39 protein-coding genes and 1 pseudogene are annotated in these 42,995 nt (G+C 71.0%); 28 read left to right on the top strand and 12 right to left on the bottom strand.

Annotation, left to right across the window (positions count from 1 at the left end; all coding sequences use genetic code 11):
- The 4 genes from ACWEV3_RS32810 to mnmA form a co-directional block, all read left to right on the top strand.
- The coding region (locus tag ACWEV3_RS32810) for a hypothetical protein (protein ID WP_452617598.1) at positions 1-190 on the top strand (190 nt) is incomplete at its 5' end.
- Positions 191-194: 4 nt separating this feature from the next.
- Positions 195-1,559 carry an MFS transporter gene (locus ACWEV3_RS32805; RefSeq protein WP_452617597.1) on the top strand — a complete coding sequence of 455 codons (1,365 nt, stop codon included), beginning with the start codon at positions 195-197 and terminating at the stop codon, positions 1,557-1,559.
- 64 nt (positions 1,560-1,623) lie between these two features.
- Positions 1,624-2,859 (top strand): cysteine desulfurase family protein, encoded by a 1,236-nt coding sequence (locus ACWEV3_RS32800; protein WP_452617596.1) that lies wholly within the window; start codon positions 1,624-1,626, stop codon positions 2,857-2,859.
- A gap of 3 nt (positions 2,860-2,862) precedes the next feature.
- Positions 2,863-3,951 (top strand): tRNA 2-thiouridine(34) synthase MnmA, encoded by a 1,089-nt coding sequence (gene mnmA, locus ACWEV3_RS32795; protein WP_452617595.1) that lies wholly within the window; start codon positions 2,863-2,865, stop codon positions 3,949-3,951.
- Between the two features lie 43 nt (positions 3,952-3,994).
- Here the strand turns inward: mnmA and ACWEV3_RS32790 are convergent, their stop codons facing one another.
- Both ACWEV3_RS32790 and ACWEV3_RS32785 read right to left on the bottom strand, forming a co-directional pair.
- Positions 3,995-4,747 carry an alpha/beta fold hydrolase gene (locus ACWEV3_RS32790; RefSeq protein ID WP_452617594.1) on the bottom strand — a complete coding sequence of 251 codons (753 nt, stop codon included), beginning with the start codon at positions 4,745-4,747 and terminating at the stop codon, positions 3,995-3,997.
- Between the two features lie 77 nt (positions 4,748-4,824).
- Positions 4,825-6,009 carry an FAD-dependent monooxygenase gene (locus tag ACWEV3_RS32785; protein WP_452617593.1) on the bottom strand — a complete coding sequence of 395 codons (1,185 nt, stop codon included), beginning with the start codon at positions 6,007-6,009 and terminating at the stop codon, positions 4,825-4,827.
- 86 nt (positions 6,010-6,095) lie between these two features.
- On the opposite strand from ACWEV3_RS32785, the gene ACWEV3_RS32780 reads away from it, so the two are divergent.
- The 5 genes from ACWEV3_RS32780 (at position 6,096) to ACWEV3_RS32760 (ending at position 13,763) form a co-directional block, all read left to right on the top strand.
- Positions 6,096-6,626: a TetR/AcrR family transcriptional regulator gene (locus ACWEV3_RS32780; protein WP_358575649.1), complete on the top strand. Its 531-nt coding sequence runs from the start codon at positions 6,096-6,098 to the stop codon at positions 6,624-6,626.
- Between the two features lie 97 nt (positions 6,627-6,723).
- Positions 6,724-8,256, top strand: coding sequence for a fatty acyl-CoA synthetase (locus tag ACWEV3_RS32775; RefSeq protein ID WP_452617592.1), 1,533 nt, complete (start codon positions 6,724-6,726; stop codon positions 8,254-8,256).
- A gap of 194 nt (positions 8,257-8,450) precedes the next feature.
- Entirely contained in the window at positions 8,451-9,482 is a 1,032-nt protein-coding gene (locus ACWEV3_RS32770) for a methionine synthase (protein WP_452617591.1), read from the top strand.
- Positions 9,483-9,558: 76 nt separating this feature from the next.
- Positions 9,559-9,957 (top strand): hypothetical protein, encoded by a 399-nt coding sequence (locus ACWEV3_RS32765; protein ID WP_452617590.1) that lies wholly within the window; start codon positions 9,559-9,561, stop codon positions 9,955-9,957.
- A gap of 8 nt (positions 9,958-9,965) precedes the next feature.
- Positions 9,966-13,763: a caspase, EACC1-associated type gene (locus ACWEV3_RS32760; protein WP_452617589.1), complete on the top strand. Its 3,798-nt coding sequence runs from the start codon at positions 9,966-9,968 to the stop codon at positions 13,761-13,763.
- Positions 13,764-13,803: 40 nt separating this feature from the next.
- Here ACWEV3_RS32760 and ACWEV3_RS32755 read toward each other — a convergent pair whose 3' ends face one another.
- Positions 13,804-14,439 carry a dihydrofolate reductase family protein gene (locus tag ACWEV3_RS32755; protein WP_452617588.1) on the bottom strand — a complete coding sequence of 212 codons (636 nt, stop codon included), beginning with the start codon at positions 14,437-14,439 and terminating at the stop codon, positions 13,804-13,806.
- A gap of 226 nt (positions 14,440-14,665) precedes the next feature.
- On the opposite strand from ACWEV3_RS32755, the gene ACWEV3_RS32750 reads away from it, so the two are divergent.
- The 4 genes from ACWEV3_RS32750 (at position 14,666) to ACWEV3_RS32735 (ending at position 19,206) form a co-directional block, all read left to right on the top strand.
- On the top strand, positions 14,666-15,685 hold the full coding sequence (locus tag ACWEV3_RS32750; RefSeq protein WP_452617587.1) for a DUF6461 domain-containing protein: 1,020 nt from the start codon (positions 14,666-14,668) through the stop codon (positions 15,683-15,685).
- 51 nt (positions 15,686-15,736) lie between these two features.
- Positions 15,737-16,420, top strand: a complete 684-nt coding sequence (locus ACWEV3_RS32745) for a hypothetical protein (protein ID WP_452617586.1) — start codon at positions 15,737-15,739, stop codon at positions 16,418-16,420.
- Between the two features lie 122 nt (positions 16,421-16,542).
- On the top strand, positions 16,543-18,687 hold the full coding sequence (gene ligA, locus ACWEV3_RS32740; protein ID WP_452617635.1) for an NAD-dependent DNA ligase LigA: 2,145 nt from the start codon (positions 16,543-16,545) through the stop codon (positions 18,685-18,687).
- Positions 18,688-18,720: 33 nt separating this feature from the next.
- Positions 18,721-19,206 carry a GNAT family N-acetyltransferase gene (locus tag ACWEV3_RS32735; RefSeq protein WP_452617585.1) on the top strand — a complete coding sequence of 162 codons (486 nt, stop codon included), beginning with the start codon at positions 18,721-18,723 and terminating at the stop codon, positions 19,204-19,206.
- A 121-nt stretch (positions 19,207-19,327) separates the two neighbouring features.
- On the opposite strand, the gene ACWEV3_RS32730 is transcribed toward ACWEV3_RS32735, so the two are convergent.
- Positions 19,328-19,981, bottom strand: coding sequence for an amino acid-binding protein (locus ACWEV3_RS32730; protein ID WP_452617634.1), 654 nt, complete (start codon positions 19,979-19,981; stop codon positions 19,328-19,330).
- A 343-nt stretch (positions 19,982-20,324) separates the two neighbouring features.
- On the opposite strand from ACWEV3_RS32730, the gene gatC reads away from it, so the two are divergent.
- The 4 genes from gatC to gatB are packed head-to-tail and all read left to right on the top strand — an operon-like array spanning position 20,325 to position 23,849.
- Positions 20,325-20,624 (top strand): Asp-tRNA(Asn)/Glu-tRNA(Gln) amidotransferase subunit GatC, encoded by a 300-nt coding sequence (gene gatC / locus ACWEV3_RS32725; RefSeq protein ID WP_093262568.1) that lies wholly within the window; start codon positions 20,325-20,327, stop codon positions 20,622-20,624.
- Positions 20,624-22,153, top strand: coding sequence for an Asp-tRNA(Asn)/Glu-tRNA(Gln) amidotransferase subunit GatA (gene gatA / locus ACWEV3_RS32720; protein WP_452617584.1), 1,530 nt, complete (start codon positions 20,624-20,626; stop codon positions 22,151-22,153). Before gatC ends, gatA begins: the two co-directional genes overlap by 1 nt.
- Positions 22,150-22,347, top strand: coding sequence for a hypothetical protein (locus tag ACWEV3_RS32715; RefSeq protein WP_132484676.1), 198 nt, complete (start codon positions 22,150-22,152; stop codon positions 22,345-22,347). The genes gatA and ACWEV3_RS32715 overlap by 4 nt, the downstream gene beginning before the upstream one ends.
- Entirely contained in the window at positions 22,344-23,849 is a 1,506-nt protein-coding gene (gene gatB / locus ACWEV3_RS32710) for an Asp-tRNA(Asn)/Glu-tRNA(Gln) amidotransferase subunit GatB (protein WP_452617583.1), read from the top strand. Before ACWEV3_RS32715 ends, gatB begins: the two co-directional genes overlap by 4 nt.
- 97 nt (positions 23,850-23,946) lie before the next feature.
- Here gatB and ACWEV3_RS32705 read toward each other — a convergent pair whose 3' ends face one another.
- From ACWEV3_RS32705 to ACWEV3_RS32695, 3 genes and pseudogenes are all read right to left on the bottom strand, one after another.
- Positions 23,947-24,699 carry an SDR family NAD(P)-dependent oxidoreductase gene (locus ACWEV3_RS32705; protein ID WP_452617582.1) on the bottom strand — a complete coding sequence of 251 codons (753 nt, stop codon included), beginning with the start codon at positions 24,697-24,699 and terminating at the stop codon, positions 23,947-23,949.
- Between the two features lie 59 nt (positions 24,700-24,758).
- Complete coding sequence (locus ACWEV3_RS32700) at positions 24,759-25,028, bottom strand: aromatic-ring hydroxylase C-terminal domain-containing protein (RefSeq protein WP_452617581.1); 270 nt, start codon at positions 25,026-25,028, stop codon at positions 24,759-24,761.
- A gap of 188 nt (positions 25,029-25,216) precedes the next feature.
- Positions 25,217-25,387, bottom strand: a pseudogene (locus tag ACWEV3_RS32695) (FAD-dependent monooxygenase); the annotation flags it as partial.
- A 19-nt stretch (positions 25,388-25,406) separates the two neighbouring features.
- On the opposite strand from ACWEV3_RS32695, the gene ACWEV3_RS32690 reads away from it, so the two are divergent.
- Entirely contained in the window at positions 25,407-25,556 is a 150-nt protein-coding gene (locus ACWEV3_RS32690) for a hypothetical protein (RefSeq protein ID WP_452617580.1), read from the top strand.
- A gap of 285 nt (positions 25,557-25,841) precedes the next feature.
- On the opposite strand, the gene ACWEV3_RS32685 is transcribed toward ACWEV3_RS32690, so the two are convergent.
- Both ACWEV3_RS32685 and ACWEV3_RS32680 read right to left on the bottom strand, forming a co-directional pair.
- Positions 25,842-27,002 (bottom strand): PQQ-dependent sugar dehydrogenase, encoded by a 1,161-nt coding sequence (locus tag ACWEV3_RS32685; protein WP_452617579.1) that lies wholly within the window; start codon positions 27,000-27,002, stop codon positions 25,842-25,844.
- A gap of 170 nt (positions 27,003-27,172) precedes the next feature.
- On the bottom strand, positions 27,173-28,138 hold the full coding sequence (locus tag ACWEV3_RS32680) for an alpha/beta fold hydrolase (RefSeq protein ID WP_452617578.1): 966 nt from the start codon (positions 28,136-28,138) through the stop codon (positions 27,173-27,175).
- A 112-nt stretch (positions 28,139-28,250) separates the two neighbouring features.
- On the opposite strand from ACWEV3_RS32680, the gene ACWEV3_RS32675 reads away from it, so the two are divergent.
- Complete coding sequence (locus ACWEV3_RS32675) at positions 28,251-29,030, top strand: DoxX family protein (protein ID WP_452617577.1); 780 nt, start codon at positions 28,251-28,253, stop codon at positions 29,028-29,030.
- A gap of 69 nt (positions 29,031-29,099) precedes the next feature.
- Here the strand turns inward: ACWEV3_RS32675 and ACWEV3_RS32670 are convergent, their stop codons facing one another.
- The 3 genes from ACWEV3_RS32670 to ACWEV3_RS32660 form a co-directional block, all read right to left on the bottom strand.
- Positions 29,100-29,348: a hypothetical protein gene (locus ACWEV3_RS32670; RefSeq protein ID WP_452617576.1), complete on the bottom strand. Its 249-nt coding sequence runs from the start codon at positions 29,346-29,348 to the stop codon at positions 29,100-29,102.
- Between the two features lie 94 nt (positions 29,349-29,442).
- Positions 29,443-31,287 carry a dihydroxy-acid dehydratase gene (gene ilvD, locus ACWEV3_RS32665; RefSeq protein ID WP_452617575.1) on the bottom strand — a complete coding sequence of 615 codons (1,845 nt, stop codon included), beginning with the start codon at positions 31,285-31,287 and terminating at the stop codon, positions 29,443-29,445.
- A gap of 359 nt (positions 31,288-31,646) precedes the next feature.
- Complete coding sequence (locus ACWEV3_RS32660) at positions 31,647-32,192, bottom strand: PH domain-containing protein (RefSeq protein ID WP_452617574.1); 546 nt, start codon at positions 32,190-32,192, stop codon at positions 31,647-31,649.
- A 499-nt stretch (positions 32,193-32,691) separates the two neighbouring features.
- Here ACWEV3_RS32660 and ACWEV3_RS32655 point away from each other — a divergent pair, with 499 nt between their 5' ends.
- From ACWEV3_RS32655 to cimA, 9 genes are all read left to right on the top strand, one after another.
- The gene (locus ACWEV3_RS32655; RefSeq protein ID WP_452617573.1) at positions 32,692-34,437 is read left to right on the top strand and encodes an acetolactate synthase large subunit; all 1,746 of its coding nucleotides are present in this window, start codon (positions 32,692-32,694) and stop codon (positions 34,435-34,437) included.
- Positions 34,438-34,576: 139 nt separating this feature from the next.
- Complete coding sequence (gene ilvN, locus ACWEV3_RS32650; protein ID WP_093262582.1) at positions 34,577-35,083, top strand: acetolactate synthase small subunit; 507 nt, start codon at positions 34,577-34,579, stop codon at positions 35,081-35,083.
- Positions 35,084-35,229: 146 nt separating this feature from the next.
- Positions 35,230-36,225 carry a ketol-acid reductoisomerase gene (gene ilvC, locus ACWEV3_RS32645; RefSeq protein ID WP_132484696.1) on the top strand — a complete coding sequence of 332 codons (996 nt, stop codon included), beginning with the start codon at positions 35,230-35,232 and terminating at the stop codon, positions 36,223-36,225.
- A gap of 490 nt (positions 36,226-36,715) precedes the next feature.
- Complete coding sequence (locus ACWEV3_RS32640) at positions 36,716-36,961, top strand: DUF397 domain-containing protein (RefSeq protein ID WP_452617572.1); 246 nt, start codon at positions 36,716-36,718, stop codon at positions 36,959-36,961.
- Between the two features lie 357 nt (positions 36,962-37,318).
- Positions 37,319-38,914 (top strand): phosphoglycerate dehydrogenase, encoded by a 1,596-nt coding sequence (serA, locus tag ACWEV3_RS32635; protein ID WP_358575678.1) that lies wholly within the window; start codon positions 37,319-37,321, stop codon positions 38,912-38,914.
- Positions 38,915-39,129: 215 nt separating this feature from the next.
- Entirely contained in the window at positions 39,130-40,173 is a 1,044-nt protein-coding gene (locus ACWEV3_RS32630) for a 3-isopropylmalate dehydrogenase (RefSeq protein ID WP_452617571.1), read from the top strand.
- Between the two features lie 129 nt (positions 40,174-40,302).
- Positions 40,303-40,746: an SRPBCC family protein gene (locus ACWEV3_RS32625; protein WP_452617570.1), complete on the top strand. Its 444-nt coding sequence runs from the start codon at positions 40,303-40,305 to the stop codon at positions 40,744-40,746.
- Positions 40,743-41,069, top strand: a complete 327-nt coding sequence (locus ACWEV3_RS32620) for an ArsR/SmtB family transcription factor (protein WP_452617569.1) — start codon at positions 40,743-40,745, stop codon at positions 41,067-41,069. The genes ACWEV3_RS32625 and ACWEV3_RS32620 overlap by 4 nt, the downstream gene beginning before the upstream one ends.
- 225 nt (positions 41,070-41,294) lie before the next feature.
- Complete coding sequence (gene cimA, locus ACWEV3_RS32615; RefSeq protein ID WP_452617568.1) at positions 41,295-42,929, top strand: citramalate synthase; 1,635 nt, start codon at positions 41,295-41,297, stop codon at positions 42,927-42,929.
- The last annotated feature ends 66 nt before the right edge of the window (positions 42,930-42,995 follow it).

The raw sequence follows: 42,995 nt of genomic DNA, 5'->3' as shown, positions 1-42,995 counted from the left end.
CTACTCTTTTCCCTTAACTCTCTTTTCCTACTCTAGGCTCTTCCGCTCTGTACATTTCGGTTTTGTTCTTTTTTATATTGAAAACCCGAAAGCACGCACGGCTCTTGATCCGCTTACGCAGAACGAGTGTGGAAATCGCCGCTTTGGCGGCAAAGGCTGGACCTCGACCGGGGTGGAGGTTGCAGGCTAGCCGGGTGGCCACTGTCGAGAAGTCCCAGAGCGCCCTGTGGAATCCCCAACGACGGACCTTCACCGCCGGACTGGTTCTGGTCATCACCCTGGTCGCCTTCGAAGCCATGGGGCTGGGCACCGCGTTGCCCACGATCGTCGCCGAGCTCGATGCGCAGCACTGGTATTCCTGGCCGTTCACGGTCTTCCTGGCGGCCGCTGCCATCGGCACGGTGATCGGCGGGAGCCAGTCGGACCGGCGTGGGCCGGCGCTTCCGCTGCTGCTCGCCCTGCCGACGTTCGCGGTCGGGCTGGTCGTCGCCGCCGCTGCGCCGAACATCCTGGTCCTGCTGGTCGCGCGGGTGCTGCAGGGCCTCGGCGGTGGGGTGCAGATCGTCGCGCTCTACGTGATGATCGGCAGGGTCTTCCCCGAGGAGGACCGGCCTGCGGCGTTCGGCGCGCTGTCGTCGGCGTGGGTGGTGCCCGCGCTGGTGGGGCCGTTGATCGCGGGATTCCTCACCGAGCACGCGAGCTGGCGTTGGGTGTTCCTCGGCCTCGCTCCGCTGGTGTGCATCGGCACGCTCTTGCTGGTCCCGACGGTGCGGCGCTTCGGTGCCCGCCCGGGCGAACCGTCGCCGCAGCGGCGCGGGCTGCCGCTTGCGGCGGTGGGCGCCGCGGCCGGTGTGGTGGCGTTGAACTTCGCCGTGCAGAACCCCTCGCTGCCGTCGTTGTTCGTTGGCCTGGCCGGGATCGTGGTGGTGGCGCCGTCGATCCGCCTGCTGCTGCCAAAGGGCACGCTCCTCGCCCGGCCCGGGCTTCCGGTGATGGTGCTGTCGCGCGGGTTCCTCGCCGGGTTGTTCTTCACCGCCCAGGCGTTCGTGCCGCTGGCGCTGTCCGTGGTGCACCACTATTCGCCGACCACCGCGGGATTGCCGCTGACCGTCGGGTCGCTCGGCTGGACCGTCGGTGCCCTGTGGCAGAGCAGGCAGCGGAACTTGCGTCGGGAGTACGTGGTCGCGGCCGGATTCCTGCTGGTCGGCTTCGGGATCGCCGGGCTCGTGCTGACCTTGCCCGCGTGGGGACCGCACTGGCTGCTGTTCGCCTTCTGGTTCATCGCCGGCGGCGGGATGGGCATCGCGGTGGCAAGCACCGCGGTGCGGGTGCTCGCGCTGTCGCCGGAGGGCGAGCGCGGGTTCAACTCGGCGGCGCTGCAGATCTCCGACATGCTGGGGCAGGCGTCGCTGGTGGGCCTGGGCGGTGTCGTGGTCGGTGCGCTGGCCACCGCGACCGCGCCGACCAGCGGCGTCGTGCCGCTGGATCTGGTGCTGGTGGTGGGCGCCGTGCTGGGGGCCCTGCTGCTCGTCCGTTCGGCCCGCGGCCAAACGTCCTGACCTGCGCCTTCCGCCGGACCGCGAGGCGGGCTCGGGTTCGCCCTGCATTACCCTGGACAGCGCGATGACTTACCTCGACCACGCAGCCACGACACCGATGCGGCCTGGGGCGGTCGCAGCGATGAGCGAGGCGTTGACCAGGATCGGCAACGCCTCGTCCCTGCACACCTCGGGTCGCCGGGCGCGCCGTGCGGTGGAGGAGTCGCGCGAGGACATCGCCGATGCGCTGGGCGCGCGGCCGTCGGAGGTGCTGTTCACCGCGGGCGGCACCGAGAGCGACAACCTGGCGGTCAAGGGGATCTTCTGGGCGCGGCGGGCCGCGGACCCGGCCCGGCGGCGCGTGCTGGCCTCGACCGTCGAGCACCACGCGGTGCTGGACGCCGTCGAATGGCTGGCCGAGCACGAGGGCGCCGAGGTGACCTGGCTGGCAGCCGACTCGCACGGCAGGGTGCGCCCGGAGGTGTTCGAGGCGGCCCTCGCCGAGAACCCGGACGACGTGGCCGTGGCCACCGTCATGTGGGCCAACAACGAGGTCGGCACCGTCAACGAGATCTCGGAGCTGGCCGCGATCGCCGACCGCTACGGGGTGCCGCTGCACACCGATGCGGTGCAGGCGGTCGAGACGCTGCCGGTGGACTTCGCGGCCTCCGGCGTGGCGGCGCTGACCATGACCGGGCACAAGGTCGGCGGACCGTACGGGGTCGGCGTGCTGCTGCTGTCGCGGGACGTCAAGTGCACCCCGGTGCTGCACGGCGGCGGCCAGGAGCGCGAGGTGCGGTCCGGCACCCTGGACACGCCCGGCGTGCTGGGCTTGGCGTCGGCCGTGCGCGAGGCGGTCGACGCTCGCGAATCGCATGCGCCGCAGCTGATCAAGCTGCGCGACGAGCTGGTCGCCGGAGTGCGCGCCGTGGTGCCGGACGTGGTGCTCAACGGGGATCCGGGGCACGACGTCTTGGGCGGCGGGCCGTCGCGGCTGCCCGGCAACGCGCACTTCACGTTCCCCGGCTGCGAAGGCGACAGCCTGTTGATGTTGCTGGACGCCAAGGGGATCGAGTGCTCCACCGGCTCCGCCTGCACCGCGGGGGTCTCGGAGCCCAGCCACGTGCTGCTGGCGATGGGGGCGGACCCGAAGGCCGCGCGCGGGTCGCTGCGCTTCTCGCTGGGGCACACCTCGACCGCGGCCGATGTACAGGCACTCACCGAGGCCATCGGGCCGGTGGTGCAACGAGCGCGTAGCGCCGGTCTGGCCGGGTTGCGCCGATCTTCGGCGGGGCCGACGAGCACCGCCACGGAGGTGTGAGGCGTGCGAGTACTGGCAGCCATGAGCGGCGGGGTGGATTCCGCCGTCGCAGCCGCCCGGGCGGTCGCCGCGGGCCACGACGTGGTCGGCGTGCACCTGGCGCTGTCGGCGAAGCCCGGCACGCTGCGCACCGGCGCCCGCGGGTGCTGCACCATCGAGGACTCCCGGGACGCGCGCCGCGCCGCGGACCTGCTGGGCATCCCGTTCTACGTGTGGGACTTCGCGGAGCGGTTCACCGAGGAGGTCATCGAGACCTTCGTCGGCGAGTACGCCGCGGGCCGCACCCCGAACCCGTGCCTGACCTGCAACGAGAAGATCAAGTTTGAGGCGTTGCTGGACAAGGCGATGGCGCTGGGCTTCGACGCGGTCTGCACCGGCCACTACGCCCGGCTGTCCATCGTGGACGACGTGCCGGAACTGCGGCGCAGCAGGGACGACGGCAAGGACCAGTCCTACGTGCTGGCTTCGCTGACCGCCGAGCAGCTGCGGCACTCGATGTTCCCGCTCGGCGACTCGCTGAAGTCCGAGGTGCGGGTCGAGGCCGCCGAGCAGGACCTGGCGGTGGCCAAGAAGCCGGACAGCCACGACATCTGCTTCATCCCGGACGGCGACACCAAGAAGTTCCTGGAGAACAAGCTCGGCCAGGCGCCGGGCAAGCTGGTCGACGCCGACACCGGCGCGGTGCTCGGCGAGCACACCGGGGTGCACGGGTTCACGGTGGGCCAGCGCAAGGGCCTCGGCATCGACGCGCCGGCGGCGGACGGCAGGCCGCGCTACGTGCTCTCCCTGGAGCCGGTGTCGGGAACCGTCAAGGTGGGCTCGGCGGACCGGCTGTCGGTCACCGAGATCGACGCGAAGCGGCCGATCTGGCCGTCCGAGCGGCCGCTGGACGGGCCCACGGAGTGCGTGATCCAGGTGCGCGCCCACGGCGGTACGGCCGAGGCGGTCGCCGAGGCCGACGAGGACGGCATCCGCGTCCAGCTCCGCCAGCCGCTGCGCGGCGTGGCGCCGGGGCAGGCGATCGTCTTGTACCGCCCGGACGCGGCGGGCGACCTCGTCCTCGGCAGCGCCATCATCTCCGCCACCCGCTGACGTGCTCGTGAGTGAATATCCCGGTAAGAACCGGAATGTTCGCTCACGAGTTGGCGAGCGAGGCGATCCGGTCCGGTTGTTCGTCGATGCTCAAGTGCCCGGCGGACTGGATCACGCCGAGCTCCAGTCCGAGTGAGCGCTGGACCGCGGGCGCCAGTGCTCGGGGCGGGAAGTACCTGTCGTGCTCTCCGGAAACGACTGCTCGGCTCACATGGCGATCCGCGACCACGGCGTGGCCGGGATCCAAGCTCGACCGGACGTGGCGGGCGATCAGCGTCATCCAGTCGACCAGTTCCCGGCGCGGGCGGTTCTCCGGAGCGTGCATGGTTTCGAGCAGGCGCGCGCTGGCCGCCGGGCTGCGGCGGAGGAGCCACGACGTGGCTGGAACGAGGACGCCGGGCCCGGTTCGCGCCCGCACCAGACCTCCGGGTGACACGAGGACCTGCCGGACGACCAGGGGCGAGTCGCTGGACAGCGCGATCGCCGCGCCCAGGGAGTGGCCGACGAGCACGGCCGGGCCTTCGGCGGTCCGGGCGATCAAGTCGGTCAGCCATCGTCCGTACCAGGCCAGGCGCCGTCCTGCGGGGGCCCGCAGCGGGCTGCTGAGGCCGGGCTGGCCGGGAACGTCCGGCAGCACCACCCGGGACTGCGCGGCCAGCGCGGTGGCCAGCGGCAGGCAGCTGGCCGCGCTGAAGTTCGTCCCGGGCACGAACACCACGGTTCGCGGACCTCCGCCGGCCACGACCGCGTGGGTGGCGACACCGCCGGCGGTGATCATCAGGCGTTGGTGCGGCACCGGCCATGCGTCGAGCCGTTCGGTGCACCACCGCGCAATGGCGTCTCGTCCCCGGGCGCTCCGGTAAATGTCGCTGTTCACGGGGCCGGTGCGTAGTCGCGGAGGTTGATCGCGTTGGCCGCGTTCTGGATTCCCTTGGACATGCTGTTCAGCTGCGGGAAGTGGCTCATCAGGCGGAACATCTGGTTGCGCAGCCACAGTCCGGTGGCCGTCTTCGGGATCAGCGCCTTCGCGCCTTCCGTCGCCACGTTCTGGTTCTGCGTCACGAAGTTGCGCATTTCCTCTTCGTAGCGGCGGAATGCGGTCCGGTGGTCGCCGTCGGCCGCGAGCAGTTCGCCGGCCAGCACGTAGGCGCCGACCAGCGCGAGGCTGGAGCCCTGGCCGGACAGCGGCGACGGGCAGTAGCCCGCGTCGCCGAGCAGCACCACCCGGCCTCGTGCCCAGCTGTCGAGGTGGATCTGGGAGATCGAGTCGAAGTAGAAGTCCGGTGCCCGGCGGGCCTCTTCGAGCAGCCGCGGAACTTCCCAGCCGTCGGTGAAGGCCTTGTCCAGCAACGCGATCTGGGTCTTCGGGTCGCGGGGGTCGAAGCGCAGTTCCGGCGACTTGAAGCCGAGGATCGCCTTCGCCCCGGCGTCGGTGCGCGCCCGGTACAGCCCGGCCAGCCTGCCCGGCGTGTTGTAGACCTCGGTCCAGCGGTCCAGGCCCAGGAAGTTTTCGACGCTGAAGATCGAGATGTGGTAGCCGAGGTAGCGGCGGAAGCCGGTTTCCGGGCCGAACGCGAGCTGCCGGACGGTGGAGTGCATCCCGTCGGCGCCGACCACGAGGTCGAATTCGCGCGGCGAGTGATGCTCGAACGTCACGCGGACCGAATCGGCGCGCTGCTCGATGGCGGTGATGGAGTCGCCCAACAGGTATTCGGTGTCGTCGGTGCGCTCGTAGAGGATCCGGCTGAGCGTGCCGCGCATGAGCTCGATGTCGCCGCCGTCGTCGCCCATCAGCTGGTCCATGCGCACCTCGACCAGCGGTCGGCGCGCGCTGTCGACGACGGTCATGCCGCGGTTGTCGGTGCGGGCTTCTTGCAGGTCCGCGAGGACGCCCATCCGCTCGGCGACCTCGACCGCTGCTCCGCGGACGTCGATGGCGTAGCCGCCGTGGCGGATCGCGGGTGCGCGCTCCACCACGGTCGGGTTGAAACCGTACTTGCGCAGCCAGAACGCGAGTGCCGGCCCGGCGATGCCGGCGCCGGAGATCAGGATGTCCATGTGCCCCAAGCTAGCGCGTCTACTTACCGGTCGGCAAGTAAATTACCGGTCGGCAAGTAGTAGGATCTGCCGGGAGGAGGACGCCGATGCCGAGGACACGGGTCGACACCCGCACCGAGATCCGCGCGGTCGCCGCGGAGCTGTTCGCCCGCCAGGGGTTCGAGAAGACCAGCCTGCGGGAGGTCGCCGAGCGGCTCGGCATCACCAAAGCCGCGCTGTACTACCACTTCCCGTCCAAAGCGGACCTGGTGCGCGGCATCGTCCAGCCGTTCGTCGACGAGGTCGAGGACCTGCTGGCCGACCGCGAAGCGGCCGCCGACGTCGACGCGCGGCAGTTCCTCGCCGACTACTTCGACGTGGTCCTGCGGTACCGGCAGGTGTTCGAGATGGTCCTGCGGGATGTTTCGGCGCTGGCGCAGCTCGACCTGATGCGGCAGATGCTCGCCTGGCGCGAACGGACCTACGCCCTGCTGGTCGGTCCCGGCGCGTCGCCGGCCCGGATCGCCCGGGCGACCGTCGCGATCGGTGGCCTGCAGGACTGCGCGACCACCGACGGGCCGGTGGAGGAATTCCGCGACGCCGCGCTGGAAGCGGCCGTCGCGGCGCTGGGCTCGTGAGCTTGTCGGCCGCGCGAGTTGTGGCGTCGTTGACGGTCTAGTGCGGGACCGGTTTCGCGGTTAGTGTCTGGCATCACGCCGCGAACGGGGAGGTCCTGTGCTCGATCTTCGTGCCAGCACGGTCGCAGACGTCTTGCGGCGCAGCGCCGCGCGAGTCCCGGATCGCGAGGCGCTGCGCTTCGTCGACGGTGCGGGGCAGGAGCGGGCCTGGACCTATGCCGAGCTAGACGCCGCCGTCACCCGCGCCGCCGCCGCGCTGCTGGCCGCCGGTGCGCGCCAAGGCGACCGGATCGCGGCCTACGGCAAGAACTCCGACGCCTACCTGATCGGATTCCTCGCCTGCGCCCGCGCCGGCCTGGTGCACGTGCCGATCAACTACAACCTGACCTCCGGCGAACTCGCCTACCTGCTGCAGCAGTCCGGCAGCAGCACCGCACTGGTGGACCCCGCCCTCGCGGACCGGCTCGGCGAAGTCCGCCCGCAGACGTCGGTCCAGCGCGTGATCCCGTTGCGGGACAGCCCGGATTCGCTGCTGGCGCAGTGCATCGACGGCCCGGTGCCGGAGCTGGAAGTCGCCGTCGCCGATGACGCACTGGTCCAGCTGCTCTACACCTCGGGCACGACCTCGCAGCCCAAGGGCGCGATGATGACGCATCGCGCGCTGCTGCACGAGTACGTGTCCTGCGTGGTGGCGCTGGACTTCCGCGAGGACGACCGGCCGCTGCACGTGATGCCGCTGTACCACTCGGCGCAGATGCACGTGTTCCTGCTGCCGCAGCTGATGATCGGGTCCACCAACCGGCTGGTGGAGGCGCCCGATCCGGGCGACGCGCTGCGGCGGATCGAGGACGAGGGGATCAGCTCGTTCTTCGCCGCGCCAACGGTTTGGGTGGCACTCGCCAACCACGCCGAGTTCGCCACCCGCGACCTGACGACCCTGCGCAAGGCCTACTACGGCGCCTCGATCATGCCCGGACCGGTGCTGCAGCGGCTGCGGGAACGACTGCCGGAGCTCGGTTTCTACAACTGCTTCGGGCAATCCGAGATCGCTCCACTCGCGACGGTGCTGCGGCCCGAGGAACACGACGAGCGGCCGGATTCCGCCGGCCGGCCGGTGCTCTTCGTGGAAGCGAAGGTCGTCGACGAGCAGGGCGACGAGGTCGCGCCGGGGGAGCTGGGCGAGATCGTCTACCGGTCGCCGCAGCTGTGCACCGGGTACTGGAACAAGCCCGAGGAGACCGCCGAGGCGTTCCGCGGCGGCTGGTTCCACTCCGGCGACCTCGTGCGGCGCGACTCGGCGGGCTACTGCTTCGTCGTCGACCGGATCAAGGACGTGATCAACACCGGCGGAGTGCTGGTCGCCTCCCGCGAGGTGGAGGACGCGCTGTACACCCACCCGGCGGTGGCCGAGGTGGCGGTGATCGCGGTGCCCGACCCGAAGTGGATCGAGCGCATCGCGGCCGTGGTGGTCGCCAAGGCCGATGTGTCGGAGGCGGAACTGCTGGAGCACGCGCGCGGCGGGCTGGCCGGTTTCAAGGTGCCGAAGGAGATCCGCTTCGTCGACGATCTGCCGCGCAACAGCTCGGGCAAGCTCCTCAAGCGCGTCCTCCGCGACAAGTTCACCGGCTGACCCGGGCACGGAGAGACGTTTCCGCAGGCTAGGGGCCGTGCGTGCTTTGTGTCGCTATAGCAGCAGAAAACACGCACGGCCGGTGACCAGCGGGCGACTGCGCCGGAAGGTGCTCGTGGGCCTGGGCGTGCGCAGCGGCACTGGGCGCGGGTGGCCGGTCGGGCGGATGCCGGGGGCCCGTCGATAATGGCGGGGTGAGTGACGCAGCTTGGGGTCCCGGGATCGCCACCGCCATCGGCTCGATGCCCGGGTCCGATCCGGTCGAGGTGGCGCGCACGGTCGTCGGCGAGCTGCCGGGCCTGATGCCCTTCCCGGAGTTGCCGGGACGCGGGGTCGGTGCCGACATCCTCGGCCGCACCGCCGGCCTGCTGGTCGACCTCGCCGTCGAAGTGGTGCCCTCCGGCTACCGGGTCGCCTCCCGGCCCGGCCGGGACCAGCGCCGCGCCGTCGACCTGCTGCGCTGGGACCTGGATGCCGTCGAGCAGGCGGCGTCCGAAGCGGGCGCGCCGCGCGCGGTGAAGGTGCAGGCGGCGGGCCCGTGGACGCTGTCGGCCGGGATCGAGCTGCACCGCGGGCACCGGGTGCTGACCGACCAGGGCGCGCTGCGCGACTTCGCCGAGTCGCTGACCGAAGGCCTGATCCGGCATGCCGAGCAGGTCGCCGCCCGCACCGGCTCGCGGGTCGTCGTGCAGCTCGACGAGCCCGCCCTGCCCGCGGTGCTGGCCGGGGCGCTGCCCACGCCCTCCGGCTACGGCAAGGTGCCCGCCGTCCCGGAACCGGACGCGCAGCGCCTGCTGAACGAGGTGATCGAGAAGCTCGCGGCCGCAACGGACTCGCCCGTGGTCGTGCACTGCTGCGCCGCCCGCCCGCCGGTGGCGCTGCTGCGCCGCGCCGGGGCCGGGGCGATCGCGCTGGACGCGACGAAGCTCGGCGACGTGTCCGGCTCCTTCGCTGACGAGCTCGGCGAGGCGTGGGAAGAGGGCACGACCCTGTTCCTCGGCTTGGTCCCGAGCACCGAACCGGCGGGCGAGGCCCGGTTGCGCCAGATCGCCCAGCCGGCCCTCGGCCTGGCCTCCCGCCTCGGCTTCGGCCGCCGGGCGCTGGCCGAGCGCAGCGTCCCGACGCCGACCTGCGGCCTCGCGGGTGCGACACCGGCGTGGTCCCGCCGCGCGATCAGCCTCACCCGGGACCTCGCGAAGCTCTTCGCCGACGAAGCCGAGCAGTAGCGAACCGCCCTCCGCAGGGTGATCGATCGGCTACCGTGAGGAAGATCGAGGTGCAGAGCTGCGGAAGGTTGGCGAAATGGCCCGCTGGCTGGTCGGTTTCGACCTTTCCGACGAGACCCCGGAGCGCCTGGAGAACCTGACGCAACGGCTGCTCGCCGAGCTGCGCGAGCTGGGCGCGGTCCGGGTGGACCGGGTGCGCGGTCAGGGTCCGGACGGCGCGAAGTCCGGGGCGGCGCTGGCAATCGGGCAACTCGTGCTGAGCGGCATCTTCTCCGCGGCCACCGCTGCGGCGTGCGCGAAGGTGATGGTCGCCCGCTTCGACCAGGCCAAGGCCCGCCGGGTGAGCATCGAGCGGAACGGCGAGAAGGCCGAATTCGACGGCCTGACCGCGAAGGACCAGCACCTGCTGGTGGAAGCGATCGCGGCGAAACTCCTCGACGAGGACCCCGAGGGCGGCGCCTCGGACCAGCGGTAGGCGGCGTGGTGGGCCGCCGGACCGCGCTGCTGATCGCGACCTCGTTGTACGGCGACCCGGGGCTGCGCGAGCTTCGCGCGCCTGCGGGGGAAGCCGAGGAGCTGCAACAGGTCCTGTTGTCGCAGGGTGGCTTCGACCAGGTCGAGGTGCTGCGCAACGAGTCCAAGCGCCAGATCGAGCGCGGCATCGAGGAGGCGCTCCAGGAAGCCGGGCCGGACGACCTGGTGCTGCTCTACCTGTCGTGCCACGGGATCAAGAACGACCGCGGCCAGTTGCTGTTCGCCGCCTGCAACACCGAGCTGGACCGGGTCGAGTCCTCCGCGGTCGGTTCGGTGTTCGTCCAGCACCAGCTGAGCGCATCCCAGGCCGGGACGAAGGTGGTGCTGCTGGACTGCTGCTACAGCGGCGCTTTCTCGCACGGCCTGGTGCCCAAGTCGGCCGAGGGGATCGACCTGCGCCAGCTGGTCGGCCGGGGCACCTACATCATGACCGCGACCAGCGCGGTCGAGTACGCCTACGAGGGCAACGAACTCACCTCCAGCGACCCGGTGCCGTCGTCGCTGTTCACCCGCGCGGTGCTGAAGGGCATCCGCACCGGGGCCGCCGACGTCGACGGCGACGGCCTGATCACCGGTGATGAGCTCTACAACTACGTGTTCCGCGAGCTCGACGGGCAGCGGCAAACCCCGTCCCGCGAGACCCGGATGGCGGGCGACTTCTTCATCGCCCGGACCGCCTCGGCGCAGATCCGGCGGCCCGAACCGGCGCCGACCGGGCCGGTCGCGCTCGGACCGTTGCGGGCGGAGCTGCCCGGGACCGATCTTCCGGCGGGCAGCACGTTGAACGTGCCGGTGGGCACGGGGGTGAATCGGAAACCGTTCCTGCTGAGCCTGGCCGGACCCGAGAACCACCTGGCGGTCATCGGCCCCGCCCAGTCCGGCAAGAGCCAGTTCCTGCGCACGCTGGTGCTCGCCTTGGCGCTGGATTCCGATCCTGCCGAGGTGCGGTTCTACCTCGTCGACTCCGAGAGCCGGTTCGGTGCCTTCGCGCGACTGCCGCACGTCGGTGCTGTGCTCGGACCAGACCAGCACAGCGAGGTCGAACAGCTGGTGTACGCCGCGGAGCGGAAGATCACCGCCCGGCGAGCGATGTTCCGCGACGGCGCGATCGAAACCTTGGAGGCGTTCCGGGCTGCGCGGCGCAACCGCGAACTCCCGCGCGACGCCGACCACCAGGACGTCTTCCTGGTCATCGACCGCTGGGAGGCATTCGCCGACGAGAACCCCGGGCTGGTGGCCCGGGTCGAGCGGATCGCCGACCAGGGGACGAGCTTCGGGGTGCACCTGGTCGTGGCGGCGCGGTTCTGGTCGAAGATCCCGGACGCGATTCGCCAACACCTGCGCGGCCACGTCGAATTCACCCCGGGATCCCCGGAAGCCTCCTCGCACGCCGGGCCGTTCCGGGCGGCGCTCCCCGCTCCGGGAGGCGCCGAACCGCAGGCGCAGCACCGGGGAATGCTCGCGCTCGTCTCGGAAATCGCCGACCGCGAGGAGCCGGCCGATCCGTTGCGAATGCCCCGCACCGACTCCGATCCAGCGAGGCGGCGCCGAACCGCACCCGACTGGCTGCGACTCCCGATCGGCCGTGACGCGTTCGGGCGAACCGTGCACCTGGACCTGAATCCCGACGGTGGATCGCACGGGCTGATCATCGGGCAGCACGGGACGGGCGCCCGGGAAACGTTGCGGTCGCTCGTGTTCCTGCTGGCGTCGACCCATTCGCCGGAAGACGTCAACCTGGTCCTGCTCGCCGGCTCGCCGGCGGGGCCCTTCCACGATCTGGCCGGTCTCCCGCACGTCGCTTTGTACGCGGAAGGACCGCTGGTCGCGAGCTCCGGCATGGTCCCGGAGCTGAGGGCGGTTCGCCGCGAGATCGCCCGCCGCCGGGTCGCCGAAACCCCGCCGGAGCTCTTCGTCTTCATCCACAACTTCGCGGAAACCGCGTCGCACCAACCCGGAGCAGCCGAGCAGCTGCTGGAGATCATGACCTCGGGCGCGGAGGTGGGCGTTCACGTCATCCTGCTGGCGCGGGACGACGTGGCGGGCCGGTTCCCGGAGATCGATCAGCTCTGCCGCTTCCGGATCGACCACGACATCGATCCCGAGGCAGGTGCCGGATCGCTGAAACAGGCCGGGGCTTGGCCGATCCGGTTCCGCGCCTGGAAACCACCGGGAGAAGGCTGGCACGAGCAGACCGCCCGGATCAGCAGCGCGGTGCCGGAACGGGCAGCGGAACTGCGGAGCCCGCTGGCGGATCCGATCGCGCTGGCCGACGTGCTCGGCCGAGTGGTTCCCACCGAGCGCGGGCTTTCCGCGGAGAGCCACGAGCGGTGCGCGGAAGTCCCCATCGGACTGGTCGAGCTCGTCGAGATCGGCGATACCGAGCCGCTAACCGTGCCGTTCGGCGGCAACATCGCGATCCGGGGCGATCCGTTCACCGGCAAGTCCGCGGTGACGCGCACCATCGTCCTCGCCACGGCCCTGACCCACACGCCGGAGGAGGTCGGCTTCCACTTCATCTGCCTGGGCGACGGCCACGCCTGCGGCGACGCGCTGTCCGAACTGCCGCACGTCGGCTCGGTCGCGAAGGCCCGGGACGAGGAACTCGCGGCGGCGATCGTGGCCCACCTCCAGGAGCTGGTGGAAACGCGGCGGGCGGACCAGGAGGGCGCGTTCCGGCCGGTCTACCTCGTGGTCGAGCAGTGGAGCTTCCTGGCCGACCTGTTGCCGGGACTGGTCGCCGGCGTCCGGAAGCTGATCCGCGACGGCGCCGACTGCGGCGTGCACGTGATCGTCTCCGCCGATCGCTGGCTGGAGGAGGACCGGGACTGGCTTGCGCGATGCCCGACCCGCTTGGAGCTCGGCGGCACGCAGGAAGCCGTCGGAACCGTCGGCAGGCGGGAGTTCCGCGCCGCCGAACCGAGGATGCACCCCGACCTGGAACCCGCGGTCAAGAGCACCCGCGCGCTGGCGCGGCGCATCGCGGACGAATGGCGGGGCTCGCCCGCGCTCGGGGTCAGCCTCCCGCCTGCGGCGGTCGCTCACCGGGAGATCGAGGACTTGGCGAGCCCGCACCTCGTCCTCGGCCGAGTGACGGGCGTCGAGCGGTGGGCCGAGCTCGATCTGGCGGCGCATCCGCACCTGTTGTGCTTGGGGGAGCGGGGCTCCGGCAAGACGAACCTGGTCCGGTTGGTGATCGCCGAGATCAAGCGGCTGCACGCGGCGGACGAGTGCGACATCATCGTGCTGGATCCGAAGCGCGGTCTGCTCGGCGAGGCGGACGGTCCGCAGTTCGGTTACGCCGCGGTGCGCGGGGAGTTCGAGCGCATCCTCGCGGAGACGGCGTTCCGGATCGAGCAACGGCTGTCCAGGCCCGGCAGTGGAGCCGAGCGGCCGCGCGAGGTGTTCCTGATCATCGAGGACTGCGAGCTGATCTCGTCGGATCCGCGCTCGGGCCACCCCGACCCGCTGCAGCGCTACGCGGACCATTTGGTGCGCGGCGGCGAAGTCGGGGTGCACCTGATCGTCAGCCGGAACTCCGTCAACATCGGCGACGCGCTGACCACCCGATTCCTCGGCAAGTTGCGTGCGGCCGGCTGCGCGACGGTAGTGCTCGGCGGCGATCCGCGGGACGGGGAGCTGCTGCCGGGCGTTGCGTCGATGCCGCGGCCGCCGGGGCGGGGGAGGTTCGTTCGGGACGGGAGGAACGACATGATCCAGGTCGCCGAGATGCCGCCGTCCACATAGTTCTCGGTGGACGACGGCGGCCCGCGCCGATGGTGCATGTTCAGGCGGGGCGGTAGGTCAGCAGGACGTTGCCGGAGCGGAACGTCGTGGTCCGCCACAGTTCGAGCGGGATGCGCCTGGTCAGCGTCGAGAACAGCGAGCGGCCTTCGCCCAGGATGAGCGGGTTGACGAGCACGCGCAGTTCGTCGATCAGGCCGAGTTCGAGCAGGCTCGCCGTCAGTTTCACGCTGCCGAAGAGCGCGATCTCCTTGCCCGGCCGCTGTTTCAGCGCCTGGACGGTTTCGGCGAGGTTGTCGCTGCCGACGAGGGTCGTGTTGTTCCACTCCGCCTTATCGAGGGTGGAGGAGACCACGACCTTCGCCACGCTGTTCATGAACTCGACGATCTCCGGGTCGGGCCCGGTGGCGTTCGGCCAGTGCGCGGCCATGTGCTCGTATCCCGCCCGGCCGAACAGCAGCGTGTCGATGTAGGCGTCGCTCTGGTTGGCGAACTCGAAGTACTCCGCGTCGACGTTCGGCCAGTCGAACTCGCCGTTCGGGCCTTCGTAGTAGCCGTCGAGGCTGATCGCCACGTAGGAGAAGAGTTTGCGCACGGATTCGATCTCCGATCTCGTCTGCGTGCCGGCGTGCGTGGTCCTGTCGCGGCCGATGAGTTCCGGGAGGGTGGACCCCGCCAAGCCGAGTGGTTGCAATTTGCAAGCACTCGAAGGCTAGCAGGGAATGCTCGTGGACTGCTACCGGTTCGGGGCGGGAGGAACGGCGCGATCCAGGTGGCCGGGATGCCACCGTCCGCATAGTCCTCAGTGGACTTCGGGTGGCTCGCGGTCGCCGTGGCGATTTCTTGCCTGGACGTGTTTTTCGGAATCCGCAGTGCGGAAGTCCTTGCGCTGGTAGGAAGAACGCGTGGGCAGTCATTGCGTCAGCGAGCTCGAGCAGGCCGGGTGGATTCGGCGGAGCACCATCCAGGAGGCCGCTTGCCTGACCTTCGTTCGGGGCGCCGATATCGACCAGGTGGCCGAGGGCTTCGGTGCGGTCGCCGGGCTCGGCCGGGTGCTGGACATCGATGACTTCTGCGAGGAGGCCTTCGCCCACCAGGAGAAACACCCCATGATCGCGCTCCGGCGGATCGGCGACTGGGTGCTGGTGGTCGAGGACAACGGCCGGCAGGGGCAGCGGCCGGAGGTGCTGCGGAAGGTCGCGCGGCAGGCCGCCGTGTCGGCGTTCTGGGACGCGAGCGCCCTCACGCGCTTCTCCCACGCGGTTCGCGGCGACGTCCGGACGTCGTTCGAGGCAGTGCTTCCGGAGTACCGGGAGGGCAGCCGACCGGACGAACTGGAGGCCGCCCGCGCCGACCTGCCCTGGTCCCAGGCCGATCCGGTGGCGCTGATGCTGGCGTTGTCGGGGCGGCTGACCGGGCTGTCGCCGAGCCCGGCCTGGCTCGCCGGCGACTTCCAGACCTTCCCGGTCGCGCCGTGGCCCGACGACCTGGTGACCCTGCCCGATCCGCTGGACAAGATCACCGGCTTCCCGCCGGAACTGGTCGCGGCGCTGGGCACTGCTACCCATCCCGACCTGCGGCGGGCCGTCGCCGCGGTGGCGCGGCACGCCGTCGGCGCCGCCGACTGCGCGGACCACCCCGTCGTGCAGGAGGCCCTGTCTTCGCTGATCGGCGGGCCCGCGATCGACCGCGACGTGCTCTGCGCGGTGGTCCGGGAATGGGCCTGGCAGAGCACCTGGGACCGCCCGAACAGCAAGATCCGCAACCAGCTGCGCGCCGCGGACGCGCTGCGCCGGGCGGCCCACGAAGATCCGCTGAACGCGCTCGTCGGCACGCTGACCGAGGCCCGGCAGGTGCGCGGCGTCGACGTCGGCGACCTCGTCGGCATCGTCGCCGCCGAGCTGGGCGGCCGGCCGGCTCGGTGAGTCCGCGGGATCGGGCCCGGAGGCCGCGCCCCGCCCGGCACAATGGTGGGCATGTTCAGGTTCCTCCGTCGTCGCGACGCCGAAGCCCAGGGCAACGCCGAGGCCGCCGAGGTCGATGTCCACACCCAGGCCGCCGAGCGGTTCTGGCAGCGGTGGGACGACCTGCTGCCGGAGATCGCCTCCGCGCTGGGCGACAGCGTGCCGCAGCGGATCGAGAGCCTGGTCGCCGAGGCGCTCGCCGAGGTGCACCCGAACCTGACCTTCGCCATCGAGCACGGGGAGAAGGCCGTGTACGCGCTGGTCGTCAGCGGTCAGGCCGACCCTGAGCTGCGCCCCTACACCGACGCCTGGATGGCCGCCGCGCCGCAGGACGACACGCTGTGGGAGTACCACGACTCGGTGCCGCCGGTGCCCGATCCGACCGAGGTCACCGTGAACCTGCGGGGCGAGAAGTACCCGCTGGCCGACGTCCGGGTCGTCGCCCAGGTCGACGAGGCGGAGGGGCTCGTCGACGTCGCCGTCTACCACCCCGGCTTCGGCGGCCTGGAGGAGAACTCGCGCCGGGCCCTGACGTTCCTGCCGCTGGACGCCACCCTCGGCGAGCGGCTGGCCGCCGACCGGCTGGGCCGGGTCGAGACAGCGGAACTCGAACCGGAGGGCGCGATCGGCCTGCTGGAGCTCCGCGAACTGGTCCGCGAGCTGGACCGCGCGGCGGCCGCGGCGCCCGAGTCGTGAGCGGTGAGTCCGGTTCTCACCGGATTCATCACTCACGACGCGTCGTGCGTGCCGTTGTCGGGGGCGCTCGCTAGTCTCGGGGCGTGACCAGCAAGGACGTGGATCTCGCCCCGAACGACGCAGTGGCCGCCGCCGAGGAGGTCGTGCCCGACGACCCGGCCGCCGGCCGCTCGGCGGAAGGCGTCGAAGACGTGCCCGCCGACGTGCGCGAGCGCTACGCGGAACTGGCCGAGGAAGTTCGCGGCCACCAGTTCCGCTACTACGTGCTCGATTCGCCGACGGTCTCCGACGGCGAGTTCGACGTGCTGTTCGCGCAGCTGCAGCAGATGGAGGAAGAGCACCCGGCGCTGCAGGCGCCGGACTCGCCGACGCAGGTGGTGGGCGGCACCTTCTCCACCGAGTTCACCGCGGTCGCGCACCTGGAGCGGATGCTGAGCCTGGACAACGCGTTCAGCGCCGAGGAGCTGCAGACCTGGGTCGACCGGGTGGAGCGCGAGGTGGGCACCGACGTGCACTACCTGTGCGAGCTGAAGATCGACGGCCTGGCGATCAACCTGCTCTACCGCGACGGACGGCTGGAGCGCGCCCTGACCCGCGGCGACGGCCGGACCGGCGAGGACGTGACGCTCAACGTCCGCACCATGGGCGACGTGCCGGAGCAGCTGACCGGGACCGACGAGTACCCGGTGCCCGCGCTGGTCGAGGTGCGCGGCGAGGTGTTCTTCCGGGTGGACGAGTTCGCCGAGCTCAACGCCAAGCTGGTGGAGGCGGGCAAGCCGCCGTTCGCCAACCCCCGCAACTCCGCCGCCGGGTCGCTGCGGCAGAAGGACCCGCGGGTCAGCCGCAGCCGGCCGCTGCGGCTGATCTGCCACGGCCTGGGCAAGCGGGACGGCTTCGAGCCGAACCTCCAGTCCGAGTCCTACGCGGCGCTGAAGGCGTGGGGCCTGCCGGTTTCGAAGCACACCGTCGTCCTGTCCACTGTGGATGAGCTGGTCGCGCACATCGACTACTGGGGCAAGCACCGCGACTCCGCGGAGCACGAGATCGACGGCATCGTGATCAAGGTCGACGAGGTGCCGCTGCAGCGCCGCCTCGGCACCACCTCCCGCGCGCCGCGCTGGGCGATCGCCTACAAGTACCCGCCGGAGCAGGCCACCACGCGGCTGCTGGACATCCAGGTCAACGTCGGCCGCACCGGCCGGGTCACGCCGTTCGCCGTGATGGAACCGGTGAAGGTGGCCGGCTCCACGGTGTCGATGGCGACCCTGCACAACGCCGACGAGGTCCGCCGCAAGGGCGTGCTGATCGGCGACCGGGTGGTGATCCGCAAGGCCGGCGACGTGATCCCCGAGGTGCTCGGCCCGGTGGTCGACGTGCGCACCGGCGACGAGCGCGAGTTCGTCATGCCCGCCGTGTGCCCGGAGTGCGGGTGGCCGCTGGCGCAGCAGAAGGAGGGCGACGTCGACCTGCGCTGCCCGAACGCCCAGGGCTGCCCGGGGCAGCGCCGCGAGCGGCTGTTCTACCTGGCCAGCCGGAAGGTGCTGGACATCGACGCGTTCGGCTACGAGGCGGCGGGCGCCCTGCTGGCGGCAGGCGTGATCGAGGACGAGGGCGATATCTTCGACCTCGACGAGGCGAAGCTGCTCAAGACGCCGCTGTTCACCACCAAGGAGGGCAGCCTCTCGGCCAACGGCGCCAAGCTGCTCGACAACCTCGAAGTGGCCAAGCAGAAGCCGCTGTGGCGGGTCCTGGTGGGGCTGTCGATCCGGCACGTCGGGCCGACCGCCGCGCAGGCGCTCGCCCGCGAGTTCGGCTCGCTGGACCGGATCGAGGCGGCGTCGGAGGAGGAGCTCGCGGCCGCCGACGGCGTCGGGCCGACGATCGCCACGGCCGTCCGCGAGTGGTTCGAGGTCGACTGGCACCGCGAGGTGGTGCGCAAGTGGCGGGACGCCGGGGTGCGGATGGCCGACGAGCGCGACGAGTCGATCCCGCGCACCCTCGAAGGCCTGTCCATCGTGGTCACCGGCACGCTGCAGACGTTCTCCCGGGACGACGCCAAGGAGCTGATCATGGCCCGCGGCGGCCGGGCGGCGGGATCGGTGTCGAAGAAGACGGCGTTCGTCGTGGTCGGCGACTCGCCGGGCTCGAAGTACGACAAGGCCGTGCAGCTCAAGGTCCCGGTGCTCGACGAGAGCGGGTTCCAGGTGCTGCTCGACGACGGCCCGGAGGCCGCCACCGAGGTCGCGCTGCCGACCGAGGAGGAGTGATCGCTGTCGGCCGGGGGTGACACGATCTGCGGCATGACGACGATCCGCGCGGCCCGGCCGGCCGAGTACGAAGCCATCGGTGAGATCTCGGCCCGGGCCTACGCCGAGAGCGGGAACCTGTCGGACGACATCGACTACACCGTGGTGCTGCGCGACGCCGCCGGGCGGGCGGAGCACGCCGAGCTGCTCGTCGCCGTCAAGGGGGACGAAGTGCTGGGCACAGTCACCCTGGTGCGGCACGACAGCTCCTACGCCGACCTCGCGCGGCCCGGTGAGCTGGAGTTCCGGATGCTGGCCGTGGCGCCGGAGGCGGTGGGCAACGGAGTCGGCCGGGAGCTGGTGGAGGCGGTGATCGACCGGGCGCGCGCGGAGGGGATGGAGCGCGTCGTGCTGTGCGTGCGGGACTCCGTGAAAACCGCCCGGCGCCTTTACGAGCGGCTGGGCTTCGAGCGCCGCCCCGACCGGGACTGGCACCCGGCACCGGACGTCCACCTGCTCGGCTACGCCCTGGAACTCTGACCAACAGGAGCCAAGCCGACGCCCAAGGCTCGTTCCGCCGCAATTTCCATTGAAATCGAACCTTCGATTTCAATGGAAATTGCGGACCTGAAGGGGTTTCGCGATGCGGTCAGCGGTGCGGTCAGCTGTCGAGGACGACCGAGACGATGCCCGCGAGGTGGGCCAGGCGAGCCAGCTCAGCGGCGCGGAACATCGGGCCGCCCGGGCGGCCCGCCAGCAGCACCCGGTCCGGCTTGCCGATCGGCGTCGCCGCCAGTTCGGTGCCCAGTTCCTTCCAGGTGTCCGGCACCCACGGCTCGTCGCCGTCGAGGATCGTCGCCCGCGCCAGCGGCAGCCACGGCAGCTCCAGGTAGCCCTCCTGCGGGGCCGAGGTGCTGGCAGCGAGCTGCTCCGCGCCGCCCGAGCGGTGCCCGAAGACGACCGCCCAACCCGATCGGATGATCTTCGGGACGCCCTCGGCGAGGATCTGCAACCCGTTCGCCGGCTCGGCCGCGATCTCTTCGACGAGCTCCAGCTCGCGGTGCGTGTCCAGCACGCCCGCGTACGGCCGGACCGCGTCGACCTCCACGCCGTCGACCGACTCGGCGGCGGTGATCAGCACGTCCGGCAGCCGGCCCGACGGCAGCTCCACGACCAGGTCATCGATCGCCACGCCGTTGCTGCGCTCGACGACGTCGACGCTGAGGATGTCGGCACCGATCTCGCCGAGCGCGCTCGCCACCGACCCGAGGTTGCCGGGCCGGTCCGGTATCTGCACCCGGATGAGGAAGGACACCGGACTCAACGCCTCCAGTTTCGTGCGCGACACCTCGCCGGCCGCGCTCTCGCTACCGCACGAGGCCGCACTGCAGCGGCTCCTCGTGCGAGGAACTGGCGGTTGAAATTGTGTCAGACGCGACGCCCCCGCGGTGCGCCCGGCGTCCACGGAGTGGAAGTACCTGCGGTTTTCCGTCGTGTCGTCGACGTTTTCGAGGCCGGTCGGCGCGTTGATCCGCAGTGGAATCGCCGCGAGCCTGGGTGGTCGCGGCGGCGCCCGCGCCCCCTCCAGGAGCGGGCCCGGGCACCGCCATAGACTGAGCTGTACCCGTGAAACCGGACATGACCAGGGAGCCTTCGCAGTGTCCAAGATCTCCCGCGACGAGGTCGCACACCTCGCCGGCCTGGCGCGGCTGGCCGTCACCGAGGCCGAGCTCGACACCTTCGCCGGCCAGCTCGACCAGATTCTCGATGCGGTGGCCAAGGTGGGCGAGGTCGCTGCGGACGACATCCCGCCGACCTCCCACGCCGTGCCGGTGACCAACGTTTTCCGCGATGACGAGGTGCGGCCGGGCCTGTCGCGCGAGCAGGCGCTCGCCGCGGCGCCGGCCGCCGAAGAGGACCGGTTCCGCGTGCCGCGGATCCTGACCGAGGAGGCCTGATGACGACCGCATCCGGCGGCAGCCTGACCGGGCTGACCGCATCCGAGCTCGCTGCCAAGCTGCAGGCGGGCGAGGTCACGTCGGTCGAGGTGACGCAGGCGCACTTGGACCGGATCGCCGCCGTGGACTCGGAGGTGCACGCGTTCCTGCACGTCGACGCCGACGGGGCGCTGGCCGCCGCGCGGCGGGTCGACGAGGAACGCGCCGCCGGGAACACCACGTCGCCGCTGGCCGGCGTGCCGCTGGCGCTCAAGGACGTGCTGACCACCACCGACATGCCCACCACCTGCGGCTCCAAGATGCTGGAGGGCTGGGTCCCGCCGTACGACGCGACCGTGACGCGCCGGCTGCGCGAGGCGGGCGTGGTCATCCTCGGCAAGACGAACATGGACGAGTTCGCGATGGGCTCGTCGACCGAGAACTCCGCGTACGGCCCGACCCGCAACCCGTGGGACCTGGAGCGCATCCCCGGCGGTTCCGGCGGCGGTTCGGCGGCGGCGCTGGCCGCGTTCGAGGCGCCGCTGGCCATCGGCACCGACACCGGCGGCTCGATCCGCCAGCCCGGCGCGGTGACCGGCACGGTCGGCGTCAAGCCGACCTACGGCGGCGTTTCCCGCTACGGCCTCGTCGCGTTCTCCTCGTCGCTGGACCAGCCCGGCCCGTGCGCGCGCACGGTGCTGGACGCCGCGCTGCTGCACGAGGTGATCGCCGGGCACGACCCGATGGACTCCACCTCGATCGACCAGCCGGTGCCGCAGGTCGTCGCCGCGGCCGAGCAGGGCGCTTCGGGCGGCCTGCAGGGCGTGCGCGTCGGCGTGGTCCGCGAGCTCTCCGGCGACGGCTACCAGCCGGGCGTGCAGCGGGCCTTCGACGCCGCCGTCAAGCAGCTGTCCGCGCTGGGTGCGGAGGTCATCGAGGTCTCCTGCCCGCACTTCAGCTACGCGCTGCCGGCCTACTACCTGATCGCGCCGAGCGAGTGCTCCTCCAACCTCGCCCGCTTCGACGCGATGCGCTACGGCCTGCGCGTCGGCGACGACGGCGCGCGCAGCGCCGAGGAGGTCATGTCGCTGACCCGCGAGGCCGGGTTCGGGCCCGAGGTGAAGCGGCGCATCATGCTCGGCACCTACGCGCTGTCGTCGGGCTACTACGACGCCTACTACGGCCAGGCGCAGAAGGTGCGGACGCTGATCACCCGCGACTTCACCGCCGCGTTCGAGCAGGTCGACGTGCTGGTGTCGCCGACGACGCCGACCACCGCCTTCAAGATCGGCGAGCGGGTCGACGACCCGATGGCGATGTACCTGGCGGACCTGTGCACCATCCCGTCCAACCTGGCGGGCAACGCCGCCATGAGCGTCCCGTGTGGACTGTCCGATGAGGACGGCATGCCGGTCGGGCTGCAGATCATGGCCCCGGCGATGGCCGACGAGTGGCTCTACCGGGTCGGCTCGGCCTACGAGGCGGCGCGCAACGCCAGCCAGGACGGCCCCCTCATCAACCGTGTTCCCCAGCTGGAGGTCGCGCGATGAACCCGAAGATCAAAGCAGCGTTCCAGCTCGCCTCGGTGCTGTCGGCCGCCCTCGGGCTGCGGGCGAGCTTCCGCTCGGCGCGGGAGGAGAAGGACAAGCTCGCGCTGGCGGACGCGGTCATCACCGCGCTCGGCCTGATCACCGGCACCGCGCTGGCCGTGCGGGCCCTGCGCAAGGGGGAGGACGACAAGTGACCGCCGTCGCCGAGATCCTGGACTACGACGAGGTCCTCGCGCGGTTCGACCCGGTGCTCGGGCTCGAAGTGCACGTGGAGCTGTCCACCAGGACGAAGATGTTCTGCGGCTGCGCCAACGCCTTCGGCGCCGAGCCGAACACCCAGGTGTGCCCGGTGTGCCTGGGCCTGCCGGGTGCGCTGCCGGTGCTCAACGGCAAGGCCGTGGAGGCCGCCATCCGGATCGGGCTGGCGCTGAACTGCCAGGTCGCCGAGTGGTGCCGGTTCGCCCGGAAGAACTACTTCTACCCGGACATGCCGAAGAACTTCCAGACTTCGCAGTACGACGAGCCGATCGTCCACGACGGCTACCTGGACGTGCTGCTGGACGACGGCGAGACCTTCCGGGTCGACATCGAGCGGGCGCACATGGAGGAGGACACCGGCAAGTCCTCGCACATGGGCGGCAGCACCGGCCGGATCCACGGCGCGGACTACTCGCTGCTGGACTACAACCGGGCCGGCGTGCCGCTGATCGAGATCGTCACCAAGCCGATCGTCGGCGCCGGGGAGCGGGCTCCCGAGGTCGCGCGCGCCTACGTCTCGGCGCTGCGGGACCTGCTGCGCGCGCTGGACGTCTCCGACGTGCGGATGGACCAGGGCTCGCTGCGCTGCGACGCGAACGTGTCGCTGATGCCGAAGGGCACGACGGAGTTCGGCACCCGCACCGAGACGAAGAACGTCAACTCGCTGCGCAGCGTGGAACGCGCGGTGCGCTTCGAGATGCAGCGGCACGCCGCGGTGCTGACCTCGGGCGACTCGATCCTGCAGGAGACGCGGCACTTCGACGAGTCCACCGGCACCACGTCGGCGGGCCGCCGCAAGGAGACCTCCGAGGACTACCGCTACTTCCCGGAGCCCGACCTGGTGCCGATCGCGCCGGCCAGGCAGTGGGTCGAGGAGCTGTCCAAGACCCTGCCGGAGATGCCGTGGGAGCGGCGCAAGCGCGCGCAGGAGGACTGGGGCCTCTCCGACGAGGAGCTGCGCGACCTGGTCAACGCCGGGGCGCTGGAGCTGGTGGCGCAGACCGTCGACGCGGGCGCGCCCTCCGGTGACGCCCGCTCCTGGTGGGTTTCGTACCTGGCGCAGCAGGCCAACACCCGCGGCGTCGAGCTCGCCGACCTGGCGATCGCGCCGAAGCAGCTGGCGCGGGTGATCGCGCTGGTCGCCGAGGGCAAGCTGACCAACAAGCTGGCCCGGCAGGTCGTCGACGGGGTGCTCGCCGGTGAGGGCGAGCCGGACGACGTGGTGGCGGCCCGCGGCCTGGAGGTCGTGTCCGACGACTCGGCGCTGCAGGCGGCGATCGACGAGGCGCTGGCGGCGCAGCCGGACATCGCGGACAAGATCCGCGGCGGCAAGGTGCAGGCGGCGGGCGCGATCGTCGGAGCGGTCATGAAGGCCACCAAGGGTCAGGCGGACGCCAAGCGGGTCCGCGAGCTCGTCCTCGCGGCCTGCGGCCAGTAACGGGCGCCGGAACGGCCGAGAACCGAAGCGGGGAACCGGGATCTTCCGGTTCCCCGCTTCGCATCTCCGCAGTTTCAATTGAAACTGCGGGGTGGGGTCAGCGGGCGAGGTAGCCGCCGTCGACGTAGAGCTCGGAACCCGTGGTGAAGGACGCGTCGTCGCCGGCGAGGTAGGCGACGGCCGCCGCGACCTCGGCCGGGCGGCCGAGGCGGCCCAGCGGCGTCACCGCCAGCATCGCCGCCTCCCGGTCGGTGCCGCGGACGCCGTCCAGGATCGCGGTGTCGATGAACCCGGGATGCACCGAGTTCACCCGGATCCCCGCATCGGCCCACTGCAGCGCGGCGTTCTTGGTGAGCAGCCGGACCGCGCCCTTCGCCGCGTGGTAGGCCGGGCTGGTGCCGAAGCCACCGCTGGCGCCGAAGATCGAACTGATGTTGATCACCGACGCGTGCTCGGAGGCGCGTAGCGCCTCGGCGGCGGCCCGCATGCCCAGGAACACGCTGGTCTGGGTGACCGCGATGGTGCGTTCGTAGCTCTCCGCCGTGGTGTCCTCGATGGTGCCGCGGTCGGCGATCCCGGCGTTGTTGACCAGGATGTCCAGGCCGCCGAACTCCTCGACGGCGGCCCGGACCGCGGCCGTCCACGCGGCCTCGTCGGCGACGTCGTGGTGCACGAAAAGCGACCTTCCGCCGTCGTCGCGGATCTCGGCGGCGACGGCGGCCCCGGCCTCGTCCTGGATGTCGGTGACCACGACCGCCGCGCCTTCCGCGGCCAGCCTGAGGGAGGTCTGCCGGCCGATTCCGCCCGCACCGCCGGTGATCAGCGCGACCCTGTCCTGCAACCGCAACATCTCTCCACCCTTCGCTGAACGATCGTTCAACGGAGGGTGGCACGGCGCGGCGGGGCCCGTCACCGGCCGGATGGGCGAGTGCCCGCGGCCTCGGTGATCCGGCCGATGTGGCCGTCCGGCCGCACCAGCACGAGCGTCCCGGCGGCCACGTCGTAGGCCCGCCAAGCGTCCACATGGGACCGATCGATCCGGTGGGCGTGCACGTCGGTGCCGGTTTCCGGCGGCTCCGCGCCGAATGCCAACAGCGTCCGGTGCGGGCCCCGGAACAGGTCGAAGAGGCGCACGCCGTCGCCCACGGGCGAATCCGGCGCCCGGTCGCCGGCCTGCACGCGGCCGCGCTCCGCCCGCTCGTCGTGCGCCAGCGGCTCGGTGCGGCCAGCTGCCGGGTCTCCGTCCCGCGGCGGTACGCGTCCTCGTGGCCATCGGTGTGCTTGCGCAGGAGTGCGGTACTGATCCCGAGCACCGAGGCGGCGACCGGGAGGCGTTCCGCTTCGTAGCTGTCGAGCAGGTCGTGATCTCCGTCGGCCAGCTTCCAGCCGAGGTTGTAGGCGTCCTGCACGCCGGTGTTCAGGCCCTGGCCGCCGGTCGGCGGATGCACGTGCGCTGCGTCGCCGACGAGGAAGACGCGGCCGCGCCGGAACTGCCGCGCCAGCCGCATGTTCGCCCGCCACGCGGTGGACCACGTCAGGTCGTGCAGCCGGAGGTCCGTGCGGCCGGAGAATTCGTCGAGCAGGCGTTGCAGAGCGGGCAGCGCGGCGTCCTGGTCGTCGGGCAGCCCGCTGACCGAAGGGCTGGCGGACGAGCAGGCCATCGACCTGCTCACCGACCTGACGCACCGGGGCCTCAACGGCAAGTAGGCGGTCGGTCCTCCGTGCGCACTTTCTGTCTCTGCTTCCGGACTCGCTCAGGGTGGCGGTGCGGGTGGCGGAAGTTCAGGTTCCTTCTCGCTGTGGGATCCCCGGCATCAGCCAATTCGCCACGTCGGGGCTGTCCTCGCGAGGGGTTCCCCGAGAACCCGCGGCGGTGTGAGTCGCGAGGGTGGGCTAAGCGGCTGCGCCGCTTCAAAGACAAGACCCCGCGCTACCACCACGACATTCACTCTGTAGCAGCAGAAAGCACGCACAAGCCTTGGGTTGCCGGGGTCAGTCCTTGCCCGCGGAGCCGGCGGACGGGGACTCGATGCGCAGGGCGCGGTCGTCGCTGGAGATCGGCTGGCCGCCGTCCTTGTTCGCCGTGCCCAGCCAGATCAGGCCGTCCGGGCCGAGCGCGGCGGCGGAGAAGCGCCCGTAGGTCTTCTCCATGACCTTCGTCGGCTGGCCGGTGAAGCTGCCGTCCGGCGCCGGGTGCAGCGTGTACAGCGCTGCGGCGTCGGTCAGCGCCACCACGACCTGCGCCGGGTCGGCGGCGCACCCCGCCACCCCGGGCCGCTCCGCCCAGGTCCACGCCGGCGCCCCCAGCGGCTCGCCGAGCTGCACCCGGTACAGGGCGTCCTGGCCGCCGCTGCGGTCGGTCACCCAGTACATGCCCAGCGCGGGCGTGCCGCACAGCCCGCCCGGCGAGGCCAGTCCGGCGGCGACCACCGGCGACGTGGGGTTCGGGTTGCCCGCCGCGGGCTTGCCGGAACTGTCGATGCGCAGCACCTTGCCGGCCAGCGACTGCGGATTCGCGGCGTTGGCCGGGCTGCCCGCGTTGCCGGTGGCGATCAGCAGCGAGCCCTGGCCGTCGTCGAGCATCGCCCCCGCGTTGCCCGTCGACCCCTTCGGGATGCCGGTCAGCACCGGCTTGGGCCGGTCTCCGGCCGCGACCCGGACGACCTGGTTGTCGCTGCGGGTCGTGACGTAGGCGTAGAACAGCTCGTCCTCGTGGTACGTGGGGGAGAGGGCGAGCCCGGTGAGCCCGCCACCGCCGCTCGGATCGACCGGAATGCGGGCCAGTTCAACGGGTTTCGTGCCGCGCTGCACGCGCAGCACCCGCCCGGTGGCGCGCTCGCCGACGAGCGCGGCCTGGCCGCCGGGCAGCACCGCGATCGCGCCGACCGGATCCAGGCAGGTGGCCACCACCGCCGGGTCGGGATCCTCGCACCCGACCGGCGCGTTCGGCTGCTGCGGCGAGCTGCCGGATTCCGGCGGCGGCGAGGACTCGTTCTCGAAGGAGGGCTGGGGGCCGGCCTGCGGCTCCAGCGAGGGCGGGTCGCCCCACGGCCGGGGGTGCTCGTCGGGGAACTGCGCGCAGCCGGCCAGCAGCGTGCCGAGCACGGCGGTCATGCCCAGCAGAAGACGACGCATGCGAAACGAGGCGGCCACGACGTCCGACCCTATCGGCCGACGGGTGAACCCGGGGTGAGACGGTGCTCAACACGCTTCCCGGCTCCGCCCGCGGTGCCGGTCCGCAATTTCAATGGAAATCGGACCTTCGATTTCAATGGAAATTGCGGCAAACGGGTCTCGGGTTCCGGGATGTGGAAGTTCGGGGTTCAGTGGTCGGGGTGTTCGGCGCGGCGGCGCGGGCCCGGCTCCGGGAGGCGCAGGCTGATCCGCCGGACCGGCGGCGGTGGCGGGTCGATGCCGAGCCGGGCGCACTCGACCGCTTCCACCCGGCGCAGCAGCAGGGCCAGCTCCTCGCGCACCAGGTCGGGGGCTTCGAACGGGATGAAGTGCGACGTCGCCAGCTGCCGCACCCTCGCCTGCGGCAGCGCCGCGACCGCCCTGGCGGTGCCGGCGAAGTCCGCCAGCACGTCGTGCCGTCCAGTGAGGACGGTCAGCGGGCAGCTCAGCCCCGTCACCTGGGTCCGTGCCGATGCGCTCCACGCGAGGCCCATCGCCAGGTGCCACTGCCAGTCCTGGGGCAGCAGTTGCCGGAGCACCGCCGCGGCGACCTCCCGGTCCACCTCGGGGCGCAGCAGGCCGCTGCATCGTACGAGCTGCGCCGCGAGTTCCGTGACCGGCAGCCGGGACGTGATCGACGTCAACAGGCCGCCGAAGACCTGCAGCGAGGCGGAGCCGCCCGCGGCGAGCAGCCGCCGGGCGAGCTCCGGCACGCCGAGCGCCCCGAGCAGCGCGTCCGCGGCCGCCGTCGGCGGCCCGGCGAGGAGCATCAGGCCGCGGACCCGGTCCGGGAACCGCCGGGCGAGCTCGACCGCCACCACCGTGCCCGCCGACCAGCCGACGACGGTGCAGTCCTTCACCTCCGCGTCGTCGAGCACGGCCAAAGCGCCGTCCACTTGATCACCGAGCGTGCCCGAATGGTTGTTCTCCGGTGTCCAGCCCAGCATTCGGGCCGACGAATCCACCGGAAGAATTTCGGGCGCGGTACCGAGCTCCGGGCACATCAGGACCGCCTGCGGCGCTGCGGTCTCCGGCGCCCAATGCGCGGACGCCCATTCCCGGGGCCGCGCGCCACCTGCGGAAACGTCGAACTCCCGGAACAGCTGATCGGCCATCGAACCATTTTCCCCCAGCCGGGTGTGCGCAGTATCGAACAAATCACGTGTCGGGAAGCTTTTGCCGGAAAGACTCGCACGTTGGGGTGACCATGCCCTAGCCTCGTCCGGCGTGAGCATTCACGACGATCGCCCCGGCGGTGCGGGCGGCTACCCCGACGATCGCAACTACGGCGCGCACGCCCAGCAACCCGGAGCGGGTTCGAAGGGTGCACCGAGTGCCGCGCAAGGCGCACCAAGTGCGCGGAGCACGCAGAGCCTCAGCGCGCAGAAGTACAACTACTACGACGACGATGACGGCTACAGCGACGCCGAAGCCACGTCCGTGGTCGACCGCAGCAGCGCGTCGAGCGACTACTACGACGACCTCGGCGGCGACCCGCGCAAGCCCTTCGGCTGGAACGCGGGCACCGACCTCGGCCTGCTGATCCTGCGGCTGGCGCTGGGCGGGATCTTCCTCGCTCACGGCGCGCAGAAGCTCTTCGGCATCCTCGGCGGTCCCGGCCCGGACGGCTTCGCCATGGCGCTGGGCAAGATGGGCTTCGAGAACAGCGCCATGCTGGCCCTGATCACCGGCGGCACCGAGCTCGGCGCGGGCGCGCTGCTGGTGCTGGGCCTGTTCACGCCGCTGGCCGCCGCCGGCATCGTCGGCGTGATGGGCAACGCGATATTCCTCAAGCTCGGCGCCGGGTTCTTCGCCGCCTCCGGTGGTTTCGAGCTGGAGGCGACGCTCGGTGTGCTGGGCCTCGGCCTGATGTTCACCGGCCCCGGCCGGGTGGCGCTGGACTACGGGCGGGTGTGGTTCCGCCGTCCGCTGATCTTCGGGTTCATCGCCCTGATCATCGCGGCGGCCGCGTCCGCAGCGGTCCTGATCCTGTTCCACCGCCCCTGACCGCGGGACGACCCGGAAGCGGGGGCGCGCACGCCGAGTGCGCGCCCCCGCTTCGTCTTTCGCGAGGCGCTACCGGATCCGGGTCTGCTCGGCGTGGTAGCCGCCGCCCGGCCAGACCCAGTCCCCGGCGATGGTGTCGCCGTCGGCGCTGAAGTGGGCGCGGTAGTGCGCCGGCGACCCCTTCTCGCCGCCCCAGATGGTGAGCACGTCACCCTCGATTTCGTAGACGTAGTCGAGGGTTTCGCCCTCGTTGCCGTAGAACCGGGACTTGAGGTCGGGGCCGGGTTCCTCGGCGCCGAAGGGCTTCCCAGACGGCACCGGACGGACCAACGGTACAAAGCGGCGGCCGTCCGTTCAGGGCAAAGCGAAAGGGGCACCCGGTGACGGGTGCCCCTCGCGTTCGGCAGGTCGATCACTTGTTGACGTCGCGGACCGCTCCGTAGGAGGCGGACGTGGCGAAGCGGGCGTAGGCGCGCAGCGCCGCCGTGACCTTGCGGTCGCGGCCCACCGGCTGCCACGGGTGCTCGCCGGCGTCCATCTTGGCGCGGCGCTCGGCCAGGACCTCGTCGGGGACGAGCAGTTCCAGCTTGCGCTCGCGGACGTCGATCAGGATCTGGTCGCCGTTCTCCACCAGGCCGATCGCGCCGCCGTTGGCCGCCTCCGGGGAGATGTGGCCGATCGACAGGCCCGACGAACCGCCGGAGAACCGGCCGTCGGTGATCAGCGCGCACTTCTTGCCCAGGCCCGAGCCCTTCAGGAAGGCCGTCGGGTGCAGCATCTCCTGCATGCCCGGCCCGCCCGCCGGACCCTCGTAGCGGACCACCAGCACCTCGCCCGGCTGGATCTCCTTGTTCAGGATCACCGACACGGCCTGCTCCTGGCTCTCCACCACGCGCGCCGGACCCTGGAAGTGCCAGAGCTCCTCCTCGACACCGGCGGTCTTGATCACCGCGCCTTCCTCGGCGAGGTTGCCCTTGAGCACCGCCAGGCCGCCGTCGGCGGTGTAGGCGTGCGCGACATCGCGGATGCAGCCGTTCGCGGCGTCGGTGTCCAAAGAGGACCAGCGGTTCTCCGTGGAGAACGCCTTCGTGGTGCGCACCCCGCCCGGCGCCGCGTGGAACAGCTCGATGGCCTCCGCCGACGGCGACTCGCCGCGGATGTCCCATTTGGACAGCCACTCGGTCAGGCTCGCGCTGTGCACCGACGAGACGTCGCGGTGCAGCAGGCCCGCCCGGTCGAGCTCGCCCATGATCGCGCTGATGCCGCCGGCCCGGTGCACGTCTTCCATGTGGTAGTCGGAGTTCGGGCTCACCTTCGACAGGCACGGCACCCGGCGGCTGGTCTCCGCGATGTCGTCCAGCGAGAAGTCGATCTCGCCCTCGAGCGCCGCCGCCAGCGTGTGCAGCACCGTGTTCGTGGACCCGCCCATGGCCATGTCCAGCGCCATCGCGTTCTCGAACGCCTTCTTGTTCGCGACCGAGCGCGGCAGCACCGACTCGTCGTCCTCGCCGTAGTAGCGCTTCGCGATGCGCACCACCGTGCGGCCGGCCTCCTCGAACAGGGCGCGGCGCGCGGCGTGGGTCGCCAGCGTGGACCCGTTGCCGGGCAGCGCCAGGCCGAGGGCCTCGGTGAGGCAGTTCATCGAGTTCGCGGTGAACATGCCCGAGCACGAACCGCACGTCGGGCAGGCCGACCGCTCGACCTCCGAGAGCCCGTCCTCGTCCACCGCCGGGCTCGCGGACGCCGAGATCGCCGTGATCAGGTCGGTCGGCGCCTGCGCCACGCCATCCACCACGACCGCCTTGCCGGCCTCCATCGGCCCGCCGGAGACGAACACCGCCGGGATGTTCAGCCGCATCGCGGCGTTGAGCATGCCGGGCGTGATCTTGTCGCAGTTGGAGATGCACACGAGCGCGTCGGCCTGGTGCGCGTTGACCATGTACTCCACCGAGTCGGCGATCAGCTCGCGCGAGGGCAGCGAGTAGAGCATCCCGCTGTGGCCCATCGCGATGCCGTCGTCCACGGCGATGGTGTGGAACTCGCGCGGCACGCCCCCGGCCTCGCGGATGGTGGCGGCGACCACGTCACCGAGGTCGCGCAGGTGCACGTGGCCGGGCACGAACTGGGTGTAGGAGTTGGCGATCGCCACGATGGGCTTGCCGAAGTCGTCGTCGGTCATGCCGGTGGCACGCCACAGCGAGCGGGCGCCGGCGGCATTCCGTCCGTGCGTCGTGGTGCGAGAGCGCAACTGAGGCATATCGACCTTCTTCGTAAAGAGTTCCAGGCTCGTTTTTCGTAGCGGTGCCGGTAGCGGCCCCCCTGCGGGAGTTACAGAAGTCTTCTCGACTCCGGGATCCCCGACACACGTATGACCAATACGACGCGTCGGGGCTGTCCTCGCGAGAAGACTTCTGAGAACCCGCGGCGGTGCGAGTTGCGGGGGTGGGCTAATCGGCTTCGCCGCTTGCGGTGGCTCCGCACATGGAATCGGGGGCGTCGCAGCTGCGGTCTACCACCGGAAGTGGCTTCGCCACTTGCCTGACGGTAACGCGATTGCATTCGCCCACCGGACCGGACCGCGCCTTGTGGGCGCGGGAAGTTGCGGTGCGGCCGACATTACTCCTGCGTGGTCGGGTCGGGCAGCCGCCCACCGCTGATCGCCGCCACTCGCGGCAGGTCGCGCACCCGCACCGCGGGGAGCTGGACCTCCTTGCCGGAGCGCAGCACGGCCTTGAGCCAGCGCTTCTCGTCCAGCCGCAGCGACACCACGTCGTCCCAGCCGAACTTGGTGCGGCCGAACATGGTGCGCGCCACCACCTGCTGGGCGTCGAACGTGGTGCGGGTGCGCAGGATCCACACCGCCAGCCCGAGCGGGATCAGGTAGATCAGCAGCGCCCAGGTGCCCGCGGTGGTGGCCAGCGGGGTGGCGCAGATGATGACCGCCAGCACGCCCAGCAGCGCCACCGGCGTGATCCGGAACGTCAGGGACTTCGGTCCCTCGGGCTCCGCCGGGGCGGCCTGCTCCGCGTCGGCGGACTCGGCGGTCCGCTCATCATCGGAGCGCTCAGCGGCCTGCTCCGCGTCGGAGGACTGGGTGCCGGACGGCTCCGGGGCGGGCTGCTTGGCGTCGGGCTGCTCGGGCTCCTGCGGGGTCTCGCTCACGTCCCGATGGTCTCACCTGCGGTTCCCGTACCCGTGGGCGGCCGAACGCCGCCGGCGATCCGCCGTCAGCGTGACCGCCGCGACGCGCACGGCCCACGCGTCGCACGTCACATCTCACCGCGCGGACCATCCTGGACGGCGTCGCTGAGCTGGGATTATCGTCGCGATCGGGGTCGCGCTGAGCGATCTCAGGCGTCCACGATGCGGGAAGATCGTCCCGCATGGTTTGACGTCGCGGGTCGCTTTGATTAACGTCCTAGCCATGCTGCGACTGCACGACATTCTCGTACTTCCCCGGCGCGTCGACGCCTAGGAAGTTCGCAGCGTCGACGCGCCAACCCTCGTCAGGCCTATTGGGGTCTGCGGGGGTTTTTTCGTGTCCGGTCCAACTCCCGACCCCGAGGCAGACCCGATGACCAGCGCCAATACTCGGCAGAATCCGGTCCCGGCGCCCCCGCCAGGACGCCGTCCCAAGCCCGCGCCGCCCAGCGGTGCTCCAGTGAAGATGACCGGTGCGCAGGCACTGGTGCGCTCGCTGGAGGCCGTCGGCTGCGAGATCGTCTTCGGGATTCCAGGCGGCACGATCCTCCCCTCCTACGACCCGCTCCTCGACTCGAAGAAGGTCCGGCACGTCCTGGTGCGCCACGAGCAGGGCGCCGGGCACGCGGCCACCGGCTACGCGCAGGCCACCGGCAAGGTCGGCGTGTGCATGGCGACGTCCGGCCCGGGGGCGACGAACCTGGTCACCGCGCTCGCCGACGCCAACATGGACTCGGTCCCGATCGTCGCGATCACCGGTCAGCAGAGCACCGGCCTGATCGGCACCGACGCCTTCCAGGAAGCCGACATCTGCGGCATCACGCTGCCGATCACCAAGCACAACTTCCTGGTCACCGATCCCGATGACCTGCCGCGGGTCATCGCGGAGGCGTTCTACATCGCCGCCAGCGGCCGCCCCGGCCCGGTGCTGGTGGACATCCCCAAGGACGTCCAGCAGGCGACCATGTCGTTCTCCTGGCCGCCGGAGATGAAGCTGCCCGGCTACCGGCCGACCAGCAAGCCGCACGGCAAGCAGGTCCGGGAGGCCGCCAAGCTGATCACCGAGGCGCACCGCCCGGTGCTCTACGTCGGCGGCGGGGTCATCAAGGCCGAGGCGCACGCCGAGCTGCGGCAGCTGGCCGAGCGCACCGGCATCCCGGTGGTCACCACGCTGATGGCGCGCGGCGCGTTCCCCGACTCGCACCCGCAGCACCTGGGCATGCCCGGCATGCACGGCACGGTCTCCGCGGTCGCCGCGATGCAGCGCGCCGATCTGCTGATCGCGCTGGGCACCCGCTTCGACGACCGGGTTACCGGCCAGCTGTCGTCGTTCGCGCCGGAGGCCAAGGTCGTGCACGCCGACATCGACCCGGCGGAGATCTCCAAGAACCGCTACGCGGACGTGCCGATCGTCGGCGACTGCAAGGAGGTCATCGCCGAGCTGATCGACGCCGTCGCCGCGGCCACCGAGCAGCACGGCACCGCGGACCTGACGACCTGGCGGGCGGACCTCGACGACCTGCGCAAGCGGTTCCCGCTGGGCTACCAGTGGCCGACCGACGGCAGCCTGTCGCCGGAGTACGTCATCGAGCGCCTGGGCAAGCTGGTCGGGCCGGACGCGATCTACGCCGCCGGCGTCGGCCAGCACCAGATGTGGGCCGCGCAGTTCGTCGGCTACGAGAACCCGCGCACCTGGCTGAACTCCGGTGGCCTCGGGACCATGGGCTACGCGGTGCCCGCCGCGATGGGCGCCAAGGCCGGCGTGCCGGACAAGGCCGTGTGGGCCATCGACGGCGACGGCTGCTTCCAGATGACCAACCAGGAGCTCGCCACCTGCGCGATCGAGGACATCCCCATCAAGGTGGCCGTCATCAACAACGGCAACCTCGGTATGGTCCGGCAGTGGCAGAACCTGTTTTACGCCGAGCGCTACTCACACAGTGACCTCGGCACCCACAAGCACCGCATCCCGGACTTCAAACTGCTGGCCGAGGCCTACGGCTGCGCGGGCCTGCGGTGCGAGTCCAAAGAGGACGTCGACAGCGTCATCCAGCGGGCGATGGAGATCAACGACCGACCCGTCGTGATCGACTTCGTGGTGGGCAAGGACGCCCAGGTGTGGCCGATGGTGGCCGCGGGCACCGGAAACGACGAGATCATGGCGGCGCGCGGCATCCGCCCCTTGTTCGACGAGGAGGAAGCATGAGCGGCCCTGCGGCAACTCCGGTCCTGCTCAACCGCACCTCAGGGGAACGTGACGCAAACCAGCCACGAGGAACCTCGAAACGAGCGATTGAGCTGGACGCAACCACAACTGCAAATCTCGGAGAGGCGGGACTGCGCCCATGACCCGACACACGCTGAGCGTGCTGGTGGAGAACGTCCCCGGGGTGCTGGCCCGGGTGTCCGGCCTGTTCTCCCGGCGCAGCTTCAACATCGAGTCCCTCGCGGTCGGCCCGACCGAGCACCCGGAGATCTCCCGGATGACGATCGTGGTCGCCGTCTCCGACCAGCCGCTCGAACAGGTCACCAAGCAGCTCAACAAGCTGGTCAACGTGATCAAGATCGTGGAGCTGGAGACCGATGCCGCGGTGCAGCGGGAGCTGCTGCTGGTCAAGGTCCGCGCCGACGCGTCGGTGCGCAGCCAGGTGCTGGAGACGGTGCAGCTGTTCCGCGCGAAAGTGGTGGACGTCTCGCCGGAGGCGCTGACCATCGAGGCCACCGGTACCGCCGATAAGCTCGACGCGCTGCTGCGAATGCTGGAACCTTACGGCGTTCGCGAGATGGTGCAGTCGGGAACGATCGCGATCGGGCGTGGCCCGCGTTCCATCACGGCCACTGCAGTGCGCTGATCCGGCGCCCCCGCCACAGGGCCGAAAACCGAAGAACCTGTCGCCGAATTCGTCCGCGGAGCCGTCCTGGCGGGTACCCCGGGCGAGAAGGCCACCGCATTCGGCGGCGGGTACGAAGAAGTCCCGAAAGGAAACGCTGAATCACCATGGCAGTTGAAATCTTCTACGACGCGGACGCCGACCTGGGCATCGTCCAGGGGCGCAAGGTCGCGGTCATCGGCTACGGCAGCCAGGGCCACGCCCACGCCCTGAGCCTGCGGGACTCGGGTGTCGACGTCCGGGTCGGCCTCCCGGAGGGCTCCAAGTCGCGCGCCAAGGCGGAGGAGGAGGGCCTGCGGGTGCTCACCCCGGCCGAGGCCGCCGCGGAAGCCGACCTGATCATGATCCTCGCGCCCGACACCAAGCAGCGCGAGATCTACGCCAACGACATCGCGCCGAACCTGAAGCAGGGCGACGCGCTGTTCTTCGGCCACGGCTTCAACATCCGCTACGGCCTGATCCAGCCGCCGGCGGACGTCGACGTCGCGATGGTCGCCCCGAAGGGCCCGGGCCACCTGGTGCGCCGCCAGTTCGTCGACGGCAAGGGCGTGCCCTGCCTGATCGCGGTCGAGCAGGACGCTTCCGGCAACGCCCAGGCGCTGGCGCTGTCCTACGCCGCCGCCATCGGTGGCGCGCGGGCCGGCGTCATCAAGACCACCTTCAAGGAGGAGACCGAGACCGACCTGTTCGGTGAGCAGGCGGTCCTCTGCGGTGGCGCGAGCGCCCTGGTGCAGACCGGCTTCGAGGTGCTGGTCGAGGCCGGCTACCAGCCGGAGATCGCCTACTTCGAGGTCCTGCACGAGCTCAAGCTGATCGTGGACCTGATGTGGGAGGGCGGCATCGCCGGCCAGCGGTACTCGATCAGCGACACCGCCGAGTACGGCGACCTCAGCCGCGGCCCGCGGGTGATCGACGCCCACGTCAAGGAGTCGATGCGCAAGATCCTGAGCGAGGTCCAGGACGGCACCTTCGCCAAGGAGTGGGTGGCCGAGGACGAGGCCGGGCGCCCGAACTTCACCAAGCTGCAGGCCGAGGGCAACGCCCACCAGATCGAAGAGGTCGGCAAGAAGCTGCGTTCGCTGATGTCCTGGACCAACAAGTGATTTCTGGATTCCAGACTCGTCTGTCGTGGCGGTGCGGGTAGCGGCCCCCCTGCGGGAGTTACGGCCGCCGCCTGGACTGTGGGATCCCCGATTTGTGTATGACCAATACGCGGCTTCGGGGCTGTCCTCGCCAGGCGACGTCTGAGAACCCGCGGCGGCGCAAGCTGCGAGGGTGGGCTATACGCCTGCGGCGCATGCGACCGCTTTCGTAGGTGCCGGTTTGAGCGTCGCGGCTGCGGTTGCCGCCGGAAGCGGCCGTGCCGCTTGCCTGACGGCGTCACTTCGTCGGGCTGGCATGCGGCCCGATGGCTTGGTGAGTGGATTTGAGTTTCGGCGGCGCGCCGACCGCGCGTCCGGCCGATGTGAAAAGGCCCGGTGAGCCCCACGAGGGATCACCGGGCCTCGGCCTTCCCGGTAGGTTCCCGGACTGGCTTTCCCCATTGCCAAAGGGGGAAACCGGTCGCTGCGGGTGAGGGATAAGGTACGCATCGTGAGTGCAGACAACGAGATCGTCGACAACAAGGCGCACATCCGGCACAAGCTCGACTTCGCCGACGCGGAGTGGATCACCAGCACGGACGACCCGGACGAGCCGGGCGTCGAGATCGCCTTCGTGGACGGCTACATCGGCATGCGCAACGGAGCCGAACCGGAGGGCCCGGTCCTGGTCTTCACTCCCGAGGAGTGGGACGCGTTCGTCGCCGGAGCCAAGGACGGCGAGTTCGACGAGCCGTGATCCGAGCACGGAGCGCCTCGCGCGGCAGCTGCGTTGCGCGGGTGGTTCCGCGAGTGCTTCGGGGCGCGAGAGCACCCCGGAACGCGCACGGGCAGGTGCGCGCGGCAGCCGTGCCTTCGGGCGACCGGCGGCCCGGCAGCCGCATGGGTGACAACGCGTCCCCGCGGCGTTGCGCGTTGTGTCCGCAGCCTGGTTGATCTGCGACAATGCCGAATAATCGGGTTTAACGGGCGGGGGATTCCGGACCGGTGATCCGGGCAACACCCTTGTGAACGCTTTCTCAAACTCCCGTTAAACTTCGACCCCGTCCGGGCACATCGCCGTGCCGACCGTGATCTTCAAAAATGGAGTTCGCCCGTGACCAACGCAAGCCGTCCTGTCGTCCTGATCGCCGAGAAGCTGGCACCGTCCGTGATCGACGCCCTCGGGGACGAGGTCGAGATCCGCAACGTGGACGGCACCGACCGGCCGGCGTTGCTCGACGCCGTCGCCGACGCTGATGCGCTGCTGGTCCGCTCCGCCACCAAGGTCGACGCCGAGGTGCTGTCGGCGGCGAAGAAGCTCAAGGTCGTCGCCCGCGCCGGGGTCGGCCTGGACAACGTCGAGGTGCCCGCCGCCACCGAGCGCGGCGTGATGGTGGTCAACGCCCCCACCTCCAACATCGTCTCGGCCGCCGAGCACGCGATGGCACTGCTGCTCGCGGTGGCGCGCAACGTCGCGCAGGCCGACGCCAGCCTCAAGAACGGCGAGTGGAAGCGCAGCTCCTACACCGGCGTCGAGCTCAACGGCAAGACCGTCGGCGTGGTCGGCCTGGGCAAGATCGGTCAGCTGTTCGCGCAGCGCGTCGCCGCCTTCGGCACCAAGCTGATCGCCTACGACCCCTACGTGTCGGCGGGCCGCGCCGCGCAGCTGGGCATCGAGCTGGTCACGCTCGACGAGCTGCTGGCCCGCGCCGACGCGATCTCCATCCACCTGCCCAAGACCGCCGAGACGCTCGGCCTCATCGGCGCCGAGGAGCTGAAGAAGGCCAAGCCGGGCCTGCTGGTCGTCAACGCCGCCCGCGGCGGCCTGATCGACGAGGACGCGCTGGTCGACGCGCTGCGCAACGGCCAGATCGGCGGCGCGGGCATCGACGTCTTCAAGACCGAGCCGACCACCGAGAGCCCGCTGTTCGAGCTGTCCAACGTGGTCGTCACCCCGCACCTGGGCGCGTCCACCGTGGAGGCGCAGGACCGCGCGGGCACCGACGTGGCCCGCTCGGTGCGGCTGGCGCTGCGCGGCGACTTCGTGCCGGACGCCGTCAACGTGCAGGGCGGCGTGGTCGGCGAGGAGGTCCGCCCGTACCTGTCGCTGACCCAGAAGCTGGGCCAGGTGCTGGCCGCGCTGGTCGGCAGCACGCCGAGCTCGGTGACCATCGAGGCCCGCGGCGAGCTGGCCGACGAGGACGTCTCGGTGCTGCAGCTGGCGGCGCTGCGCGGCGTCTTCGCCGGCGCCGTGGAGAACCAGGTGACCTTCGTCAACGCGCCGCAGCTGGCCGAGGACCTGGGCGTGCAGGTGGAGGTCAAGACCTCCTCGGAGAGCCCGAACCACCGCAGCGTGGTGTCGGTGCGCGCGGGCCTGCCGGACGGCCGCACCGCCGTGGTCTCGGGCGCGCTGTCCGGGTCGAACCAGGTGGAGAAGCTGGTCGAGGTCAACGGCCGGCACTTCGACCTGCGGGCCGAGGGCAACGTGCTGCTGCTGGAGTACCCGGACCGGCCGGGCGTGATGGGCCGGGTCGGCACCCTGCTCGGCGAGGTCGGCGTGAACATCGAGGCGGCGATGGTCAGCCAGACCACCGAGCGCTCGGACGCGATCATGCTGCTGCGCGTGGACCGTCCGGTCGAGCCGGGCGTGCTGGAGCCGATCGGCGCCGCGGTCGGTGCGCGCATCGTGCGCACCGTCAGCTTCGAGTAACTCGGACGAGTGACACGGGGGCCGTTCCACGATGTGGGACGGCCCCCGTGTCGTACCAGGGACCCATGGTCATCTCACTCCAATGGGTGTCCCACACTCCGGGAGATATCATCCACTTGGTGGGCCCGGCATGCCGCTGCCCGCAGTCGTGCCGGTAGCCTTCGGCTCAACAGTTCGAGCCCCGCGGGTCGGGGTGGTTCTCGGGAGGTGTGTAGATGCGGCTCGCTGTGATCCCCGGCGACGGGATCGGGCCGGAGGTTATTGCCGAGGCACTCAAGGTCCTCGGTGAGGTGGTGCCGGATACCGAGATCACTCGTTACGACCTGGGAGCGGCGCGCTGGCACGCGACCGGGGAGCTGCTGCCCGAGTCCGTGCTGGGTGAACTCCGCCAGCACGACGCGATCCTGCTCGGCGCCGTCGGCGACCCGACGGTGCCCAGCGGCATCCTGGAGCGCGGCCTGCTGCTGCGGCTGCGCTTCGAGCTCGACCACCACGTGAACCTGCGGCCGGCCCGGCTCTACCCGGGCGTGAAGAGCCCGGTGGCCGACCCCGGCGAGATCGACATGGTCGTGGTCCGCGAGGGCACCGAGGGTCCGTACGCGGGCAACGGTGGTCTGCTCCGCAAGGACACCACGCACGAGATCGCGACCGAGGTCAGCATCAACACCGCGTTCGGCGTGGAGCGGGTGGTGCGCGACGCGTTCGCCCGCGCCGCCTCCCGGCCGCGCAGGCACCTGACGCTGGTGCACAAGACCAACGTGCTCACCCACGCCGGATCCTTGTGGTCGCGCGTGGTGGAAGAGGTCTCGCTGCAGTACCCGGACGTCACCGTGGCCTACCAGCACGTGGACGCCACCACGATCCACCTGGTCACCGACCCGTCCCGGTTCGACGTGATCGTCACCGACAACCTCTTCGGCGACATCATCACCGACCTGGCGGGTGCCGTCACCGGTGGCATCGGCCTGGCGGCCAGCGGCAACATCGACGCCACCCGCCGCAACCCGAGCATGTTCGAGCCGGTGCACGGCAGCGCGCCGGACATCGCCGGGCAGGGCGTGGCGGACCCGACCGCGGCGGTGCTGTCGGTCGCGATGCTGCTCGACCACGTCGGCCTGACCGAGGCCGCCAGGCGGGTCGAGGCGTCGGTGGCGTTCGACCTGGCCACCCGCGACCACTCGGCGCCGGGCGCGACCTTCGCGATCGGCGACCGCCTCGCGGCGCTGGTCTCCTCCCGCGAGGTCGCTCCGCAGTCCTGATCTCGTCCATCGCGTTGAGGGCGTCCCCGGTGGGGCGCCCTCTTCGTTGCCCCCATGTGCAACCTGTGAGTTGCACATGGGGCGACGGAGTGCAACCCTGGGGTTGCACAACCGTGGATTGGAGTGGGCATGGTTTCCGACCGGATCGAACGCGAGATCGTCATCGAGGCGCCTGCCGAGCAGGTGTGGGCGGCGCTGCTGGAACCCGAGTTCTGGCTCGGCGAGGCGGATCCGACCGGCGTCGAGGTCGGCGAGGGCAGCCGGCTGGTTTCGGAGCACGCCGAGTACGGCAACTTCCCGCAGCTGATCGAGAAGCTGGAACCCCACCACTACCTCGCCTACCGCTGGGCGAGCGCCTTCCCCGGCGAGGACCCCGCGGCGGGCAACTCGACGCTGGTCGAGTTCACCCTGACCGAAGCGGGCGGAACGACCCGGCTGCGCGTGGTCGAGAGCGGGTTCGCCGCGCTCGCCGCATCGGAGGAGACGCGGCGCGGCGCCGTCGACGACAACACCGGCGGCTGGGAGCAGGTGCTGGACGAGGTCAAGCAGAAGGTGGAGAAGCAGCAGGCGTGACGGAGCACGGTGACGTCGACGAGGTGCTGGCGGCGCTGGCCGACCCGACCAGGCGGCAGCTCGTGGACCTGCTCGGCGAGCGCGGTGAGGCCAGCGCGACGGCGCTGGCCGCCGCGCTGCCGGTGTCGCGGCAGGCGGTCGTCAAGCACCTGGCGGTGCTGGAGAACGCGGGCCTGGTGACCTCGACCCGGGTGGGGCGGGAGGTCCGCTTCGCGATCCGGTCGGAGCCGCTGGCGGCGACGGCGCGCTGGCTGGCGTCCCGCGCCGCCCGGTGGGACCGGCGGCTGGCGGCGATCAAGCGCCGCGCCGAATCCGGGCAGTAGGCCGGTTCCCGTCCGGATGGTGGGAAGGCGCGGTCACCTGGTGGTCCGGTGCCGGGTTGTGGCAGCATGGGTGCGTGGCTTTCCGCAGTGTGATCATTATTGGCGAGCGCGCCGGGTAGACGACTCCGCACCCCGGCGCGCTGACCTCTCGCATTCTGCGGGGGGTCTTTTTTGTTGCCTGCGCTGCCGCTCCACCCCATCTCCGACGCCGACGGGAGAAATCCAGTGACCCGCACCAACCCGGCCGGAACGCCGCTGGGCGACGACTTCCACGTCTACGACACGACCCTGCGGGACGGCGCGCAGCGCGAGGGCATTTCCTACTCCGTCACCGACAAGCTCGCCGTCGCGCGGCTGCTGGATTCGCTGGGCGTCGGCTTCATCGAAGGCGGCTGGCCCGGCGCGCTGCCCAAGGACACGGAGTTCTTCCACCGCGCCGCCGAAGGCGAACTCGAACTCCGGCACGCCGCCCTCGTCGCCTTCGGCTCCACCCGGCGAGCCGGGACCAAAGTGGACGAAGATCCGCAGGTGCGGGCGCTGCTGGAGTCGCGCGCCCCGGTGGTGACCCTGGTGGCCAAATCGGACCGACGGCACATCGAGCGGGCGCTGCGCACCGATGTGGCCGAGAACTGCGCGATGGTCGCCGACACGGTGCGCTACCTGGTGGGGGAGGGGCGCCGGGTGTTCCTCGACGCCGAGCACTTCTTCGACGGCTACGCCTTCGATCCCGACACCTCGCTGCGCGTGCTGGACGCCGCCGCCGGCGCGGGCGCCGACGTCGTCGTGCTGTGCGACACCAACGGCGGGCAGCTGCCGCTGCAACTGGCCGAGACGGTGCGCGAAGTCGTGTCGCGCACGGGATTCCGCGTCGGCATCCACTGCCAGGACGACACCGGCTGCGCGGTGGCCAACAGCGTCGCCGCCGTGCAGGCCGGCGCGACCCACGTGCAGTGCACCGCCAACGGCTACGGGGAGCGGGCGGGCAACGCGGATCTGTTCGCCGTGATCGGCAATCTCGCCGCGAAACTGGAGATGCCGGTGTTGCCGGAGGGAGAGCTGCGCGAGCTGACCAGGGTTTCGCACGCGCTGGCCGAGATCGCCAACCTCGCACCGGACACGCACCAGGCCTACGTCGGCCAGTCGACCTTCGCGCACAAGGCGGGGCTGCACGCGAGCGCGATCAAAGTGGACCCCGAGCTGTACAACCACATCGATCCGGCGCTGGTGGGCAACGGGATGCGGGTGCTGGTCACCGAGATGGCCGGGCGCGCCAGCCTGGAGCTCAAGGGCGCCGAGCTCGGCCTCGACCTCGCGGAGTCGCCGGCCGCCGTCACCGGCGCGGTGCGCCGGGTGAAGGAACTGGAAGCGCGCGGCTGGTCCTTCGAAGCGGCCGACGCGTCGCTGGAACTGCTGCTGCGCGGCGAAATGGCCGCCGTGGCCGACGGCGATCCGGTCGAGGCGCCGTTCGAGCTGGAGTCCTATCGCGTCGTGGTCGACCACCGATCGGACGGCGAGATGGTTTCCGAAGCGACGGTCAAGGTGCACGTCGCGGGGGAGCGCGTGATCGTCACCGCCGAAGGGAACGGGCCCGTCAACGCCCTCGACGCGGCGCTGCGCAAGGCGCTGGTCCCGCACCTGCCCTGGCTGGAATCCGTTGAGCTGGCCGACTACAAGGTGCGCATCCTCATCGACGCGCCAGGCACCGACGCGGTCACCCGCGTGCTCGTGGAATCCCGCGACGGCGAGGAGGAGTGGACCACGGTGGGCGTGCACGGCAACATCGTCGAGGCGAGCTGGCTCGCGCTCTGCGACGCGCTGGTGTACAAGGCCCTGCGGCGCAACGCGATCAGCACCCGCTGAGCCGGGAAGCGGCGCGACAGGCCCGGCCGTCCTCGTCGGATCGCAGTTTCAATTGAAACTGCGATC

Source organism: Saccharopolyspora sp. NPDC003752, assembly GCF_053605825.1.
The sequence above is the reverse complement of the archived record's forward strand: the minus strand, read 5'-3'. Positions and strand labels throughout refer to the sequence as shown.

What these genes read in the sequence shown, in the direction of transcription:
- ACWEV3_RS32800 (WP_452617596.1), top strand. Translation starts at nt 1,624, where the DNA reads ATGACTTACCTCGACCACGCAGCCACGACACCGATGCGGCCTGGGGCG.
- ACWEV3_RS32785 (WP_452617593.1), bottom strand. Translation starts at nt 6,009, where the DNA reads ATGGACATCCTGATCTCCGGCGCCGGCATCGCCGGGCCGGCACTCGCG.
- ACWEV3_RS32780 (WP_358575649.1), top strand. Translation starts at nt 6,096, where the DNA reads ATGCCGAGGACACGGGTCGACACCCGCACCGAGATCCGCGCGGTCGCC.
- ACWEV3_RS32765 (WP_452617590.1), top strand. Translation starts at nt 9,559, where the DNA reads ATGGCCCGCTGGCTGGTCGGTTTCGACCTTTCCGACGAGACCCCGGAG.
- ACWEV3_RS32745 (WP_452617586.1), top strand. Translation starts at nt 15,737, where the DNA reads ATGTTCAGGTTCCTCCGTCGTCGCGACGCCGAAGCCCAGGGCAACGCC.
- ACWEV3_RS32735 (WP_452617585.1), top strand. Translation starts at nt 18,721, where the DNA reads ATGACGACGATCCGCGCGGCCCGGCCGGCCGAGTACGAAGCCATCGGT.
- gatA (WP_452617584.1), top strand. Translation starts at nt 20,624, where the DNA reads ATGACGACCGCATCCGGCGGCAGCCTGACCGGGCTGACCGCATCCGAG.
- ACWEV3_RS32715 (WP_132484676.1), top strand. Translation starts at nt 22,150, where the DNA reads ATGAACCCGAAGATCAAAGCAGCGTTCCAGCTCGCCTCGGTGCTGTCG.
- ACWEV3_RS32705 (WP_452617582.1), bottom strand. Translation starts at nt 24,699, where the DNA reads ATGTTGCGGTTGCAGGACAGGGTCGCGCTGATCACCGGCGGTGCGGGC.
- ACWEV3_RS32680 (WP_452617578.1), bottom strand. Translation starts at nt 28,138, where the DNA reads ATGGCCGATCAGCTGTTCCGGGAGTTCGACGTTTCCGCAGGTGGCGCG.
- ilvD (WP_452617575.1), bottom strand. Translation starts at nt 31,287, where the DNA reads ATGCCTCAGTTGCGCTCTCGCACCACGACGCACGGACGGAATGCCGCC.
- ilvN (WP_093262582.1), top strand. Translation starts at nt 34,577, where the DNA reads ATGACCCGACACACGCTGAGCGTGCTGGTGGAGAACGTCCCCGGGGTG.
- ilvC (WP_132484696.1), top strand. Translation starts at nt 35,230, where the DNA reads ATGGCAGTTGAAATCTTCTACGACGCGGACGCCGACCTGGGCATCGTC.
- ACWEV3_RS32630 (WP_452617571.1), top strand. Translation starts at nt 39,130, where the DNA reads ATGCGGCTCGCTGTGATCCCCGGCGACGGGATCGGGCCGGAGGTTATT.
- ACWEV3_RS32625 (WP_452617570.1), top strand. Translation starts at nt 40,303, where the DNA reads ATGGTTTCCGACCGGATCGAACGCGAGATCGTCATCGAGGCGCCTGCC.